Origin of the sequence: Streptomyces sp. LaBMicrA B280, assembly GCF_049222185.1 — a bacterium.
Taxonomy (GTDB): domain Bacteria; phylum Actinomycetota; class Actinomycetes; order Streptomycetales; family Streptomycetaceae; genus Streptomyces; species Streptomyces murinus.
In genome coordinates, this window is sequence record NZ_JBMJCT010000028.1 from 1 (window position 1) to 57,671 (window position 57,671).

Annotated in this window: 47 protein-coding genes and 2 pseudogenes (1 of these 49 running past the window's edge); 22 read left to right on the forward strand and 27 right to left on the reverse strand. The window is 69.3% G+C overall.

Translation table 11 applies throughout. The annotated features are described in order from the left end of the window. Both ACLF5H_RS23370 and ACLF5H_RS23375 read right to left on the reverse strand, forming a co-directional pair. Window positions 1-96, reverse strand: a 96-nt coding sequence (locus ACLF5H_RS23370; RefSeq protein ID WP_421678033.1) for an acyl-CoA carboxylase subunit epsilon, incomplete at its 3' end; no start/stop codon positions are given. 24 nt (window positions 97-120) lie between these two features. Next, window positions 121-1,734 (reverse strand): acyl-CoA carboxylase subunit beta, encoded by a 1,614-nt coding sequence (locus ACLF5H_RS23375; RefSeq protein ID WP_421677975.1) that lies wholly within the window; start codon window positions 1,732-1,734, stop codon window positions 121-123. 110 nt (window positions 1,735-1,844) lie between these two features. Between ACLF5H_RS23375 and ACLF5H_RS23380 the strand changes: the two genes are divergently transcribed. Then, the gene (locus tag ACLF5H_RS23380) at window positions 1,845-2,708 is read left to right on the forward strand and encodes a biotin--[acetyl-CoA-carboxylase] ligase (protein ID WP_421677976.1); all 864 of its coding nucleotides are present in this window, start codon (window positions 1,845-1,847) and stop codon (window positions 2,706-2,708) included. A 310-nt stretch (window positions 2,709-3,018) separates the two neighbouring features. Here the strand turns inward: ACLF5H_RS23380 and ACLF5H_RS23385 are convergent, their stop codons facing one another. Together ACLF5H_RS23385 and ACLF5H_RS23390 are read right to left on the reverse strand one after the other, a co-directional pair. Continuing rightward, on the reverse strand, window positions 3,019-3,858 hold the full coding sequence (locus tag ACLF5H_RS23385) for an alpha/beta fold hydrolase (RefSeq protein ID WP_421677977.1): 840 nt from the start codon (window positions 3,856-3,858) through the stop codon (window positions 3,019-3,021). After that, window positions 3,855-4,748, reverse strand: a complete 894-nt coding sequence (locus ACLF5H_RS23390) for an SDR family NAD(P)-dependent oxidoreductase (protein ID WP_421677978.1) — start codon at window positions 4,746-4,748, stop codon at window positions 3,855-3,857. Before ACLF5H_RS23390 ends, ACLF5H_RS23385 begins: the two co-directional genes overlap by 4 nt. Before the next feature lie 368 nt (window positions 4,749-5,116). On the opposite strand from ACLF5H_RS23390, the gene ACLF5H_RS23395 reads away from it, so the two are divergent. Next, a complete protein-coding gene (locus ACLF5H_RS23395; protein ID WP_421677979.1) occupies window positions 5,117-6,235 on the forward strand; it encodes an adenylate/guanylate cyclase domain-containing protein in 1,119 nt (372 codons plus the stop codon). Between the two features lie 9 nt (window positions 6,236-6,244). Here ACLF5H_RS23395 and ACLF5H_RS23400 read toward each other — a convergent pair whose 3' ends face one another. Next, window positions 6,245-6,934: a hypothetical protein gene (locus tag ACLF5H_RS23400; protein ID WP_421677980.1), complete on the reverse strand. Its 690-nt coding sequence runs from the start codon at window positions 6,932-6,934 to the stop codon at window positions 6,245-6,247. Window positions 6,935-7,192: 258 nt separating this feature from the next. Here ACLF5H_RS23400 and ACLF5H_RS23405 point away from each other — a divergent pair, with 258 nt between their 5' ends. The 3 genes from ACLF5H_RS23405 (at window position 7,193) to hutH (ending at window position 10,946) form a co-directional block, all read left to right on the forward strand. Beyond that, window positions 7,193-7,987 (forward strand): enoyl-CoA hydratase/isomerase family protein, encoded by a 795-nt coding sequence (locus tag ACLF5H_RS23405; protein ID WP_421677981.1) that lies wholly within the window; start codon window positions 7,193-7,195, stop codon window positions 7,985-7,987. Between the two features lie 182 nt (window positions 7,988-8,169). Beyond that, the gene (locus ACLF5H_RS23410) at window positions 8,170-9,312 is read left to right on the forward strand and encodes a diguanylate cyclase domain-containing protein (RefSeq protein ID WP_421677982.1); all 1,143 of its coding nucleotides are present in this window, start codon (window positions 8,170-8,172) and stop codon (window positions 9,310-9,312) included. A gap of 95 nt (window positions 9,313-9,407) precedes the next feature. Then, window positions 9,408-10,946, forward strand: coding sequence for a histidine ammonia-lyase (hutH, locus tag ACLF5H_RS23415; protein WP_421678034.1), 1,539 nt, complete (start codon window positions 9,408-9,410; stop codon window positions 10,944-10,946). Window positions 10,947-10,989: 43 nt separating this feature from the next. Here hutH and ACLF5H_RS23420 read toward each other — a convergent pair whose 3' ends face one another. Further along, a complete protein-coding gene (locus ACLF5H_RS23420; protein ID WP_421677983.1) occupies window positions 10,990-11,772 on the reverse strand; it encodes a hypothetical protein in 783 nt (260 codons plus the stop codon). A gap of 43 nt (window positions 11,773-11,815) precedes the next feature. Next, window positions 11,816-12,151 carry an LAETG motif-containing sortase-dependent surface protein gene (locus tag ACLF5H_RS23425; protein WP_421677984.1) on the reverse strand — a complete coding sequence of 112 codons (336 nt, stop codon included), beginning with the start codon at window positions 12,149-12,151 and terminating at the stop codon, window positions 11,816-11,818. A gap of 109 nt (window positions 12,152-12,260) precedes the next feature. Between ACLF5H_RS23425 and ACLF5H_RS23430 the strand changes: the two genes are divergently transcribed. The 4 genes from ACLF5H_RS23430 (at window position 12,261) to ACLF5H_RS23445 (ending at window position 16,448) form a co-directional block, all read left to right on the forward strand. After that, entirely contained in the window at window positions 12,261-12,605 is a 345-nt protein-coding gene (locus ACLF5H_RS23430) for a hypothetical protein (protein WP_421677985.1), read from the forward strand. Between the two features lie 244 nt (window positions 12,606-12,849). Continuing rightward, window positions 12,850-14,097: a L,D-transpeptidase gene (locus ACLF5H_RS23435; RefSeq protein ID WP_421677986.1), complete on the forward strand. Its 1,248-nt coding sequence runs from the start codon at window positions 12,850-12,852 to the stop codon at window positions 14,095-14,097. Between the two features lie 125 nt (window positions 14,098-14,222). Beyond that, a complete protein-coding gene (locus ACLF5H_RS23440) occupies window positions 14,223-15,716 on the forward strand; it encodes an ABC transporter permease (protein WP_421677987.1) in 1,494 nt (497 codons plus the stop codon). Between the two features lie 48 nt (window positions 15,717-15,764). Beyond that, window positions 15,765-16,448, forward strand: coding sequence for an ABC transporter ATP-binding protein (locus ACLF5H_RS23445; RefSeq protein WP_421677988.1), 684 nt, complete (start codon window positions 15,765-15,767; stop codon window positions 16,446-16,448). Window positions 16,449-16,466: 18 nt separating this feature from the next. Here ACLF5H_RS23445 and ACLF5H_RS23450 read toward each other — a convergent pair whose 3' ends face one another. Continuing rightward, entirely contained in the window at window positions 16,467-17,366 is a 900-nt protein-coding gene (locus ACLF5H_RS23450; RefSeq protein WP_421677989.1) for a helix-turn-helix domain-containing protein, read from the reverse strand. Window positions 17,367-17,548: 182 nt separating this feature from the next. Here ACLF5H_RS23450 and ACLF5H_RS23455 point away from each other — a divergent pair, with 182 nt between their 5' ends. Further along, window positions 17,549-18,589, forward strand: coding sequence for an NAD(P)-dependent alcohol dehydrogenase (locus ACLF5H_RS23455; protein ID WP_421677990.1), 1,041 nt, complete (start codon window positions 17,549-17,551; stop codon window positions 18,587-18,589). A gap of 70 nt (window positions 18,590-18,659) precedes the next feature. Here the strand turns inward: ACLF5H_RS23455 and ACLF5H_RS23460 are convergent, their stop codons facing one another. Together ACLF5H_RS23460 and ACLF5H_RS23465 are read right to left on the reverse strand one after the other, a co-directional pair. Continuing rightward, a complete protein-coding gene (locus ACLF5H_RS23460) occupies window positions 18,660-19,937 on the reverse strand; it encodes an ATP-binding protein (RefSeq protein ID WP_421677991.1) in 1,278 nt (425 codons plus the stop codon). Between the two features lie 353 nt (window positions 19,938-20,290). After that, a complete protein-coding gene (locus ACLF5H_RS23465) occupies window positions 20,291-21,409 on the reverse strand; it encodes a hypothetical protein (protein WP_421677992.1) in 1,119 nt (372 codons plus the stop codon). A gap of 177 nt (window positions 21,410-21,586) precedes the next feature. Here ACLF5H_RS23465 and ACLF5H_RS23470 point away from each other — a divergent pair, with 177 nt between their 5' ends. Then, window positions 21,587-22,741 carry a cystathionine gamma-synthase gene (locus ACLF5H_RS23470; RefSeq protein ID WP_085566291.1) on the forward strand — a complete coding sequence of 385 codons (1,155 nt, stop codon included), beginning with the start codon at window positions 21,587-21,589 and terminating at the stop codon, window positions 22,739-22,741. Window positions 22,742-22,790: 49 nt separating this feature from the next. Here the strand turns inward: ACLF5H_RS23470 and ACLF5H_RS23475 are convergent, their stop codons facing one another. The 3 genes from ACLF5H_RS23475 to ACLF5H_RS23485 all read right to left on the reverse strand — a co-directional run bounded on the left by ACLF5H_RS23475 (window position 22,791) and on the right by ACLF5H_RS23485 (window position 24,210). Next, on the reverse strand, window positions 22,791-23,039 hold the full coding sequence (locus ACLF5H_RS23475; protein ID WP_421677993.1) for a hypothetical protein: 249 nt from the start codon (window positions 23,037-23,039) through the stop codon (window positions 22,791-22,793). Between the two features lie 49 nt (window positions 23,040-23,088). Next, the gene (locus tag ACLF5H_RS23480; RefSeq protein ID WP_421677994.1) at window positions 23,089-23,610 is read right to left on the reverse strand and encodes a sigma factor-like helix-turn-helix DNA-binding protein; all 522 of its coding nucleotides are present in this window, start codon (window positions 23,608-23,610) and stop codon (window positions 23,089-23,091) included. A gap of 96 nt (window positions 23,611-23,706) precedes the next feature. Beyond that, complete coding sequence (locus tag ACLF5H_RS23485; RefSeq protein WP_421677995.1) at window positions 23,707-24,210, reverse strand: MarR family winged helix-turn-helix transcriptional regulator; 504 nt, start codon at window positions 24,208-24,210, stop codon at window positions 23,707-23,709. A gap of 144 nt (window positions 24,211-24,354) precedes the next feature. On the opposite strand from ACLF5H_RS23485, the gene ilvA reads away from it, so the two are divergent. Continuing rightward, on the forward strand, window positions 24,355-25,587 hold the full coding sequence (ilvA, locus tag ACLF5H_RS23490) for a threonine ammonia-lyase (RefSeq protein WP_421677996.1): 1,233 nt from the start codon (window positions 24,355-24,357) through the stop codon (window positions 25,585-25,587). Window positions 25,588-25,720: 133 nt separating this feature from the next. Here the strand turns inward: ilvA and greA are convergent, their stop codons facing one another. Both greA and ACLF5H_RS23500 read right to left on the reverse strand, forming a co-directional pair. Then, window positions 25,721-26,221, reverse strand: coding sequence for a transcription elongation factor GreA (gene greA, locus ACLF5H_RS23495; RefSeq protein ID WP_421677997.1), 501 nt, complete (start codon window positions 26,219-26,221; stop codon window positions 25,721-25,723). Between the two features lie 244 nt (window positions 26,222-26,465). Then, window positions 26,466-26,864, reverse strand: coding sequence for a DUF4307 domain-containing protein (locus ACLF5H_RS23500; protein ID WP_421677998.1), 399 nt, complete (start codon window positions 26,862-26,864; stop codon window positions 26,466-26,468). A 103-nt stretch (window positions 26,865-26,967) separates the two neighbouring features. Between ACLF5H_RS23500 and mca the strand changes: the two genes are divergently transcribed. Together mca and ACLF5H_RS23510 are read left to right on the forward strand one after the other, a co-directional pair. Beyond that, window positions 26,968-27,849: a mycothiol conjugate amidase Mca gene (mca, locus tag ACLF5H_RS23505; protein ID WP_421677999.1), complete on the forward strand. Its 882-nt coding sequence runs from the start codon at window positions 26,968-26,970 to the stop codon at window positions 27,847-27,849. After that, window positions 27,842-28,081: a hypothetical protein gene (locus ACLF5H_RS23510; protein WP_421678000.1), complete on the forward strand. Its 240-nt coding sequence runs from the start codon at window positions 27,842-27,844 to the stop codon at window positions 28,079-28,081. Before mca ends, ACLF5H_RS23510 begins: the two co-directional genes overlap by 8 nt. Window positions 28,082-28,732: 651 nt before the next feature. Here ACLF5H_RS23510 and ACLF5H_RS23515 read toward each other — a convergent pair. Beyond that, window positions 28,733-29,122, reverse strand: a complete 390-nt coding sequence (locus ACLF5H_RS23515) for a hypothetical protein (protein WP_421678001.1) — start codon at window positions 29,120-29,122, stop codon at window positions 28,733-28,735. Between the two features lie 152 nt (window positions 29,123-29,274). On the opposite strand from ACLF5H_RS23515, the gene ACLF5H_RS23520 reads away from it, so the two are divergent. Next, window positions 29,275-29,880: an ArsR/SmtB family transcription factor gene (locus tag ACLF5H_RS23520; protein WP_421678002.1), complete on the forward strand. Its 606-nt coding sequence runs from the start codon at window positions 29,275-29,277 to the stop codon at window positions 29,878-29,880. Between the two features lie 253 nt (window positions 29,881-30,133). On the opposite strand, the gene ACLF5H_RS23525 is transcribed toward ACLF5H_RS23520, so the two are convergent. Both ACLF5H_RS23525 and ACLF5H_RS23530 read right to left on the reverse strand, forming a co-directional pair. Then, window positions 30,134-31,117, reverse strand: a complete 984-nt coding sequence (locus ACLF5H_RS23525; RefSeq protein WP_421678003.1) for a polyprenyl synthetase family protein — start codon at window positions 31,115-31,117, stop codon at window positions 30,134-30,136. Between the two features lie 61 nt (window positions 31,118-31,178). After that, complete coding sequence (locus ACLF5H_RS23530; protein ID WP_421678004.1) at window positions 31,179-32,480, reverse strand: MFS transporter; 1,302 nt, start codon at window positions 32,478-32,480, stop codon at window positions 31,179-31,181. A 344-nt stretch (window positions 32,481-32,824) separates the two neighbouring features. Between ACLF5H_RS23530 and ACLF5H_RS23535 the strand changes: the two are divergent. From ACLF5H_RS23535 to ACLF5H_RS23560, 6 genes and pseudogenes are all read left to right on the forward strand, one after another. Then, window positions 32,825-37,245, forward strand: a pseudogene (locus ACLF5H_RS23535) (amino acid adenylation domain-containing protein). Between the two features lie 11 nt (window positions 37,246-37,256). Beyond that, the gene (locus tag ACLF5H_RS23540; protein WP_421678005.1) at window positions 37,257-38,576 is read left to right on the forward strand and encodes a carbamoyltransferase C-terminal domain-containing protein; all 1,320 of its coding nucleotides are present in this window, start codon (window positions 37,257-37,259) and stop codon (window positions 38,574-38,576) included. Between the two features lie 265 nt (window positions 38,577-38,841). Beyond that, entirely contained in the window at window positions 38,842-39,858 is a 1,017-nt protein-coding gene (locus tag ACLF5H_RS23545) for an amidinotransferase (protein WP_421678006.1), read from the forward strand. Continuing rightward, on the forward strand, window positions 39,848-40,606 hold the full coding sequence (locus ACLF5H_RS23550; RefSeq protein WP_421678007.1) for a thioesterase II family protein: 759 nt from the start codon (window positions 39,848-39,850) through the stop codon (window positions 40,604-40,606). The genes ACLF5H_RS23545 and ACLF5H_RS23550 overlap by 11 nt, the downstream gene beginning before the upstream one ends. 36 nt (window positions 40,607-40,642) lie before the next feature. Continuing rightward, the gene (locus ACLF5H_RS23555) at window positions 40,643-45,652 is read left to right on the forward strand and encodes an amino acid adenylation domain-containing protein (protein WP_421678008.1); all 5,010 of its coding nucleotides are present in this window, start codon (window positions 40,643-40,645) and stop codon (window positions 45,650-45,652) included. Window positions 45,653-45,726: 74 nt separating this feature from the next. After that, entirely contained in the window at window positions 45,727-46,452 is a 726-nt protein-coding gene (locus tag ACLF5H_RS23560) for a GNAT family N-acetyltransferase (RefSeq protein WP_421678009.1), read from the forward strand. A gap of 426 nt (window positions 46,453-46,878) precedes the next feature. On the opposite strand, the gene ACLF5H_RS23565 is transcribed toward ACLF5H_RS23560, so the two are convergent. The 6 genes from ACLF5H_RS23565 to ACLF5H_RS23590 all read right to left on the reverse strand — a co-directional run bounded on the left by ACLF5H_RS23565 (window position 46,879) and on the right by ACLF5H_RS23590 (window position 52,977). Continuing rightward, window positions 46,879-47,853: a methyltransferase domain-containing protein gene (locus ACLF5H_RS23565; RefSeq protein ID WP_421678010.1), complete on the reverse strand. Its 975-nt coding sequence runs from the start codon at window positions 47,851-47,853 to the stop codon at window positions 46,879-46,881. A gap of 93 nt (window positions 47,854-47,946) precedes the next feature. Then, entirely contained in the window at window positions 47,947-48,999 is a 1,053-nt protein-coding gene (locus ACLF5H_RS23570; protein ID WP_421678011.1) for a TauD/TfdA family dioxygenase, read from the reverse strand. Between the two features lie 28 nt (window positions 49,000-49,027). Beyond that, window positions 49,028-49,858 (reverse strand): DUF6071 family protein, encoded by an 831-nt coding sequence (locus ACLF5H_RS23575; protein WP_421678012.1) that lies wholly within the window; start codon window positions 49,856-49,858, stop codon window positions 49,028-49,030. A gap of 26 nt (window positions 49,859-49,884) precedes the next feature. After that, on the reverse strand, window positions 49,885-50,070 hold the full coding sequence (locus tag ACLF5H_RS23580) for an MbtH family protein (protein WP_421678013.1): 186 nt from the start codon (window positions 50,068-50,070) through the stop codon (window positions 49,885-49,887). 15 nt (window positions 50,071-50,085) lie between these two features. Beyond that, window positions 50,086-51,882, reverse strand: a complete 1,797-nt coding sequence (locus tag ACLF5H_RS23585; protein ID WP_421678014.1) for a non-ribosomal peptide synthetase — start codon at window positions 51,880-51,882, stop codon at window positions 50,086-50,088. A gap of 87 nt (window positions 51,883-51,969) precedes the next feature. Next, complete coding sequence (locus ACLF5H_RS23590) at window positions 51,970-52,977, reverse strand: cupin-like domain-containing protein (protein WP_421678015.1); 1,008 nt, start codon at window positions 52,975-52,977, stop codon at window positions 51,970-51,972. An 839-nt stretch (window positions 52,978-53,816) separates the two neighbouring features. Between ACLF5H_RS23590 and ACLF5H_RS23595 the strand changes: the two are divergent. Then, window positions 53,817-55,870: pseudogene (locus tag ACLF5H_RS23595) on the forward strand (thioredoxin domain-containing protein). A gap of 58 nt (window positions 55,871-55,928) precedes the next feature. Here the strand turns inward: ACLF5H_RS23595 and ACLF5H_RS23600 are convergent. The 3 genes in view from ACLF5H_RS23600 to ACLF5H_RS23610 are tightly spaced (at most 48 nt apart) and all read right to left on the reverse strand, a layout consistent with a single transcriptional unit that may run on beyond the window. After that, entirely contained in the window at window positions 55,929-56,276 is a 348-nt protein-coding gene (locus tag ACLF5H_RS23600) for a hypothetical protein (protein WP_421678016.1), read from the reverse strand. 48 nt (window positions 56,277-56,324) lie between these two features. Further along, window positions 56,325-57,068, reverse strand: coding sequence for a Mut7-C RNAse domain-containing protein (locus tag ACLF5H_RS23605; RefSeq protein ID WP_421678017.1), 744 nt, complete (start codon window positions 57,066-57,068; stop codon window positions 56,325-56,327). A 33-nt stretch (window positions 57,069-57,101) separates the two neighbouring features. Beyond that, on the reverse strand, window positions 57,102-57,671 hold the 3' portion of the coding sequence (locus ACLF5H_RS23610) for a TetR/AcrR family transcriptional regulator (RefSeq protein ID WP_421678018.1). It continues 81 nt past the right edge of the window; only the last 570 of its 651 coding nucleotides appear in the window; the start codon falls outside the window, past its right edge; its stop codon occupies window positions 57,102-57,104.

Sequence of the window (57,671 nt, forward strand, 5' to 3'; positions counted from 1 at the left end):
CGCGGCCGCCGCGGCGGCCGCGCGGGCGCGGACCACCGCCAGGGCGGCGGCCAGCTCCTCGGGGGTCGGGTTGCCTCGTACGACCTTGATCGTCATATCGGCTCCTGTCGGTCGGCCGGCCTAGAGGGGGATGTTGCCGTGCTTCTTCGGGGGCAGTGATTCCCGCTTGGTGCGCAGCTGACGCAGGCCCCGGACGATGTGGGCGCGGGTGTCGGACGGCATGATCACCGCGTCGACGTAGCCGCGCTCGGCCGCCACGTAGGGGTTGAGAAGGGTGTCCTCGTACTCCTGGATCAGCCGGGCCCGTACGGCCTCCACGTCCTCGCCGGTCGCGGCCGCCTCGGCGAGGGTGCGCCGGTGCAGGATGTTGACCGCGCCCTGAGCACCCATGACGGCGATCTGGGCGGTCGGCCAGGCGAGGTTGAGGTCGGCGCCCAGGTGCTTGGAGCCCATCACGTCGTAGGCGCCGCCGAAGGCCTTGCGGGTGATCACGGTGATCAGCGGGACGGTGGCCTCGGCGTAGGCGTAGATCAGCTTGGCGCCGCGCCGGATGATGCCTTCGTGCTCCTGGCCGACGCCCGGGAGGAAGCCGGGCACGTCCACGAAGGTCAGCACCGGCAGGTTGAACGCGTCGCAGGTGCGCACGAACCGCGCGGCCTTCTCGGAGGCGTCGATGTCCAGGCAGCCCGCGAACTGCATCGGCTGGTTGGCGACCACACCCACCGGGTGCCCCTCGACCCGGCCGAACCCGGTGACGATGTTCGGCGCGAACAGGGCCTGCGTCTCGAAGAACTCCCCGTCGTCCACGACGTGTTCGACCACCGTACGGATGTCGTACGGCTGGTTGGCGCTGTCCGGGACGAGGGTGTCCAGCTCACGGTCCTCGTCGTTGCGGGCGAGGTCCGCCTCCTCCGGGAAGACCGGGGGCTCGGAGAGGTTGTTGGACGGCAGGTACGACAGCAGCTGCTTGATGTACTCGATGGCGTCCTTCTCGTCCCCGGCCATGTGGTGGGCCACGCCGGAGACGGCGTTGTGGGTACGGGCGCCGCCCAGCTCCTCGAAGCCCACGTCCTCGCCGGTGACGGTCTTGATGACGTCGGGTCCGGTGATGAACATGTGCGAGGTCTGGTCGACCATGACCGTGAAGTCGGTGATGGCCGGGGAGTACACCGCGCCGCCGGCGCAGGGGCCGACGACCAGGGAGATCTGCGGGATGACACCGGAGGCGTGGGTGTTTCGGCGGAAGATCTCGCCATAGGCGCCGAGCGAGGCGACGCCCTCCTGGATCCGGGCGCCGCCGGAGTCGTTGATCCCGATGACCGGGCAGCCGGTCCGCAGGGCGAAGTCCATGACTTTGACGATCTTCTGGCCGTACACCTCGCCGAGGGCGCCGCCGAAGACGGTGAAGTCCTGGGAGAAGACGGCGACGGGCCGGCCGTCGACCGTTCCGTACCCGGTGACGACACCGTCGCCGTAGGGCCGGTTCTGCTCGAGCCCGAAGTTGGTGGAGCGGTGCTGGGCGAACTCGTCGAGCTCGACGAACGACCCCTCGTCCAGCAGCAGTTCGACCCGCTCACGGGCGGTCAGCTTGCCCTTGGCGTGCTGCTTCTCGACGGCGCGCTCCGAGCCGGCGTGCGTCGCCTCGTGAATGCGCCGCTGGAGATCCGCGAGCTTGCCCGCGGTCGTGTGAATGTCGATCCCTTGGATCTCGTGACGCTCTTCCGGCTCGGACATCGGGATGCGGCTCCCTGCCTGCTCAAAAGGGGGGACGGTTACTCGTTCGTAGAGTAGTGCTGGGGCTACCGATCAGCACTGCGTCGTTTGCCACACCTAGGGTGGCTTGCATGACGCCCCGAGATGCAGCAGACGACAACCCCGGCCGCTGGTCCGATCTGGACCGCCCGCCGCTGAACGCGACCGCGCTGCGCCGCGCGCTGGTGCGCGAGGGCGGCCTGTGGTCCGAGCTGGAGGTCGTGCAGCGCACCGGCTCCACCAACGACGACCTGGTGGCGCGCGCCGCGGCCGGTCCGGTGGCCGAGGGCACGGTGCTGGTGGCGGAGGAGCAGACGACCGGGAAGGGCCGCCTGGACCGCCGCTGGTCGGCGCCGCCGCGCTCCGGCCTCTTCGTCTCCGTGCTGCTGCGGCCCGCCGAGGTGCCGGTGCACCACTGGGGGTGGCTGCCGCTGCTCACCGGGGTCGCGGTGGCGACGGGGCTGGCGCGGGCGGCGGGCGTGGACACGGCGCTGAAGTGGCCGAACGATCTGCTGGTGACGGTCGACGGGGAGGAGCGCAAGGCGGGCGGCATCCTGCTGGAGCGGGCCGGCGAGGACGGCGTCGTCATCGGCTTCGGCCTCAACGTCTCGCTGCGCGCGGCGGAACTGCCGGTGGCCCGGGCGGGCTCGCTGCTGCTCGCCGGCGCGGTGAACACCGACCGGGACCCCCTGCTGCGCGCGGTCCTGCGCTCCCTGGAGGACTGGTACGGCCGCTGGCGCGCGGCCCTCGGCGACCCCGCGGAGTGCGGCCTGCAGGAGGCCTACGCGGCCGGCTGCGCGACCCTCGGCCGCACGGTACGGGCGGAGTTGCCCGGCGACCGCGCCCTGACCGGCGAGGCGGTGGCCGTGGACGGCGACGGCCGCCTGGTCATCGCGACGACGGAGGGGGTCCAGCCGGTGGGCGCGGGCGACATCGTGCATCTGCGCCCGGCGTGAGGGTTTGCCGGGAACTTCTCGACTGAGGGCGCGGGAGGTTTCCAGGGGCGCGGGGCCGTGCTGATGTGCGGCTCCGCCGCGTGGGCGCGACACGCCACGACGGCGCCGCACTGGGGACGCTGGGCCGGGGGTCGGGTCGCTTGCCCGCGCTGGGCCCGGGCCGCCCGCGGGGTTCGGCGTTCGATCGTACGTGGAGCGTTCGGGCCGGCGCGGGGGGGGGGGGGGGGGGGGGGGAAAGAAACCCCCACCCCCCCCCCCCCCCCCCCCCCCCCCCCCCCCCCCCACCCCCCCCCCCCCCCCCCCCCGGCGGTCAGCCCCGGCGCCCCTCCTCGCCGAGGAACCCGGTGATCAGCTCCAGCCACCGCTGCGGCTGCTCCAGGAAGGGCAGATGCCCGGTGGCCAGCTCGGCGGTCCGCGCGCCGGGTACGGCCGCGGCCAACTCCCGCTGGAGGGCGGCCGGTATGAGGGGATCGGCGGTGGTGACGACGACCAGCGTGGGCACGTCGAGCGCCCCGAGGTCGGCCCGGACGTCGACGCGGCGGACCAGGTCGACCTGGGCACCGGTCCCGGTCGGCAGCGCCCCCGCGGTCCGCTCGGCGGCCCCGCGCACCTGGGCCGGGGTGAGGGTGTTCAGCACCGGCGCGCTCACGGTGAGGTGGGTCAGGTACTGGGCGAGCAGGCCGTGCCGCCCGGACTCGTACAGCTGCTGCCAGATGGCGGCGGCCAGGTCGGTGCGCGTGTCCAGCCGGGCGAAGGCCGCGCTCAGCACGAGCGCGGTGACCCGGCCGGGATGCCGTACCGCGGCCCTGATCGCGACCGGCCCGCCGAGCGAGTATCCACAGAGCGCGAACGTGTCGAGGCCCTCCGCGTCCGCCGCGGCGACGAGCCGGTCCGCCAGTTCGTCGAGTTCGAGGGGCGTCGGCGCGGCGGGCGTCCGCCCCGAGCCGGGGTAGTCGACCCCGACGACGGTGTGCCGGGCGGCGAGCCCGTCCAGGAGCGGCCCGTAGTTGGCCTCGATGCCGCCGCCCGCGCCGTGCGCGAGGAGGAGACCGGGCCCGGAACCGCGGACGGTACGGGCGTGAGCGGTCGGGACTGCGTCGGTCACGGTGATGTCCTTGGAGGTCGAGGTGTCGGTCGGGGTGGCGGTCACGGGCGTGCCCCCACCGGTGCGTGGGCCTCGCTGAGCCGCCGTACGGCCTCGGCGAGCCGGGGGTCGGCCGCGGGGCGGAAGGGGGCGACCGGGAGCGCCTCGGGGCCTATGACGACGCCGGTCCTGCCGGTCAGGGCGCCGTCGGTGGCGGCGGCGATCGAGGGTCTGGCCGCCACGGACGCCGGTCCTGAGGTGGAACGCGCGAACCTGCGCCGTACCAGCGGCCACAGCAGCCGCAGGGCGGGGGAGACGATCCTGGGGTCGGTCAGGGTGCCGTCCGTCATGTCGGTCGCCGCGCCCCCGGGGTCGGCTGCGAAGACCGAGACACCCGTGCCGTCCAGCCGGGCGGCCAGGTCCAGGGTGTACGCGAGGTTGGCGAGCTTGGCGCGGCCGTAGTGGTGGAAGCCGTAGTAGCCGCCGGGCGGTTCTACCGCCTCGAAGTCCCGCTTGGCGACGCCGACCGCGCCCGAGGTGACGTTCACGATCCTGCTCGGCGCGCCGGCCCGCAGCGTGGGCAGCAGCAGTTCCGTCAGCAGGTAGAGCGAGAGGTGGTTGACGACGAACGACGCCTCGACGCCGTCCAGGATCCGCCGCTCGGCGAACATCGCTCCGACGTTGTTGACCAGCAGCGTCAGGGGTTCCCCGGCGGCCGCGTGGTCGTCGGCGATCTGGGCCGCGAGCGAGCGCACCTGGTCGAGCGAGGAGAGGTCGGCGCACAGGAACCGCCCTGGACGCGCCGGGTTCACCGCGCTGATCCGCTCGACCGCCCCGGCCCCCCGCGCGTGATCGCGCCCGACCACGGTCACCGCGAACCCGGCCGCCGCCAGCCCGAGCGCCGTCTCCAGCCCGATCCCTCCCGTCCCACCCGTCACCACAGCTGTCTTGGACATGAGCGCGCCTCCACCCCGAGATAAGAACCGGATAGATCATCCGCTTGATGACGCCGGACGCTAGCACACAATCGGATTACCTATCCGTTTAATCTCCGGGCATCGACATCGCCCCCCCAAGGTGCGCGGGGAACTGCGCGAGCACCCACCACCGGCCCGCAGGTGCGCACAACGACTTCGCCCCCCAAGCTGATGGCGGGGGGTCCGGGGGCCGCAGGCCCCCGGAAGGGCGTCGGCACCACCCCGGCACACGACTCGGCACCACACCAGCAGACCCCGGCCGAACCCAACGGAGTGAGCTGGCGCACACCTGCCGTAGAGTTGAGGCCGGTCGTACCTGACCGCGGCAGATCGGAAGGGCAGCAGGCGTGACCGTCGACGACACGGGCCCCGGCGAGCAGGACCGGACGGACCCAAGCGCCGCCGACTCCGGCGAGGACCCGCTCGCGCTCCGTCTCGAACAGCTCATCCTGGGCGCCGAGCGCCGCTACACCCCTTTCCAGGCCGCCCGCAGCGCCGGCGTCTCCATGGAGCTGGCGTCCCGCTTCTGGCGGGCGATGGGCTTCGCGGACATAGGCCAGGCCAAGGCCCTCACCGAGGCCGACGTCCTCGCCCTGCGCCGCCTCGCCGGTCTCGTGGAGGCGGGGCTGCTCAGCGAGGCCATGGCCGTACAGGTCGCCCGCTCCACCGGGCAGACCACCGCCCGGCTGGCCGAGTGGCAGATCGATTCCTTCCTGGAGGGCCTGACCGAGCCCCCCGAACCCGGCATGACCCGCACCGAGGTGACGTACCCCCTGGTCGAGCTGCTGCTGCCGGAGCTGGAGGAGTTCCTGGTCTACGTCTGGCGCCGCCAGCTCGCCGCCGCGACCGGGCGTGTCGTCCAGGCCGCGGACGACGAGGAGATGGTCGACCGGCGCCTCGCCGTCGGCTTCGCCGACCTCGTCGGGTTCACCCGCCTGACCCGCCGTATGGAGGAGGAGGAACTCGGCGAACTCGTCGAGGCCTTCGAGACCACCGCCGCCGACCTGGTGGCCGCGCGCGGCGGCCGGCTCATCAAGACCCTCGGCGACGAGGTCCTGTTCGCCGCGGACGACGCGGGCATCGCCGCGGACATCGCGCTGCGCCTGGTGGAGACGCTGGCGAACGACGAGACGATGCCCGAACTGCGCGTCGGCATGGCCTTCGGCACCGTGACCACCCGGATGGGCGATGTGTTCGGCACGACGGTGAACCTGGCCTCCCGGCTTACCTCCATAGCCCCGCGCGACGCCGTCCTCATGGACAGCGCGTTCGCCAAGGAGCTGATCCGCACCGGCGAGGCACCCGCCTCGGAGGCGGAGGCCGCCGAGGCCGCGGCCACCGCCGAGAAGGAGGGCGAGGAGCCGCCGTCCTACCGCTTCGCGCTCCAGCCGATGTGGCAGCGGCCGGTGCGCGGCCTCGGCGTGGTCGAGCCGTGGCTGCTCACCCGGAGGAACGGCGAGCAGTAGCCGCCGGGGCTAACCCCCGTGGCCGCCGAGCACGCCCACGTCCACACAGAGCGCGATGATCGGCAGGCACAGCCCGCCCGGAGCGGGCGCGGGGGCGCCGTGGGTCGGTGTCGGCGCCGGTGCCGTGGGCGGTGCCGGGTGCGAGATCGGCACGGGCGGGGCCGGGTTCGGGGCGGTGGGCCCGGGCCGGGCGGTCGGTGCGCCGCTCTTCCCGGGCGCGGGCGGCACCCCGCCGTCCGAGCCCGCCGAGCCGCCCGATTCGCCCGAGCCCTTCGAGCTGCCGGATCCGCCCGGGTTCCCGGGTGTCGTCGCGGCCCCCGTAGGCGTCGGCGCGGGCGTCCGTCCGCCCAGGTCGGCGGCCGTCGAGGGCGGCGCGAGCGGGCCGGGCGTCAGGGTGCCGTCGGTGGTCGTGGCCGTACGACCGCCGATCCCGGACGCGCCGGGACCCGGGCCGCCGTTCGCGAGCCCGCCGCCCGGGTCGAGCCGGGGTTCGGCCGCCGCGGTGCCGGGGGCGCCCACACCGGACTCCGGGGTCATGCGGACCAGGCTGAGCACCCCGGCCGCGAGCAGCAGCCCGCCCGCGGCGAGCAACGCCCTGCGGGGCCGGGGTTTACGGTGCCGTCCGCGACGTAGACCGGAGAACCGGCCACCCGGTTCCGCCGCCCCGGTCCGGCCTGTACGTATACGTGTTTCCGCCATGCCTGTTCTCCCCCACGACTGCCCGCGACTGCCCACAGCTCCCCCCGACTGCCCACAGCTCCCCGCGACTCCGCGCGCTCCCCTTCGCGCCCCCACCGCGCAGCGCACGCTATGCGCTCGTGTGGGTGATGTGGGCCGAGACGGCCGTGATGTCACTCGAACGGGCGTAGCGGTACGGGGTTTCCTGTGATCGGGTGCGGCTGCGATGATCGGCCCGACAGGGGTTAACCCGCGTTAACACGTGTACCGGAGGATGCGATGAGCGAGGCGCGGTTCGGGGAGTTCGTGCTGGTACGGCGGCACGGGTACGTCGCGGAGCTGGTCCTGGACCGGCCCAAGGCGATGAACGCCGTCTCCACGGAGATGGCCCGCTCCCTCGCGGCCGCCTGTACGGCGCTGGGGGCGGACCGGGACGCCCGCGTGGTCGTCCTGACCTCGTCGCACGAGCGGGCGTTCTGCGTCGGCGCCGACCTCAAGGAGCGCAACTCCTTCAGCGACGCGGACCTGATGCGGCAGCGGCCGGTGGCGCGGGGGGCGTACACCGGCGTGCTGGAGCTGCCGATGCCGACGATCGCGGCGGTGCACGGCTTCGCGCTGGGCGGCGGCTTCGAGCTGGCGCTGTCCTGCGACCTGATCGTGGCCGACCGTACGGCCGTGGTGGGGCTGCCCGAGGTGTCCGTGGGCGTGATCCCGGGCGGCGGCGGCACCCAGCTGCTGCCCCGGCGCATCGGCGCGGCGCGGGCGGCCGAGCTGGTCTTCTCGGCGCGGCGCCTGGAGGCCGCGGAGGCCGGCGGGATGGGGCTCGTGGACCACGTGGTCGAGGAGGGCCGGGACCGGGAGGAGGCGCTGGAGCTGGCGGCGCGCATCGCCCAGAACTCCCCGGTGGGCCTGCGCGCGGCCAAGCGGGCGCTGCGGCTGGGGCAGGGCCTCGATCTGCGGGCCGGTCTGGAGGTCGAGGACGCCGCGTGGCGCTCCGTGGCCTTCTCCGGGGACCGCGCGGAGGGTGTCGCCGCGTTCAACGAGAAGCGGAAGCCGGAGTGGCCGGGGGAGTAGGGGCACGCGCACCCCGGAGGCGCACCCGGCGCGCCCCGGAGGCGCACCCGGCGCGCCCCCGAGGAGCACCCGGAGCACCCCTGGGATCCACCAGGCACACCCCTTAAGGTGCATCCCTGGCCGAACCCCCTATTCGCCGCACCAACATCCCCATCACCCCAAATCCTCCCTAATCTGGAGTAATGGGCGACGACGAGCGGCTTGCCGCAGTGGTGGCGTTGGCGCAGGGGATGGCCGCGGCGCACACCCCTGAGGACTCGTGGCAGGCCGCCGCGCTCGGCGCCTGCCACGCGCTGGACGGCAGCTTCGCCGCGCTGTCGGTCTGGGAGCGCGAGCTGGGCCGGCTGCGGGTCCTGGTGAACGTCGGGGACCGGCGCCCGGACGAGGAGGAGTTCCCGGCGGCCGAGTCCTACCCGGTGCACCAGTTCCCGGAGATCACCGAGTTCCTGCACGAACGCTGGGCCGGTGGCGGCGGTCCCAACGCCTGGGTGGAGACCGCCGGGGGCGCCGCCGCCGGTGTCCCCGGCTACCTCCACCAGCGGGTCGCCGCCCTGCGCCGCCGGGGCCGCGGCTGCTGTGTCGTCGCCCCGGTCGTGCTGCACGGCAGGGCCTGGGGCGAGGTGTATGTCGCGCGGGCCGTCGGATCCCCGGTGTTCGGCCGCCCCGACGCCGACTTCGCGACCGTGCTCGCCGCCGTCGTGGCCGCGGGGCTCGCGCAGACCGAGCGCCTGGAGGAGGCCCGCCGGCTCGCCTACACCGACGCCCTGACCGGCCTCGCCAACCGCCGCGCCGTGGACACCCACCTCGACGAGGCGCTCGAACGGCACCGCGCCGACGGCGCCGTCGTCAGCCTCGTGGTCTGCGATCTGAACGGGCTCAAGCGGGTCAATGACACCAAGGGCCACGCCGTCGGCGACCGGCTCCTGGAACGCTTCGGCTCGGTGCTCTCGCTGTGCGGCGCGATGGTGCCGGGCGCGCTGGCCGCGCGGCTCGGCGGGGACGAGTTCTGCCTTCTCGCGGTCGGCCCGACCGCCGACGACGTGGTGAAGGCGGCCGACGAACTGTGCCGCCGCGCGGGCGAGTTGGAGCTGGGGGAGGGGGTCGCCTGCGGGGTCGCCTCGACCGAGGACCCGATCGGACCGGTGGCCGACGCCCGGCGGCTGTTCCGCCTCGCGGACGCCGCCCAGTACCGTGCCAAGGCCATGCGCGCCGACCGGCCGGTGGTCGCCGGCCGCGAGGGCCCCGACGACCCCGTCGTCCGGCTCGCCGACGAACCGCCCCCGACCCGCGCCGAGCGCCGCCGTTTCCGCGGCCGCAACCCCTGAAGGCTGCGACGAAGCCCACACCGGCGGGTAAGGGGCGCACCCCGTCCCCACTAGTGACAGCACCGCATTCAATGCGTACGCTCCTGAATATGGATATGCACACTGTGGTGGTGGGGACGTCCGGTGTCTCGGCGTCCGACGTTCTCGCCGTGGCGCGCGGCGCTGCCCGGATCGAGCTGTCGGAGGAGGCCGTGGCGGCGCTCGCCGCGGCCCGCGAGATCGTGGACGCGCTGGCCGCCAAGCCGGACCCGGTCTACGGCGTCTCCACCGGCTTCGGTGCCCTGGCGACCCGGCACATCAGCCCGGAACTCCGCGCCCAGCTGCAGCGCAACATCGTCCGCTCGCACGCCGCCGGCATGGGCCCGCGGGTGGAGCGGGAAGTCGTACGGGCCCTGATGTTCCTGCGCCTGAAGACCGTCTGCTCCGGACACACCGGCGTACGCCCCGAGGTCGCGCAGACCATGGCCGACGTGCTCAACGCCGGGATCACCCCGGTCGTGCACGAGTACGGCTCCCTCGGCTGCTCCGGCGACCTCGCCCCGCTGTCGCACTGCGCCCTGACCCTGATGGGCGAGGGCGACGCCGAGGGCCCCGACGGCGTCGTACGGCCCGCCGGAGAGCTGCTCGCCGAGCACGGGATCCAGCCCGTCGAGCTGCGCGAGAAGGAGGGCCTCGCCCTGCTCAACGGCACCGACGGCATGCTCGGCATGCTGGTCATGGCCCTCGCCGACCTCGACACCCTCTACAAGTCCGCCGACATCACCGCCGCGCTGAGCATGGAGGCGCTGCTCGGCACCGACAAGGTGCTCGCGCCCGAGCTGCACGCCATCCGCCCGCACCCGGGCCAGGGCGCCGCGGCCGCCAACATGCTCGCCGTGCTGGAGGGTTCCCAGCTCACCGGGCACCACCAGGACGACGCCCCGCGCGTCCAGGACGCCTACTCGGTGCGGTGCGCCCCCCAGGTCGCGGGCGCCGGCCGCGACACCCTGGCGCACGCCCGCCTGGTCGCCGAGCGCGAGCTGGCCGCCGCCGTGGACAATCCGGTGGTGCTCCCCGACGGCCGGGTGGAGTCCAATGGCAACTTCCACGGCGCGCCCGTGGCCTATGTGCTGGACTTCCTGGCCATCGCCGCCGCCGACCTCGGCTCCATCGCCGAGCGCCGCACCGACCGTCTCCTGGACAAGAACCGCAGCCACGGCCTGCCGCCGTTCCTCGCCGACGACGCCGGTGTGGACTCCGGTCTGATGATCGCCCAGTACACGCAGGCCGCCCTGGTCAGCGAGATGAAGCGGCTCGCCGTACCGGCCTCCGCGGACTCCATCCCGTCCTCCGCCATGCAGGAGGACCATGTCTCCATGGGCTGGTCTGCCGCGCGCAAGCTGCGCACCGCCGTGGACAACCTCACCCGGATCATCGCCGTGGAGCTGTACGCGGCCACCCGCGCGATCCAGCTGCGCGAGGGCCTGAGCCCGGCGCCCGCCTCCCGGGCCGTGATCGAGGCGGCCCGCGCCGCCGGTGTCCAGGGCCCCGGCCCGGACCGCTTCCTGGCGCCCGACCTGGCCGCCGCCGACGCCTTCGTGCGCGGCGGGCACCTGGTCGAGGCCGTGGAGAAGGTCACCGGCCCGCTCCGGTGACCGGCGGACGGAGGGGCCCCGGCGGTGTCCGGGGCCCCCGCCGTCACTTCAGCCTGGTCTCCTGGGCCTTCACGACCGCGGGTGTCACCGTGTACGCCTGCTCGGCCATCATCGCGCCCAGGTTCGACGTGAAGTAGACGGACAGGGTGGATCCGTGCCGGTCCACCTCGGCGTGCACCAGGGCCGTGCCCCCGCCGTCGCCCTCGTCCTCCTTCATGGTCGCGGCGAACGCCACCGACGCGTCCCCGCGCCCGGTGGGCTTCTCCGCGGCGATCTCGGTGAACTTCACCGAGGTGCCCGCCTGCCGGCCGGTGAAGCCGCCCGCGCATGCCTTCACGGCGGCGGACAGCGACGTCAGGGCCCGCTCGGCGCCGTCCCCGTCGTACGAGGCGAGCGCCACCGTGGTGACGTCCCGGTCGAGGGACGTGCGCATCGTCTTCTCGAACTCGCCCTCGTCCAGGTCGTCCAGGGACGTCGGCTTGGCCGAGGGCCGCTTCTTCGCGTTCTCGGTGACCATGCGGTCGGTGCTCGCCGGGGCCTCGGTGGGCGCCAGCCCGCTCATCACCCGGGTCAGGGGCCCGCAGGCCGCCTTGTCGGTGGTGATCCGCTTGGCGCGGGCCTCGGTCACCGCCCCGACCGCGTAGCCGGGCAGTTCGTCCTGAGTGACGATCAGCTTCTTCAACTCGGCGGCGCTCAGCGCCTTTCGCGCGGAGCCCTGGTCCGCGGAATCCTTCGACCCCCCGTCAGAACACCCCGTGACAAGGGCGAACGACAGCGCGCTCACGGCGACGGTGGCGCACAGCCGCACGCCCGATGATCTCTTCATGGGGCGAACTATGTAAGCCCTGTGAAAGATCAGTCAAGGGAGATTAAAAACCCAGGCGTTCGCGGCGCACCGAATAGACCACGAACCCGGCGCCCAGGGCGAGGAACAGGGAGCCGCCGACGACGTACGGCGTGGTGTCGGGGCTGCCGGTGTCGGCGAGCCGGGCGTCGTCCGCCGGGCCCGAACCTGCTCTGGTGGCCGCCGCCGTCACCACACTTGCCTGCTCGGTGACGGGCGCGGAGAAGGTCGTGACGGAGCCGACCGCCATGTCCTGCGCCGGTCCCTCCTGGGACGCGTTCGCGGACGGTACGAACCACAGGGCGCACAGCAGAGTGCCCGCGGCGGTGGCGGTCAGCAGCGGACGGCGAGCGGATGACACGAAATATCGATCCCCTTGTGACGCTGGCGAATTGGCCGTGTGAGCCGATGTTAGTGAAAGTCGCGGGTCACGGGAAAGTCACGGGAGGTTTCGGCCGTACGCTCGCGCCATGAGCGATGAAGAGACATCACGGTATGTACGGCTTCGGGTGGAGCTGGTGGTCGAGGTCCTGGACGACGACGAGGTGACCAAGGCCGCGCTGGGCCGGCTCGCGGCCGATCCCGAGCTGCCGGACTCCGAGCGGGACCAGGCCGAGGGCGCTGTGACGGAAGACACCGCGGAGGCCCTCGCCTATCTCGTGGACCCGTTCGACCTGGTCAGCGCGGTGCCCGGGGTGGAGCTCCAGCAGGCCTCCTGGTCGAGTGAGCGGATCGACTACGACCCGGACTCGCCCGAATGGGACATCGACGGGGATGATGGGGAGGACGACGACGAAGAGGACGGCATCGGCTGAGCGTCCCGGGGCACCTGAAACCCCGGACGGCGACCTGCCGTCCGGGGTTTTGTCGTACGAGGGGGCGCACGGACCGATCGCACACCACCACCCGCCCGGCGACGTACCGCGGCACGGGGCGGCGGACGTGGTGTGCCCCACAGATCCGGTGGATCCGGAACGGGACGAACCGGCCGTAGCGTTGAAGGTTCTTACGGGGACTCTCGGGGTTATCTGCGACTCGGCAACGATGGAGAAGCTTGTGATGACGGACGGTAAGCGGCGCAACGGCCTGGTGGCCGCGTCCGCTCTGCTCGGCGGTGTGCTGATGCTCTCGGCCTGTTCCGGAGGGGACAAGGCCGCGGCCCACGGCAGCGGCGAATCATCGCAGGCCCAGGCCGACGCGGCGGCCGCCCAGAAGTCGTCCGAGGCACAGATCGCCGTCACCCCGAAGGACGGCTCGGACAACGCGTCGATCAACAACTCCGGCACCGTCACGGTCGGCAAGGGCACGCTCACCGGCGTCACCATGACCACCGAGGACGGCAAGGCCGTCGCCGGCCAGCTGTCCGCGGACAAGCTGAGCTGGAAGCCGACCGTCCAGCTGGAGCGCTCCACCACCTACAAGATCGCCGCGACGGCCAAGGACTCCCAGGGCCGCATAGCCCACGAGAACGCGTCCTTCACCACCGTCTCGCCGTCGAACAGCTTCATCGGCAGCTTCACCCCCGACAACGGCACGACCGTCGGCGTGGGCATGCCGGTCTCGATCAACTTCGACAAGGCGATCACCAACAAGGCGGCCGTTCAGAAGGGCATCACCGTCAGCACCAGCGGCGGCCAGGAGGTCGCCTGCCACTGGTTCAACGCCAACCGCATGGACTGCCGTCCCCAGGACTACTGGAAGGAAGGCTCCACGGTCACCCTGAAGCTCGCCCTCGACGGCGTCCAGGGTGCCAATGGCGTCTACGGCGTCCAGCAGAAGACGGTCACCTTCCACATCGGCCGCAACCAGGTCTCCTACGTCGACGCGAAGACCCACCAGATGAAGGTCACGCAGGACGGCAAGGTCGTCAAGACCATCCCGATCTCCGCGGGCGCCCCCGAGCACACCACGTACGAGGGCCAGATGGTGATCTCCGAGAAGTTCAAGCAGACCCGCATGAACGGCGCGACCGTCGGCTTCACCGACGACGACGGCAAGGGCGAGTACGACATCAAGGACGTGCCGCACGCCATGCGCCTGACCACCTCGGGCACCTTCATCCACGGCAACTACTGGGGCGCCCCCTCGGTGTTCGGCAGCGTCAACACCAGCCACGGCTGCGTCGGCCTCCAGGACGCCAAGGGCGCGGGCGACCCGAACACCCCCGCCGCCTGGTTCTACGACCACTCGCTGATCGGTGACGTCGTGGTGATCCAGCACACCGGTGACAAGACCGTCTCCCCGGACAACGGCCTCAACGGCTGGAACATGGACTGGGCCCAGTGGAAGGCCGGTTCGGCCGTCTGAGCCCGCCCCCGACCGCCCGGTGAGTGCCGCCCCCGAGGGGGCGGCACCGCTGTTTTCGGGGTTTCTTATCCATCTCTCACAGTGGGCTCAGGGTGCCGTCACGGGGCGTTTCTAACGTGCGGCGCATGTTCTTCACCTACCTGAGGCGCGAGCTGCGCCGCCGTCGGAAGGCGGCGCTCGTCGTCGCCTCCGGCCTCGCGCTGGGCATCGCGCTGGTCATCGTCGTCAACTCCGTGGCCAGTGGCATGGGCAAGGCCCAGGACAAGGTGCTGCAGTCGCTCTACGGCCTCGGTACGGACATGACGGTCACCAAGGCGGCCACGCCCACCGCCTCGGGCTCCCAGCAGCCCCGCTTCCAGTTCGGGGCGCACGGTGAGGACGACAAGTCCACGCAGAGCAGCGACCGGGTCCGGGTGCAGGGCTTCAGCACCCTCGCCTCCTCCACCGTCTCCAAGGTCTCCGGCCAGCAGGGCGTCGCGGCGGCCGCCGGCGGCCTGAACCTCTCCGTGGTCAAGGTCAGCGGCACCTTCACCCGCGGCCAGTTCCAGCAGAGCGGCGGAAGCGGCGGCGGCTACGGCTTCCGGCGCGGCGGCGGCAGCGGCCAGCCGCAGGGCGAGGTCAAGGGCGGCGGCGCCGACTTCAACATCAACCAGTACTCGGTCTACGGCACCGACGTCACCCGGACCGGACTCGGCCCGCTGACCTCCTCCAAGATCACCAGCGGCCGCGGCTTCAAGTCCACCGAGACGGACGCCAAGGTGGCCGTGGCCGACTCGGCGTACGCCAAGGAGAAGAAGTACAAGGTCGGCTCCACCGTCACCATCAAGGACACCAAGTACTCGGTGATCGGCATCGCCACCGCGGACAGCGGCGACTCGGCGGCCAACCTGTACATCCCGCTGAAGCAGGCGCAGACCCTCGCGGGCGAGAAGGACAAGGTCACCACGATCTACGTGCGGGCCACCGACTCCCAGAAGATCGACTCCGTCAAGGGCACCATCCAGAAGAACGTCTCCGGTACGACGGTCACCACCTCCTCCGACCTCGCCAAGACGGTCTCGGGCTCCCTGTCCACCGCCTCCTCGCTCGCCACCAATGTCGGCAAGTGGCTGTCGATCGCGGTGCTCGTGGCCGCGTTCCTGGTCGCCGGCCTGCTCACCTCCTCCGCGGTCTCCCGCCGGGTGCGTGAGTTCGGCACCCTGAAGGCGCTGGGCTGGAAGTCGGGCCGGGTCACCCGGCAGGTGGTCGGCGAGGCCGTCGTCAACGGCCTGGTGGGCGGCGTCCTCGGCATCGCCCTGGGCCTCGCCGGCGCCTATGTCGTCACCGCGATCAGCCCGACCCTCCAGGCCCAACTGGGCGCGAGCGGGGGCGGCTTCGCCGGTGGGCGCGCCGGTGGCGGCGGCTTCGGCGGGGGCGGCGGCGGTGGGTTCGGCGGCGCCGGCGGCCCCGGCAGGCAGGCCGCGAAGTCCCTGGAGGTGGCCCTGACCGCCCCGGTGAGCCTGACGACCATCCTGCTGGCGGTGGGCCTCGCGGTGGCGGGCGGCCTGATCGCGGGAGCGTTCGGCGGCTGGCGGGCCTCCCGGCTGCGCCCGGCGGACGCGCTGCGGCGGGTGGAGTAGCCGCGCCGCGCGCAACCGCCCTCCCCGAAAACCCTCCCAGGAGCCACCATGTATGAACTCAAGAACGTCACCAAGCGCTACACCCGGGGCAAGGAGAGCGTGCACGCCCTCGACGGCGTCGACCTGGTCATCGGCGACGGCGATCGCCTGGTCATCCAGGGCCCCACCGGCGGCGGCAAGTCCACCCTGCTCCAGATGCTCGGCGGCCTGGACCGGCCCACCTCCGGCGAGGTCGTCCTGGACGGCATCGACCTGGCCAAGCTCAGCGAGGCCCGGCTGACCCGGGTCCGCAGCGAGAACATCGGCTTCGTCTTCCAGTCCTTCAACCTCATCCCCACGCTCACCGCCCAGGAGAACGTGGAGACCGCCCTCGTCCCGCTCGGCATCAAGACCAAGCAGCGGCGCGAACTCGCCGCCGAGGCACTGGAGTCCGTCGGTCTCGGCGAGCGCCTCGGGCATCTGCCCGGCGAGATGTCCGGCGGCCAGCAGCAGCGTGTCGCCATCGCCCGCGCGCTGGTGAAGAAGCCCAAGGTGCTGCTCGCCGACGAGCCGACCGGCAACCTCGACGAGAGCACCCGGGACGAGATCATGGACGTACTCGAACGGCTGTGGAAGGAGCACGGGCTGACCTTCGTCATGGTCACCCACGACTCCACCCTCGCGAAGAAGGCCCCCCGGGTCGCCACCATCCGCAAGGGAAAGATCACGGTGAAGGAGAACGCGGGCGCCTGAGACCCGGCCGCGCGGGGGCTACGCCGAGGTCCCCGCGCGGGTCGCGTCCGTGCCCCAGCTGGCCAGCAGCCGCAGCGACTCGGCGGACGCGGAACCGGGCTCCGCGTGATACGTGACCAGGCACTGGTCGCTGCCGTCCGCCAGGCGGAAGGACTCGAAGTTCAGGGCGAGATCGCCCACCAGCGGATGGTGCAGCCGCTTGACGCCGTGGTTCTTCTCCTTGACGTCGTGCGTGGCCCACAGATGGCGGAACTCCTCGCTCTTGACGGAGAGTTCCCCCACCAGGGCGGACAGCCGGGGATCGTCCGGATAGCAGCCCGCGTCCATGCGCAGCGTGCAGACGACGTCGATCGCCTTCTGCTCCCAGTCGACGAACAGGTCCCGGTACTCGGGCTTGAGGAACACCAGCCGCGCCCAGTTGCGCTCGGCCACCGGCAGCTCCGCCCAGTCGCCGAAGACCGCCGCCGCCATCCGGTTCCAGGCGAGGATCTCCGAGCGCCGGCCCACGATGTACGCGGGCACGCCCTCCAGCGTGTCCAGCAACTGTAGCAACGGCGGGCGCACATGCTGCTGGCGGGCCACCGGCTTCTTCTTGTGCGACTTCGGCTTGGCCAGATGGGTCAGATGCGCGTGCTCGGCGTCCGTGAGGCGCAGCGCGCGGGCGATCGAGTCCAGGACCTCCGCCGAGACATTGCGCCCGTTTCCCTGCTCCAGGCGCGTGTAGTAGGCCACCGACACCCCGGCCAGCTGCGCCAGCTCCTCCCGGCGCAGCCCCGGCACCCGGCGGTGCCGGCCGAAGTCGGGCAGCCCCACGTCCTCGGGCTTGAGCCGGGCCCGCCGACTGCGCAGAAACTCGCTGAGTTCGGCCCGCCGGTCCAGGGGCGGCCCGGTCACGGCGGCGTCCTGCTGTTCGTCCATACCGCGATTATCCGTCGTCGCCGCTGGTCGTAGGCCTGCCAGCCTGATCCCGCCAGTGGTAGGCACAGCGGTCGTACGCAAAGGCGTGCACTGGGTGCGCCGCGCGACACGAGGCACTCTTGGGGTGTGCCCGGTGGAAAAGCAGCCGGGCATGCGTAGACCTTGTGAGGGAGAACCCCGCCATGACCACTGTTGCCGCGTACGCCGCGCCCGCCGCGAAGGCCCCCCTGGAGCGGACCGAGATCGAGCGACGGGCGGTGGGTGAGTTCGACGTCCTGATCGACGTCAAGTTCGCCGGCATCTGCCACTCCGACATCCACCAGGTCCGCGAGGGCTGGGGCAAGGCGACGTTCCCGATGGTGCCGGGCCACGAGATAGCGGGCGTCGTCACGGAGGTCGGCTCCGGTGTCACCAAGTACGCCGTCGGCGACCGCGTGGGCGTCGGCTGCATGGTCGACTCCTGCCGGGAGTGCGACAACTGCAAGGCCGGCCTCCAGCAGTACTGCGACCAGGGCCCCACCTGGACGTACAACGACACGGGCCGGGACGGGACGCCGACCTACGGCGGCTACGCCGAGAACGTCGTCGTGGACGAGAACTACGTCGTCCGCATCCCCGAGGGCCTGTCCCTGGACGTGGCCGCGCCGCTGCTGTGCGCCGGCATCACCACGTACTCCCCGCTGAAGCACTGGAACGCGGGCCCCGGCAAGAGGGTCGCCGTCGTCGGGCTCGGCGGTCTCGGCCACATGGGCGTCAAGATCGCGCACGCGCTGGGCGCGGAGGTCACCGTCCTCTCCCAGTCCCTGCGCAAGAGGGACGACGGCCTGAAGCTGGGCGCCGACCACTACTACGCCACCAGCGATCCGAAGACCTTCGAGGACCTCAAGGGCACCTTCGACCTCATCCTCAACACGGTCTCGGCCCCCCTCGACTTCAGCGCCTTCCTGTCCCTGCTGCGCACGGACGGCGCCCTGGTCAACGTGGGCCTGCCCGAGGAGCCGGTCCAGATCACCCTCCAGTCCCTCTCCGGCAACCGCCGCAGCCTCAGCAGCTCCGGCATCGGCGGCATCCCGGAGACCCAGGAGATGCTGGACTTCTGCGCGGAGCACGGGCTGGGCGCGGAGATCGAGCTGATCGCCGCGTCGGAGATCAACGAGGCGTACGAGCGGGTGCTCGCGAGCGATGTGCGGTACCGGTTCGTGATCGACAACTCGACGATCTGACCCCCGGTCCCCGCGCCCGAGGAGGCGCGGGGGCGCGGGGACCGCGCGAGCGGCCACGACGCCCGCGCGGTCACAGCCGGCTGTACGTGTCGATGTCCTCGCCGAACTCCTTGATCGCCCGGGTGGTGAGGGTCGGGCGGGTGTCGGAGATGGCGGTCATGTAGTCCTCGGTGCCCGCCGGGCGGCCCTCCCGGTGGGCGACCTCGCGTTCGAAGGCGGCCTGGGCGCCCTTGCGGGCGGCGAACTCGATGTCCGCCGGGGTGAACAGCTCGCTCGCGGCGACCAGTCGCCCGAGGTCCACCGAGTCGTTCATGCCCCGGAGATAGCGGGCCCAGATCGCCGCGCGGGCGGTCGGGTCGGGCGGCCCGATGGGGATGACGTAGTCGAACCGCCCCGGCCGCAGGAAGGCCGCGTCCAGGGACCGTACGGAATTGGTGGCGCACACCAGCAGCCGTGAGTCGTGCTCGCGGAAGACGGGGATCAGCTTCAGCAGCTCGTTGGTCACCCCGTGCCCGGGGTCCACCGCCTTGCCGGAGCGCGCCGCCGCGATCTCCTCCACCTCGTCGATGAAGAGCACCACCGAGTCCAGCTCCGCGAGATCGGCGAAGGCGTCCCGCAGCGCCGTGGCCAGCCCCTCGCTGGTGTCGGCGGCGAGCCGCGAGGGGAACAGCTCCACGAACGGCCAGCCGAGCCGGGAGGCGACCGCCTTGGCGAAGCTGGTCTTCCCGGTGCCGGGCGGTCCGAACAGGATGACCGACTTCGGCGGCACGACCCCGTAGCGGTCGGCCAGCGCCGGTTCCGTCAGCGGCAGCACCACCCGCCGCTCCACGACCTGCTTCTCCCGCTCCCTCCCGGCCATCGCGTCCCACAGCCCCTCGGGCAGCATGCGCCCGCCGAGCGCGGCGAGGACATCGGCGTTCGCGGCGCCGAGCGGTTCGAGCTTCTCGTGGTAGGTGAGGTCCTCGCGGCTCCGGTAGCCGCTGTTCGCCAGCGCCTTCGAACCCGCCGCGCCCACCGGCAGCAGCGCGCTGATGTGCCGTACCCCGAGCGCCCGCAGCCGCCGCTCCAGCTCGGCGAGCAGCGCGCTGCCGATCCCGCGCTCGCGCCAGCGCGCGGCGAGCGCCATCAGCAGGATCCAGCCCCGCTTGCCCTGGGCCTGGGCCACCGCCATCCCCACCAGCTCGTCCCCGACCACCGCGACCACCGCCGTCTGCCCGGCCTTCGCCGCGGCCATCACCTCCGAGACCGGGAACACCGGGTCCTCGTCGGCCTGCCGGCACTGGTCCCAGATCTGGATGGCCTGATCGAGATCGTCGTCGTGATAGTCGCGCAGATGCCATGCGGGCATGAGGGCACCACCTCACCACCAAGGGGGTCTCCCATTGTCTCCGCGGGGGCGGGGTACGACATCTCCAGCCGACCCGCCGCCGCGGACCTGGAATCAGACCGCCGCCGCGGCCATCCCCACCGGTCCTGGAGGGGGGGTGCTGTCGGCCGCGACATCGGTGGAGCCGCGCGAACGCCAACGGCGGCTCCGTGGTGTGCGCCGTAGTGGCAGGGGTCGCGGTCCGTGATCCGCTCCCACAGTTCGTCCATGCCGCGTGCACGGCGTCCTGCCGCTCCGCGGCAGCAGACCCAGCCGCTCGGCGGCGAGCGCGATGAAGTTTCTGTGGGCGCGCCCCGTGGGAGGGGGCGGCCGGGTCAGCCGGGCAGGCTCGCCGGACTGCCCCCGTTGGCCTCGTACCCCGCCACCGCCAGGGCGCGGAAGACGGCGAACTCGGCCGCCGGGTCGGCCGCCAGGGTCCAGGGCAGGGCGCCGACATGGCCGTCGACATGTATCAGCTCATGCATGGCCTCCGCCCAGCGCTCGGCGCGGACCAGGAAGAAGACCAGCAGATGGCGGACGTGCGGCAGCGTCGGGTCGGCGGCGCCGGCCTCGTGTGCCGCGTGCTGTGCGCCCTGGACCGCCTTGGCGATGACCTCGCTCCGGTAGAGGCCCAGCACCAGGTTCACCTCGGGGAGGTGCTCGAACACGGCGAACAGCGGCAGCGCGGCCAGCAGCGATCCGCGCGGGGCGCGGGCGGCGGCCGCCTCGGCGAAGGCGTACGCCTGCTCACGCGAGCCGTGCCACTTCTCGCACCAGTAGGGCAGCGCGGCCAGATGCGCGCCCATGTGATGCGGGGCGTGGTCGAGGACCTTCAGCCACAGCCGCTCGAACTCCTCGCGGGGGACGCCCAGTCCACGGGCGATCGCCAGCTCGATGATGTGCGGCACCGGGTCGGCGGGCGCCAGCTCGGCCGCCTGCCCGCACACCTCCCGGGCCTCCTCCAACAGCAGCCGGAAGTCCTTGGTGCCGGTCGCCGACGCCCGCCAGGCCCGCTGCACCAGGAACTCCGCGTGCACGGCCGCACCGCCCGCGTCCTCGGGCCGCTCCGCCCGCCACACCCGCAGCCACTGGCCGCCCGGCGTCTCGTGCACCCCGCCGGGACGCTGTTCGAGCTCCAGCGCGGCCGCGCCGCCGAGGGCCTGCACCCGCTGCCAGCGCAGCTCGCCCGCCGTCTCGGTGCCGGCCAACAGCTGGGCCGCCGCCCGGTAGTCCCGGGTGCGCTGCACCAGCTCCAGCGCGTCCAGCAGATCCTGGTCGGGGCCCGGCAGCCGTACGTCCAGCTCCTCCTGGCGCAGGAAGCCGTAGTCGGCGGGGTCGGCGGCGTCCGGGTGGTCCGGGTGCACCTGCTCGATCATCCCGCGCCTGCGCCGTACCAGCGGGAGCAGCACGAAGCTCAGCATGAGCAGTGCCATGAGCAGCCAGAGAATCACCATGCCCCCAAGGGTTCCAGACACCACCGACAAATGACCAACCCCGCCGTCGGCCTGTGGACAACTCCGATCCTGGGCATGACAGCCGACACAGGGATATCCCTCCGGACGCCCTCCGCCCACCCCCCGTCCACACCGCCGGGCGTCGGAATCCCGCCGGGCGCACTACGCTCGGTGCACATGAGCGACAGGCACATCAGTCAGCACTTCGAGACCCTCGCGATCCACGCGGGCAACACCGCGGATCCCCTCACCGGCGCGGTCGTACCGCCCATCTACCAGGTCTCGACCTACAAGCAGGACGGCGTCGGCGGGCTGCGCGGCGGCTACGAGTACAGCCGCAGCGCCAACCCGACCCGTACCGCCCTCGAGGAGAACCTCGCCGCGCTGGAGGGCGGCAGCCGCGGCCTCGCGTTCGCCTCCGGCCTCGCCGCCGAGGACACCCTGCTGCGCACGCTGCTCACCCCCGGCGACCACGTGGTGATCCCGAACGACGCCTACGGCGGCACCTTCCGCCTCTTCTCCAAGGTCGCCACCCGCTGGGGCGTGGAGTGGTCCGTCGCCGACACCAGCGACCCGGCCGCCGTACGGGCCGCGATCACCCCGCGGACCAAGGCCGTCTGGGTGGAGACCCCCTCCAACCCGCTGCTCGGCATCACCGACATCGCCGCCGTCGCCCAGGTCGCCCACGACGCGGGCGCCCGTCTCGTCGTCGACAACACCTTCGCCACGCCCTACCTCCAGCAGCCGCTGTCGCTCGGCGCGGACGTCGTCGTGCACTCGCTGACCAAGTACATGGGCGGCCACTCCGACGTGGTCGGCGGCGCCCTGATCGTCTCCGACCAGACGCTCGGCGAGGAACTGGCCTACCACCAGAACGCGATGGGCGCCGTCGCCGGCCCCTTCGACTCCTGGCTGGTGCTGCGCGGCACCAAGACCCTCGCCGTGCGCATGGACCGGCACAGCGAGAACGCCACCAAGGTCGCCGACATGCTCAGCCGGCACGCCAAGGTGACCAGCGTGCTCTACCCGGGCCTGCCCGAGCACCCGGGGCACGAGGTCGCCGCCAAGCAGATGCGTGCCTTCGGCGGCATGATCTCCTTCCGTGTCGAGGGCGGCGAGGAGGCGGCCGTCGAGGTGTGCAACCGCGCCAAGGTGTTCACCCTCGGCGAGTCGCTCGGTGGCGTCGAGTCCCTGATCGAGCACCCGGGCCGGATGACCCACGCCTCCGCGGCCGGCTCGGCCCTGGAGGTCCCCGCCGACCTCGTCCGCCTCTCCGTCGGCATCGAGAACGTCGACGACCTGGTGGAGGACCTGCGCCAGGCCCTCGGCTAGACATCGCGGTGGACGCCGCAGCGGTGATCCGGGCCGAACGCGGCCCGGGTCACCACCCGTCCACCGGTGGAGTCGTCTCCGACGGCGGCTCCACCCACGGGTGGGCGTACGCCGCCCACACCCCGAACACCACCGCCGCCACGCACACCAGCACCCAGAGCACCCGGCGCACCAGCCGCCCGCGCCGCAGCAGCCGCTCGCCGCGGCGCACCGCCTCCGCGTACAGGTCCGGCGGCACCGGCACCGGACGCGCGCCCATCACCCGCCGTACGGCGGCCTCCCGCTCGGCCCGGTTCACCCCGGCCTCCCCGCGCCGTACGGCCGCCCGCTCCGCGTGTCCCGCGTCCTCATGACGGCGCCGCCTTCGATGACGGCGCCGCCTTCGCGTTCACCGTGCGCGCACCGGCCGCCCTGACCGGGTGCAGCACCAGGGACGTCGCCCGGTCGCAGACGGTGTGCACACGCTCCGCGGTCAGCCCGAGCAGCGCGGCCGTCTGCTCCTCGGCGACCCCCTCGTACATCCGCAGCACCAGGATCAGCCGCTCCTGCGGGTCCAGCCCGGCGAGCGGGCCGCGCGGCACGGGCCGTGCGCGGCGAAGGAGGCGGTGCCGGTGCCAGATCGTGCGCGCGAAGCGGACCGCGAGGTACTGGCGCGCGCAGTCGTACGGATCCTCGCCGCGCAGCCGCTGCCAGCGGGCGTAGGTGTGGCCGAGTGCCAGGGTCAGCAGGCGCCGCGCGCGGGGGTTGGCGTCCGGGGCCTCGGCGGTGAGCAGCGTCGCGGCGAGCAGCAGCCGGCCGGCCGCGCCCGCGACGAACGCCTCGAACTCCTGGGCCAGGACCGCCCCTTGGGCCATCCGCCGATCACGCACGACGCCTCCCCGTCGGGGGCCCTGTCCGGTACAGGACAGATGAATCGCGTACGACGCAGGACCCGGCTCTCATATGAGGCCGACCGGGGCTCCGGGTCAAGCCTCGGGATGCTTCCCCTGGGTGCGGGCCGACAGGCCGTGGTTGAAGCGGGTCAGCAGGGCGCAGAACTGCTCGCGCTCCTGCGGCGACCAGTCCTCGGTCAGCTCCGCCATCAGCAGGCGCCGCGAGGAGCGCACCTCCGCCAGCCGGGCGGCACCGCGCGGGGACAGCTGGAGCACCACCGCGCGCCCGTCCTCCGGGTGCGAGGTGCGCTTGACCAGGCCGGTGTCGACCAGCGGGGCCACCTGCCGGGTCACCGTGGAGGAGTCGATGCCCATGCCCGAGGCGAGCGCCTTGACGCCCATCGGGCCCTCCTTGTCGAGGCGGTTGAGCAGCAGATAGGCGGCGCGGTCCATGGAGTTGCGCGCCTGCCCGACACCACCGAGCCGCGTCTGTTCGGCGCGGCGGGCGAACACCGCCACCTCGTGCTGGAGGGAGTCGAGAAGACCGGGATCACCGACGGTCGTCATGTCCATCGACATTTCAGGTGTTGTGGGCATGGCCGGAGGCTCGCTTCATGAAGGGCTGCAAGGTTGGGGGACAGGGTACGCGGCCCGGCGCCGGGCCGTACCGGCGCTGCGCAAACCCGTCTTGGACCTTGGTCACCACCGTCGTCCGCCACCGCGAGCTGCGATGCTGGAGTCATGAACTACCGCACCGCCCATCCGTTGCGCTCCGTCACCCTGGACGACGTACGCGGAGCCCAGAAGATGCTCTCGGGCGTGGCGCGGACGACCGCGATGGAGGGCAGCCGGCACCTGTCCCAGCTGGTCGGCGCGCCGGTGCAGCTGAAGTGCGAGAACCTCCAGCGCACCGGCTCGTTCAAGCTGCGCGGCGCCTATGTGCGCATCGCCGGGCTGCTGCCGGAGGAACGCGCCGCCGGAGTGGTAGCCGCGAGCGCCGGCAACCACGCGCAGGGCGTCGCCCTGGCCTCCTCGCTGCTGGGCGTGCACGCCACCGTCTTCATGCCGCACGGCGCCCCGCTGCCCAAGGTCAGCGCGACCAGGGAGTACGGCGCCGAGGTGCGCCTCACCGGCCAGGTGGTGGACGAGACGCTGGCCGCCGCCCAGGACTACGCGGCCCGCACCGGCGCGGTGTTCATCCACCCCTTCGACCACCCGGACATCATCGCCGGGCAGGGCACGGTCGGCCTGGAGATCCTGGAGCAGTGCCCGGAGGTGCGCACGATCCTCGTCGGGGTCGGCGGCGGGGGACTGGTAGCCGGGATCGCGGTCGCGGTGAAGGCGATCAGGCCCGACGTACGGATCATCGGCGTCCAGGCCGAGGGCGCCGCCGCCTACCCGCCCTCGCTGGCCGTCGGACACCCGGTGGCGGTCGCGAACCCGGCCACGATGGCCGATGGCATCAAGGTGGGCAAGCCCGGCGTGGTGCCGTTCGGCATCATCCGCGAGCTGGTGGACGAGACGCGCACGGTCACCGAGGACCAGCTGTCCGCCGCGCTGCTGCTGTGCCTGGAGCGGGCCAAGCTGGTCGTGGAACCGGCCGGCGCGAGCCCGGTCGCCGCGCTGCTCGCGTCCCCGGACACCTTCGAGGGCCCGGTCGTCTGCGTGCTGTCCGGCGGCAATGTCGACCCGGTGCTGCTCCAGCGGGTGCTGCGGCACGGCATGTCCGCGCAGGGCCGCTATCTGGCCGTACGACTGCGGCTCACCGACCGCCCGGGCGCCCTCGCCGATCTCCTCGGGGTGCTGTCGGGGGTGGACGCCAACGTCCTCGACGTCAGCCATGTCCGCACCGACCCCCGGCTCGGCCTCAGCGAGGTGGAGGTCGAACTCCACCTGGAGACCAAGGGCCCGGCCCACTGCGCCGAGGTCGGCCGGTGCCTGGGCGACGCGGGCTACCTGGTCATCCCCTCCTGAGACCTCCCCTGAGACCTCGCCTGAGACCTCGCCACGAGCCGTACGACCGTACGACCGTACGACGGGGAGATACGACGGGACCCCCGGCGTCCGCTGCGGACGCCGGGGGTCCCGGGTGGGAAAGCTCTGGGGCTCAGCCGTTGTAGGGCTCGGCCTTGAGGATGCGGACCGAGGCGGTCTTGCCGTTCGGCAGCTCGTACTCCGCGTCCTCGCCGACCTTGTGGCCGATGACACCGGCCCCCAGCGGCGACTGCGGCGAGTACGTCTCCACGTCGGAGCTCGCGTACTCGCGGGAGGCGAGCAGGAACGTCATGGTGTCGTCCTCGTCACCGTCGAAGGCGATCGTGACGACCATGCCGGGCGCGACGGCGCCGTCGGCGGAGGCCGGGGCCTCGCCCACCTTGGCGCTCTCGAGAAGCTGGGTCAGCTGCCGCACACGCAGCTCCTGCTTGCCCTGCTCCTCCTTGGCCGCGTGGTACCCGCCGTTCTCGCGCAGGTCTCCCTCCTCGCGCGCGGCCGCGATCTTGGCGGCGATCTCCGTGCGCGCAGGACCAGTAAGGTACTCAAGCTCGACCTTGAGCTTGTTGTACGCCTCCTGGGTCAGCCAGGTGACGTTCTCGCTGGTCTGGGTCACAGGGTGCTCCTCGTCGGTACTGGGAATACAAAGCATCGCCCTACCCAGAAGAATGTTCCCTCTTGGATGGGCGAAACCACGAGCCTAACAATTCATCCGGGGAAGGGGGAGGACATAAGCCATCAGAATCACATCAACGCAGGTCGGGCCGTCCGCATTCCGGGTGAAGGAGCGGCGGGGCGGCGCGTCCGGCGCGGTGGACCACTGTCCGGGCCGGGTTCCGGCCGGTGATGCTCCCGGCGGGTCAGCCGCTGTGGCAGCCCAGCAGCTCGGCCGTGGTGCCGCGAGCCGTCGTACGCAGCGTGACGACCTTGTCGATGCGTGTGGCCGAGCCGGTGAAGTGGAAGTCGGCGCGTCCGACCTCGGTACCGTCCGCCGACTGGGAACGCAGGGTGCAGTAGCCGTCGGTCCCGGCGTCCTTGTGGACCTCCAGGTGGGCCTTGACCGCGGTGTCCGTGGAGTCGAAGGTGATCACCTGGGCGCTGATCCGCGTCTGCACGATGTAGTGGTACGCGAAGTAGCCGACCAGGGCCAGCAGGGCGGCGCCGAGCACCACGGCGGCGACCTTGAGTTTGCGGTCGGCGCGCTCGTCAGAGGAGCGGCCGTAGCGGCCCGTGGGCAGCCCCGTGCTCGCCGTACTCATGATCGTCCTCTCCGCGGAATTAATCGCCCCCCGATTCGGTCACTATAGAAGCCTTCGATTGCGCCCTGAGCCTTGGGGGCGCCGACCTACCGAGGATTGAGTCTTGACTGACCAGCTGCGACTGATGGCCGTTCACGCACACCCCGACGACGAGTCGAGCAAGGGCGCGGCCACCATGGCGAAGTACGTGTCCGAGGGGGTGGACGTGCTGGTGGTGACCTGCACCGGCGGTGAACGCGGCTCCATCCTCAACCCCAAGCTCCAGGGCGACCCCTACATCGAGGCGAACATCCACGAGGTGCGCCGCAAGGAGATGGACGAGGCCCGCGAGATCCTGGGCGTCAAGCAGGAGTGGCTGGGCTTCGTGGACTCCGGGCTGCCCGAGGGCGACCCGCTGCCGCCGCTGCCTGAGGGCTGCTTCGCCCTGGAGGACGTCGACAAGGCGGCCGGCGAGCTGGTGCGCCAGATCCGCTCCTTCCGCCCGCAGGTGATCACCACCTACGACGAGAACGGCGGCTACCCCCACCCCGACCACATCATGACCCACAAGATCTCCATGGTGGCGTTCGAGGGCGCGGCGGACACCGAGAAGTACCCCGAGGACGAGTTCGGCCCGGCCCACCGGCCGCAGAAGCTCTACTACAACCAGGGCTTCAACCGCCCCCGCACCGAGGCCCTGCACCAGGCGATGCTCGACCGCGGCCTGGAGTCGCCGTACGGGGAGTGGCTCAAGCGCTGGAAGGAGATCGAGCGGGTCGAACGCACCCTGACCACGCATGTTCCCTGCGCGGACTTCTTCGAGATCCGCGACAAGGCGCTGATTGCGCACGCCACACAGATCGATCCGGACGGCGGCTGGTTCCGCGTGCCGATGGACCTCCAGAGGGAGGTCTGGCCGACGGAGGAGTACGAGCTGGCGAAGTCGCTCGTGGACACCTCCCTCCCCGAGGACGACCTCTTCGCGGGCATCCGGGACAATGCCTGACATGAGCGCAAGCGTGAGCCTGGCAGCGACGGACCTCGTCTCCCTCGCCGATCTCGACCAGAACAAGGTCACCCCCGGTGTCCTCGGCTTCATCGTGTTCGCGGTGATGGCGGTGGCGGTGTGGGGCCTCATGAAGTCGATGAGCAAGCACATGCGGAAGGTCGACTTCAAGGAGCCCGCCGACCCCGGCACGGACAGCCAGCCGGCCGACACCCCGGCCCAGCGCAGCTGAACCCGGGCTGACCTGGCCCTTTGACCCCGGGCCCGGCCCTCGGCCGATGGCCCCGGGTCTCCGTCTCCGCGGACCTCGGCCCTGAGTGCCCGGTCCGCGGGACGTCGGCCCCCGGGAGCTCGGTCCGCGAGACTTCGGCCTTCGGCTCCGGCTGCCGGAGCGGCCCGGGGCCGTGGAAACCGGCCGCCCGCCGAAGCCGTCGCCCCCGTCACCTCACGGGCGCGACGGTCCGCAGCCGTGCGCGGCCGCAGGGCCCCTGCCGACCGGTCCCCGGACGTGCGCCCCGCTCCTGAGCGGCGGGCGTGCGCGGGGGCGGGCTGGCGAGTTCCGCGTATCCGGATCGCGGCGCGTGGGGCGCGGGCGCAAGGGCGGGTTTCTCATCAAGGGCGGGTTCCTCATGAGGGACGGCTTCGGCCGCTGACCCGCATCGCGAGCCGCCGTACCGCGAGCCGCCGTCCCGCGTGCCGCCGTGGCGCGTGCCGCCGTGGCGCCGTTCCGCGAACCTCCGCACCGCACGCCGCCGTCCCGCATGTTGCCGTCGAGGCAAGCGACAGGGGCCCGGCAGGCACACAGTTGCTGCCCGGACGAGCTGCCCGGACGAGCGCCGCCTGCGCGGCGGCAGGCGCAGCCGCCCCGCCCCGGTCCCCGCGCCTACGACGGCACCCGCGTCCCGCACCGCCCCTTCCCCACCGCCAGGTACACGCACGCCCCCGCCAGCGCCGCCTCCGCGACCGCGCACCCCACCGCCTGGAGCAGGGCCGAGCCCGAGTCGGCGGTGGTTATGTCGAACCAGGCGTCGAGGACGGCCATGGACGCCGTGGCGGAGGCGGTGAGGCGCGCCCGGGGGTCGGCGCGGAGGCCGAGGAGGGCCGTGGCCGCGCAGCCCGCCGCCATCAGGACGTCGAGACCTGTCCAGGCCAGCGGCCAGTGGTCCACCGTGGTGCGGCCGGGCAGTGTCATCGCGAGCATCACCATCCACGGCACCAGCAGGACCGCCGCCGCGGCCAGCCCGATGAACGTCCACTTCTTCTTCGCTGTCACGCCCCGTCCCCCTCTCGGCCCCTCCCAGGGCCGCAGTCGTCCTCGATCCGGCTCTGCCACCGTAGACCGCAGAGAAAATTCTGCAAAGAGAATTCGGCAGTCTTCGGCAAACCTCAGGGACGTCTCAGGGTTCTCAGGGTTACGGTTTCCGCATGACCGACGGCATGCCCGAGATGACCAGCCTGGAGCGCACCGCGCTCTACAAATCCCTGGGCAACCCCCTGCGCCGCCGGATCCTGGAGTACCTCGGCCGGCACGGCGAGGCGAACTCCACGGTGCTGGCCCGCGAACTCGGCGAGAGCTCCGGCACCACCAGCTACCACCTGCGCAAACTCGCCGAGCAGCGGCTCATCGAGGAGATACCGGAGAAGTCCGGTGGCCGCGAGCGCTGGTGGCGGACGCTGCCCTTCCGGCACACCACGCCCGACCCGGCCACGATGGCGCCGGACGAGTACGCGGCCGCCGCCCAACTCGCCCATCTCAAGATCGAGTTCGACACCGCGCTCTACCACCGCGCCCACCACGACTACCGCGGTCCCGAGGGCTGGGTCCAGGTCCAGCGCCACGGCACCTGGATGACCCGCGAGGAACTGCTCGCCTTCGTGCGCGACTACCACGCCCTGCTCGACCGCTACGGCCACTCCCGCGAGGAGGCGCCGGAGGGCGCGCGCCCGATGCTCATGCGCTACTACGCGGTCCCGGAACCGGCGGAGGACAAAGACGCGGAACCGATCGCCGCCGAACCGCCCACCGCCTGAGCGGCATCCCCGCTCACCGTGCCCGGCCCGACCTCGGCTCCAGCGGGCTCCGAAGCGCGGTGACGAGAGCGTGGACGGCGTATCCGTCCACGCGGCCCGCCGACTCCCAGGCGCATGGCGACGGAGAAGTCCGCGGCAGCCTTGACCACGTCAGTGAGCCGGTGCGGGCCTCGCCGACCAGGCCGGGCGTTGCGAGAGGCCGCGCCGGAACCCTCGCCGCGTACGACCGTGTCGGCGACAACCCCCTGCTGAGTCAGCCGTTCTTGGTCCTGTCCACGACGAAATCGCAGAGTCCCTCAAGCACGTCACGCGCCGGTGAGTCGGGCAGATCAGCGATCTCCTGCCTGGCTACGCCCGCCCACTTCCGTACTTCCGCCCGTGTCATGTCGACGGCCGGATGCTCCTGGAGGAGTTTCAGGGCCTCGGCGTGCAGGGCGGGGTCGGTCAGCTGGCCGGACCGCATCAGCTCCACGAGCCGGGCATCTGTGGCGAGAGCCGAGCGAGCGGCGTAGATCATCGGCAGGGTGGGGACACCCTCGCGGAGGTCGGCCCCCGGGGGTTTGCCGCTCTCGTCGGCCTCGCTGGTGATGTCGAGCAGGTCGTCGGACAACTGGTAGGCGATTCCCCACGCTTCGCACGCCCGCGCGATCCGCGCCACGATCTCCTCCGGCGCACCCGAGAGGAGGCCGCCCAGCTCGCCCGAGGCGGCGAACAGCGACGCGGTCTTGTTGGCGAGGACGTCGAGATAGTGATCGAGCCGGTCGGACTCGGACTGCGGGCCCGCCGTCTCGGCCGACTGACCCTCGCAGAGTCGGATGAAGGTCCGCGCGTGCAGACGGATCGCCTCATCCCCAAGTCCTGCCAGGAGTTGGGACGCGCGCGAATAGAGGAAGTCTCCCGTGAGTACGGCGACTCTGGTGCCCCACAGCACGTGCGCGCTCGGCACCCCGCGCCGGATGGTGGCCTCATCCATGACGTCGTCGTGGTACAGCGTCCCGATGTGGGTGAGTTCCATGGATGCCGCGGCCGACAGGATGCGCTCGTCCCGATGAGATCCGAACTGGGCACCCAGAAGAACCAGAAAAGGCCGAAGTCGCTTTCCGCCGGCACTGATCAGGTGGCGTGCGGAGGCGGCCAACAGCTCATTGTCTGTTTCCGCCGCAGCAAATAGCTGTTCTTCGACCAGCTTCATGCCTCGGGTCAGCTCGTCGGCCAATTCCGCATCGGCAATATCCACGGGTAGAGCATGCCTCACGTAAATCTCCAACTGTACCCGGCAAGTCTATTGACGATCACATCTAATCATGCTGCACGTCTGAACGTCCAGCATGCACATCTCCCTGCCCACCCTTCACCGCCCTGGTCGTGGAAGCGTCCGGTGACCGCCTGCGGAGGCGTCTGATCTCGGGAACCAGCGGGGCGGCAGCGCTGAGCAGCAGAATGAGAACTCCGTTGCAGACAAGGACGATCGGGAGACCGAATGCCCCGGCCAACCCACCGGCCGCCGCGGTTCCCGCCGGGCTGAGGGCGTAATTCCCAAGTGCGTCGTACGAGGAGATACGAGACAGCTCTTCCGGTGGAATCTCCTGCTGGAGCGCGATGGCCCAGCCGACCTCGAAGATTTCAAGGAATGCCCCCGCCAGGAAGGACAAGGCAATATCGACCGGCGTCGTCAGGGGAATGGCGAGTGCGAAGAACAGCAGAGACAGGGCAGGAAAGGAAAGGAGCCCCGCCAGGAGTATGCGGCGCGGCCGGTATCTGAGCAGTACCAGGCCACCGACAACCGCTCCAAAACCATATGCGGCGACGATGAATCCCCAACTGCGCGCACCGCCGAGATGCAGATCGGCGGCCAGTGGCCCCAATACCGCGATCAGGGCCGAACTCGCGGAGGTGACGACCCCGGACAGCGTCACGGTGACCCACAGCCAGCGCCGAGAGGTGAACGTCCGCCATCCCTGCCGGAGTTCGGAAATCATGTCGGACTTCTGGACCTGAGGCAGGTTGGAGAAGCTCATCCGAAACCTGAGGGCCGCGGCGATCGCAAAACTCGCGGCGTCGATGCCGAGACCCAGCCCTGAACCCCAGAACGCGATGAGTGGACCGGCGAGTGCGGCACCGCCGATCGATGCCGTGTTACGGCACATGCGATCCAACGCGACGCCCTGCTGACGCAGTTCGGCCGGCACGGTGTGGGGGAGCAGCCCCTGCGCGGCCGGATAACTGACGGCCACGCCCATGCCGCCGATCGCGGACAGTACGCCCAGGTGCCAAACCTCGGCATGGCCGCTGAGAACCAGACCGGCAGCGGCACCTTCGGCGGCGGCCTGCACGATGTTCGCGGCGACCAGAACCCGGTGACGGGGCCAGCGGTCCGCGATCACTCCGCCGATCAGGAGAAAGGCGATGAGAGGGACAAGTTTGGCAGTCGCGATGAGTCCGACATCGCCCGCAGAACCGCCGACATCGAGGACCGCGAACGGCATTGCGACAGTCGCAATCGATGACCCCGCGACCGAGATGGCATTGCACGACGCAAGCAGCCGAAAATTTCTACTCTGTAGAGGGCCTTGCACAGTGGAGAGTTGAAGGAACTGCACTCGCTGCGCTCCCTCGCGGGCCGTGTCTGCTCGACTCTCTTGCGATGACGGCCCTGTCAGCGAGGCCGCGAGCCATCAAACTCTCGGCTCCGATGACTGTCAAGGTGTCGTAGATCGCAGAGGCTAAGAGATCCGAATAAGCGAAGTGATCTAGGTCACTCCATTGACTGCTCATGATGTGCGGAACGCCCGGGATCAGTCGCTCTGTTCAGGCTGTATGTGGAGGGACCGGGTCTCCTTCGGCACTCACCTCGTACTCGTCTCACAAAGCACTCTTGCAACTCGGGACTCGCTGGTAAGGTCCAATAAGCGAAGGGCTGTTCGGCAGGTAACCCCTATAGGGGATGCGAGGGGGGCTCGAGTTGAACTCGGAAGACCGCAAGGTTGCGTTGTCGTTCGGGCAGCGTCGGTTGTGGCTTGCTGATCAGGTTGCGCCGGGGAGTTTGGCTTATAGCACTCCGTTCATTTTGCGGTTGCGGGGACGGGTACGTCCTGATGTGTTGCGGGCGTGTTTGGGTGAGATCGTGCGTCGGCATGAGGTGTTGCGGACGACGTTCGCTGTGGAGAGTGGTGTTCCGGTTCAGGTGGTGGGGGCGCCGTTCGAGGTGGCTCTGCCGGTTGTGGACTGTCGTGGTGGGGGTCGGGGGGCGGTGGATTCGGCGGTTCGTGAAGAGTTGTCGGTGCCGTTCGATCTGGCGCGTGGTCCGTTGTTGCGGGGTTGTCTGATCCTGGCGGATGCGGATGACGGTGTGTTGGTGCTGAATATGCATCACATTGTGGTGGACGGCTGGTCCGTTGGTGTTCTGCAGGATGAGTTGCTGGCTCTCTATCCGGCTTTCTGTCGGGGTGAGGCGGCGCCTTTGGCGGAGTTGCCTTTGCAGTATGCCGATTACGCGTTGTGGCAGGCGGGGGAGTTGGCGGGGGAGCGGCGTGGGGAGTTGGAGTCGTTCTGGCGTGAGCGGCTCGCGGGGGCGCCCGCGTATATGAGGTTGCCGTACGACCGGGAGCCGGCGGCGGGTGCGGGGTGGGAAGGGGACACCCACAGTTTCACGTTGGATGCGGAACTGGTCGCGGGTTTGCGTGTGTTGGCGCGGGACGAGGGGTGTACTCCCTTCATGGTGCTGCTCGCCGCGTACAAGGTCTTGTTGCATCGTTTGACGGGTGAGACGGACATTGTGGTGGCGACTCCGGTCGCGGGGCGGAATCATCCGTCGTTGGACCAGCTCATCGGGTTCTTCGTCAACAATCTGGTGTTGCGCACCGATCTCGGTGGTGAGCCCGGTTTTCGTGAGGTGGTGCGGCGGGTCCGGGAAACCGTCCTCGACGCGCAGGATCACCAGGATCTGCCCTTCGACATGGTCGTGGCCGCCACCCGGCCACCACGCGAACCCGGTCGGACCCCGTACCTTCAGGCGACACTCGTTCACCAGCCGGAATCGGTGTCCGAATACCGCATCGGCGACCTTGTGGCCACACCGACCCAGGCGCCTCTGCCCGGTGCCCCGGTGGACCTGGTCTTCTCTGTCTTCGAGGGAGCCTCCACAGATATCCAGGTCAATTACCGGCGTGGCCTGTTCGACGCCGACTCGGTGAAATCGATCAGTGACCAGTTCGTCGAAGTGCTGCGCCTGGGCGTATCCGGTGACAGGGGAGCGGACCGCGACCTACGAGCCTCGGAGGTCGCGGAGCAGCCCACCTCCGTCCTCGTCGGCCCGACCCGGACCGATCTGCTGGACCTCGATCTCGGCGGAGCACTGGACGCCGTTGCCCAACGGCACCCGGACGCGACCGCGCTGCAAAGCGCGGGCGACAGCCTGACGTACCCCGAACTGATCGCGGCGAGCGACGAGGTGGCCGCCGCCCTCCGAGCCGCGGGGGTCGGCAACGGCCATGTGGTCGGACTCTCCCTGGAACCAGGGCTCGCCCTCGTGATCGCCTTGGTCGCCACCGTGCGCATCGGCGCGGCCTACATGTGCCTGGACACGGCCGCGCCCGAGGAGCGCAACGCCTGGCTGCTCGATGACGCCGGATGCTCCGTCGTGGTGTCGCACACCGACGCGTCGGCACCCAACGAGTGGGCGTCCCTCGCCTATGACCGGCTGTCCGAGGAACGAAGGCCGTGGAGCGACAGGGACGACTTCCCCGCGTCCAGGCGCCCGGCGTACATCGTCTACACCTCCGGTTCCACCGGGGAACCGAAGGGCGTCGTCCTCGTGCACGACGCGGTGTGCAACTGGGCACTGGGGATGGGCGAGGCCATGCGCGTCGGTCCTGATACGAATGTTGCCCAGCTGGCCACCCCGTCGTTCGACGTCATGTCCGCAGAGGTGTGGATGGCGTTGTTGACCGGCGCGAGGCTCAGCGTCATCCCCCGCCAGGAGCGACGTGGTGCGAGCGTCACCGCTGAGGCCTTGCGGCGTGAGGGCGTCACGCTCTACATGGGCACACCCGGGCCGCTCACGGTGATCGAGCCCGGCACCGTACCGCTGATCGACAAAATCGTCGTGGGCGGCGACGTCCTGTCGGACGCCCTGGTCGAGAAGTGGCTGCCGCAGGCGGCCGTGGGCCAGGTGTACGGGGCCAGCGAGGGCACCATGTCCACGACGATCGGCGTACTCGACGCGGGCACACCGGCCAATCGGGCCGGCCGGCCGCTGCCCAACACGTCCATCCGCATTCTGTCGGAGACGCTGGAGCCGTTGCCCGCGGGAACCGTGGGCGAGATCTTCATCAGCGGCGTCGGCGTCGGGCAGGAGTATTTCGAGCGGCGATCCCTGACCGCGGAGAAGTTCCTGCCCGACCCGTTCAGTGACGTACCCGGCAGCCGGATGTACCGCACCGGCGATCTGGGCCGTATATCGCCCGGTGGCGAAGTGGAGTTCGTCGGCCGCTGCGACGACATGGTGAAGATCCGAGGTGTCCGGGTCGAGCCCGCAGAGGTCGAAGCGGCTGTCAGCGCTCTTGCGGGGGTATCTTCCTGCGCGGTGGCCGCGGACAAGGACAAACACGGAGCGACGATTCTCCGAGCGTACGTGATCATGAAGGATCCGACGATCGACACAAGGGCACTGCGCACGCTCATAGAAGCCGCTCTTCCCGCCAGCATGATCCCGCATTCGATCGTGTACGTCGATTCCTTCCCGCTGACCACGAATGGCAAGGTCGACCGCGCCAGATTGCTGGAGATCTCGGCTTCCGAAGAGAAGAGTGGCGACCGGGGAACCATTTCCGAGGCGATGAACATCGTTCTCGACGTGTGGGAGGAAGTTCTCGGTCACAGCCCGATCGCAGTCTCCGACAACTTCTTCGAGCTCGGCGGCGACTCTCTGGGCGCAATCCGGATCATCGCCAAGCTGGAGCTGGCGTTCTCGGTGCAGATCGAGTTCTCCGAGTTCCTGCGGAACGCTACGGCGCATGGCCTCCTCCGGCATATCGAGGGTTTGCGCGGCGTGGGCGCGAAGACCGCACCCCTGCCGAGGACTTCGACGTCGTCCAAGGTTGCGTTGTCGTTCGGGCAGCGTCGGTTGTGGCTTGCTGATCAGGTTGCGCCGGGGAGTTTGGCTTATAGCACTCCGTTCATTTTGCGGTTGCGGGGACGGGTACGTCCTGATGTGTTGCGGGCGTGTTTGGGTGAGATCGTGCGTCGGCATGAGGTGTTGCGGACGACGTTCGCTGTGGAGAGTGGTGTTCCGGTTCAGGTGGTGGGGGCGCCGTTCGAGGTGGCTCTTCCGGTTGTGGACTGTCGTGGTGGGGGTCGGGGGGCGGTGGATTCGGCGGTTCGTGAAGAGTTGTCGGTGCCGTTCGATCTGGCGCGTGGTCCGTTGTTGCGGGGTTGTCTGATCCTGGCGGATGCGGATGACAGTGTGTTGGTGCTGAATATGCATCACATTGTGGTGGACGGCTGGTCTGTTGGTGTTCTGCAGGATGAGTTGCTGGCTCTCTATCCGGCTTTCTGTCGGGGGGAGGCGGCGCCTTTGGCGGAGTTGCCTTTGCAGTATGCCGATTACGCGTTGTGGCAGGCGGGGGAGTTGGCGGGGGAGCGGCGTGGGGAGTTGGAGTCGTTCTGGCGTGGGCGGCTCGCGGGGGCGCCCGCGTATATGAGGTTGCCGTACGACCGGGAGCCGGCGGCGGGTGCGGGGTGGGAAGGGGACACCCACAGTTTCACGTTGGATGCGGAACTGGTCGCGGGTTTGCGTGTGTTGGCGCGGGATGAGGGGTGTACTCCCTTCATGGTGCTGCTCGCCGCGTACAAGGTCTTGTTGCATCGTTTGACGGGTGAGACGGACATTGTGGTGGCGACTCCGGTCGCGGGGCGGAATCATCCGTCGTTGGACGCACCGATCTCGGTGGTGAGCCCGGTTTTCGTGAGGTGGTGCGGCGGGTCCGGGAAACCGTCCTCGACGCGCAGGATCACCAGGATCTGCCCTTCGACATGGTCGTGGCCGCCACCCGGCCACGACGCCACCCCGATCGGACCCCGTACACGGAAGTCTGGTTCGCCCTCAACCGGAGCCAGCATTTCGAAAGGGCGCTGGAAGACATCACGGTCTCGACCGAGGAATACACGCAGGACCGCGACAGCGTTCGGCACGACTTCACCCTCGATGTGAGCGCGGACGACAACGGCATGCAAGCCGCGCTCCTGTGCCGTGACGGAATGTATTCCCGGTCCGAAATCGTGGAACTGCTGTCTCTGTGGAGGGAAATCCTGGTCGGCGGCCTCCGGGCGCCGGACCGCTCGATACGTGAACTCATTGCCGACTAAGGAGTATGGATTTGGCCCTCATCGCCGGCTTCTCCGAAGGTTTTCACGATGCGGCACTCTGCCTGCTCGACGACACGGTGATCGTTCATGCCTCGCACAGTGAGCGCTACTCCCGGGAAAAGGGGGACCGCTGGCTGCATCCGAAGCAACTCGAACTGATGAAACAGGCCGAGACCACCGCCTACTACGAGCGGCCCTGGCTCAAGGCCACCAGACGTCTGTATTCAGGACAGAAGCTCGCACGGCGACGCACGCCCGCTGACGTCTGCTTCTCCCATCATGAGACCCACGCCGCCGCCGGGTATTACACGGCGCCTTTCGATGACTGCAACATATTGGTTGTCGACGCGATCGGCGAGTGGGACACGATCTCCATATGGGACAACATGCGGAAGGTGCGTAGCTGGAAATACCCTTACTCGCTCGGTCTCCTGTATTCGGCGATCACCAAGCGAGTCGGACTTCAGCCGAACTCGGACGAATACATCACCATGGGTATGGCGGCTTACGGTGAGCCGCGTTACGACCTGAGTCACCTCCTCGAAGAGAATCTGCATCTCGGGTGCGACGATGTGTATCCCGACGCTCGCCCCGAGGACCTGGCGGCATCCGTGCAGAAGCTCTTCGAGGAGAAGCTGCTGGAGCTGGTCGCGCTCTGTCCGAAAGAGAACCTGGTGCTCATGGGCGGCTGTGCCCTCAACTGCGTTGCCAACTCACGCATCCAGGGCAAGAACCTGTGGATCATGCCCAACCCGGGCGACGCCGGCAGTGCCCTGGGCGCTGCGGCACTGGTTCGGCGCGCCAAGCTGCAGTGGGTCGATCCATATCTTGGGACGCAGCTGCCGAGGGCAAATCCATCGGACATCGTCAAGGAACTGCTGACCAACAAGGTGTGCGGTGTCGCTTCCGAGAAGGCGGAGTTTGGACCGAGGTCGCTCGGTAATCGGAGCTTGCTCGCCGACTGTCGTTACGACGTCAAAGACACGGTGAACAACATCAAGCGCCGTCAGCTCTTCAGGCCGTTCGCCCCGGCAATTCTCGAAGAGTTTGCCGGCGAGTACTTCACGGGCCCTATGAACGAGTATATGCAGTTCACCAGCCGCGCGTTGCACGACTACTCAAGTGTCACGCACGTCGACGGAACTGCTCGTGTTCAAGTCGTAAAGAAAGACTGCTCGTCGGTGCTGCGTCACGTGCTCGAGGAATGGTACGAGGCGACCGGCGTCCCGATGCTCCTGAACACCTCGCTGAACATCAAGGGCGAACCGATGGTGGATTCTGCCCAAGATGCTCAGAGGTTCACAGAGAAATACGGAGTCAATGTCTTCTAAATCCAGCCTCGCAGCCAAGCTGACCTGGCCGATCCGTTCGCTGCGGCGGTACATCTCCTTCCGTCGGCGAGCCAAGCGTCTCGCCAAAAAAGATGCGTACATCTACGACTGACGCGATCATTCCTTGAATCCGATGGCGCAGATCCATGCGCTGTGAATGAAAAAGATTCCTTAACTGTTTGGGGGCAGGTAGGTGCGAGATGCAAGGAAGCAGTACGAGGGCAGTCAGGTCAGTTCCTACACTGAATGGGACCCGCTGGAAGAAGTGATCGTCGGAATCCTGGACGATGCACGTTTTCCCGAATGGCATCCGTCCCTGGAATCGGTGATACCCGCTCAACAGCATGAGACATTCCGGCAGCGTGGCGGCGAGAAGTTCCCGCCGGAGATCGTCAAGGCCGCCAACGAGGAACTCGAAGAATTCGTTCGGATCCTGGAGGCGGAGGGCGTCACCGTGCGCCGCCCCGAGCCGATCCCGCAGGGGCAGCTCTACTCGACGGGCGCCTGGGCGACCACCGGGATGTACGCCGCGATGCCGCGTGACGCCATCCTGGTAGTGGGCGAGAAGATCATCGAGTGCCCCATGGCCTGGCGTTCACGCTATTACGAGAACCTCGCCTATCGTCCTTTGCTCAAGGAGTACTTCCGCAACGGAGCGCAGTGGATCGCCGGCCCCAAGCCGGAACTCACGGACGAGCTGTTCGACCTTGACTGGAAAGAGCCCTCGGAGGGCGAGCCGACCCGCTTCGCGATAACCGAGTTCGAGCCCACCTTCGATGCTGCCGACTTCCTTCGCCTCGGGCGCGACATCATCGGCCAGAAGAGCAATGTCACCAATGAGTTCGGCATCGAGTGGCTGCGCCGCACCCTGGGTGATGAGTTCCGGGTCAGCGTCCTTGAGTTCGACGACCCCCACCCCATGCACATCGATGCCACATTGGCTCCGTTGGCACCGGGCAAGTTGCTCATCAACCCTGAGCGAGTGCCCGAGGTCCCGAAGATGTTCAGGAACTGGGAGGTGCGGTCCGCGCCCGCGCCGATCATCCCTGACGCACAGCCGCTCTACATGACGAGCAAGTGGATCAACATGAACATCCTCATGCTCGACGAGCAGCGCGTCATCGTGGAGGCTCAGGACGAGCCGATGATCCAGTTCTTCAAGGACTGGGGGTTCACCCCGATTCCCTGCAACTTCCGGAACTTCAACAGCTTCGGCGGCTCCTTCCACTGCGCCACCCTGGACGTGCGTCGATCCGGCTCGCTCGATACATATGTCGACTGAGCATCCAGTACTCAAGAACCTGACTCCCGATCGCCCGGTTTCCCTGTGCACCGTCGTCTGCTTTCCCTATGCGGGCGGCGGAGCTCGGGTATTTCGTGGCTGGCAGCGGAATCTGTCACGACTGGTGAACGCCTTCGCGGTCCAACTACCGGGCCGCGAGGAGCGGCTCTCGGAGGCACCCGAGTCCGACCCCGAGCGCCTGGTGGCCGAACTGTGCGCGGCGATCGAACCCATCGCCACATCGAAGCTCGTACTCTTCGGCCATAGCCTCGGCGCCGTGCTCGCAGCCCGGGTGGCACAGGAACTGCTGGGAGACCGGAGCGAGTCCGACGCGGTGCTCATCGTGTCCGGGCGACGCTCGCCATGGAGCGGTCCGGTGTCATCGGAGACACGGTGGCTCGCGGACGGTGAACTCCTCGAGCGGCTCGGGTCCGAGGGAGGGCCCAGGGCCGAACTCGCGTCCAACGCGGAGTTCGCCCGGCTGATGCTCCCCGCGCTGAAGGCCGATCTGCACCTCTCGGACGCGGCGCACGGAATCCGTGAGCGCGCTGTGCGGATTCCGGTCATCGGTCTCTACGGCCAGCATGACGAGGGTACGCCGCCGAGTTACGTCCGGCCATGGGCGCGTTTTACAACGGGTGGTTTTCGCAGCGTCGAGATCGACGGCGGCCACTTCTTTGTAGAGACAAAATCATCAGACGTAATCGAGATCGTCGATGCAACGGCGCGTAGTTTGATCGGGCTCTGAATCGTTATTTGCCCACAAGGGACAAGGTGTGCTGACGTGACGTCGATTCCATGTGGTTCGTTCCACGATTTTTCTGATGCTGTCCCCGCGTCCGGTGTGCTGGGTGGGGTGACGGTTTCCGGGTTGTTCGGGGCGCAGGTGGCGCGGACGCCTGATGCGGTGGCGTTGGTGGAGGGTGATCGGCGTTGGTCGTATCGGGAGTTGGATGCGGCGGTGGGTGTGGTGGCGGCTCGTCTGGGTGCGGTGGGTGTGGGGCCTGGTCGGGTGGTCGGTGTGTGTGCGGGTCGGCAGTCGGAGATGGTGGTGGGGCTGCTGGGTGTGTTGCGGGCTGGGGCGGCGTATGTGCCGTTGGATCTGTCGTATCCGGCTGAGCGGTTGGCGTTCATGTTGGAGGACAGTGGTGCTGATGTGGTGGTGGCTGGTGCGGATGTGCCGGCGGCTGTGTTGGGGCGCGGGGTTGTGGTCGGTGTTCCGCAGGGTGAGATTCCTGTGGGGGACGAGGTTGAACCGGGTGTTCGGGGAGAGGCGGCGGGTCCGGGGGATCTGGCGTACGTGATCTACACGTCCGGTTCCACCGGGCGGCCCAAGGGCGTTGAAGTCACCCACACCAATCTCGCGGCCATGCTGCACGAGTTGCGCCCGTGCCTCGGTTCCGAGGTGCTGCTGCTGGCATCCCTGACCTTCGACGCCTCATGGCGCGCGGTGGGCATTCTGCTGACCGGGGGCTGCCTGCACGTACTGGACGACCGCAGGGACCTGACGGCCGCCTCGCGATACCTGAACAAGCACGGCGTCGACACGGTGAGTTGTACGCCGTCGCAGCTCGCGGCTCTGCTCGCGGCAGGACCGTTGCCCGCACCGCTCCGCATTATGGCGGGTGGAGAGCCTTTCCCCGCCGACATGTGGCAGCGCCTGAAAGACACACCCGATGTCGTGGCCTTCAATCTGTATGGGCCGACGGAGTGCACGGTGGATGCGACGTTGGCGCGGGTCGCGGGTGATCGGCCGGTGATCGGGCGTCCGTTGAGGAGTGTGCGTCTGTATGTGCTGGACGAGGACGGTGCGTTGGCGCCGGTGGGTGCGCCTGGTGAGTTGTACATCGGTGGTGCGGGTGTGGCGCGGGGGTACCGTAATCGGCCCGGGTTGACGGCTGAGCGGTTCGTGCCTGATCCGTGGGGTGCTCGGGGTGATCGGCTGTATCGCAGTGGTGACTTGGTGCGGTACCTGCCTTCGGGGGATGTCGAGTTTGTGGGGCGGGCCGATGATCAGGTCAAGATCCGTGGTTATCGGGTGGAGCCGGGTGAGGTGGAGTCCGCGCTGCGTAAGCAGGCAGCTGTGGAGCAGGCTGTTGTCGTCGCGCACGGGCGGGCGTCCGAGGATCGTCGGCTGATCGCGTATGTCACCGCGGCGCCCGGTCGTGAGGGCGAGGGCGAGGGTGTGGCGTTGGGTGCCCGGTTGCGTGAGGATCTGGCGGGGTTCCTGCCTGACTTCATGGTGCCTTCCGTGGTGATGGTGCTGGACGCCATGCCGGTGGGGCCGGGCGGGAAGCTGGACCGGCAGGCGCTTCCGGAGCCGGATGGGAGCCGGCCCGAGCTGGCCGCGCACTACGAAGCCCCCCGTACGCCGTCCGAGGAGGTCATCGCGGGGATCTGGTCGGAGCTCCTTGAGATCTCGCCGATCGGTCTGCACGACGACTTCTTCGAACTCGGCGGTCACTCGATGCTCGCCATCCAGGTCATCGCCCGCATCAACGACGCCCTCGACACCGACATCAATCTGCGGGTCGTCTTCGAGTGCCCCACCGTGGCCGCACTGGCGGACCATGTGGACGGCCTGAGGACAGACTCGTCCCGCGCCGTGCTCCAGCCGGTTCCCAGGACCGGCCGCATGCCCCTCTCGCACGCCCAGCAGCGGTTGTGGTTCCTGGACCAGCTGGTCGAGGACAACCCGTTCTACAACGTGCCCGACGCCGTCCGGATGCGGGGGCCGCTGGACCTGGACGCGCTTGCCGAGGCGCTGAGCGCCGTGGTCGCGCGGCATGAGGTACTGCGCGTCACCATCCGCGAGGAGGAGGGCCGCTCCTGGCAGGAGTTCGCGGACCCGGCGCCGATGACGCTTCGGGTGGTCGATGTTTCGGGAGAGGCGGATCCAGAAGCCGCGGCACGTCGACTCGTGGCGGAGGAGGCCCGTACGCCGTTCGATCTCTCGGTCGGACCGTTGCTGCGCGCCGACGTGGTGCGGCTCGGCCCCGGTGATCACGTGCTGCGGGTGACGATGCACCACGTGGTCGCCGACGCGTGGTCACGGCTCGTCCTGATGCGGGAACTGAGCGCGCTCTACGCGGCGTTCGTGGAGGGTGAGGACGCGGCTCTGCCGGTGCTGTCGGTTCAGTACGCCGACTTCGCCGTCTGGCAGCGCCGCTGCCTCGAGGAAACCGGGCCCGCGTCCCAGGCCGACTACTGGCGCGGGGTGCTGGAGGGTGCGCCGCCGTTGCTGCAGTTGCCGGCGGATCGGCCGCGGCCGGTGGTGCCCTCCTATCGGGGCGCCTCATGGACCTTTGAGGTGCCGGCTGAGGTGTGCCATCAGCTGCGTCGGTTGGGCCAGGCGCACGGCGCGACGTTGTTCATGGTGGGGTTGGCCGCGTTCCAGGCGGTGTTGGGCAAGTTCGCCGCGACGCGGGACGTGGTCGTAGGGGTACCGATCTCGGGCCGGCACCGTCCGGAGCTGGAGGCGCTGATCGGGTTCTTCGTCAACACCCTGGTGATGCGGACGGATTGTTCGGGCGACCCGCGCTTCGTGGACTTGCTCGGCCGGACCCGGGACACGGCGTTGGGTGCCTATGAGCATCAGGATCTGCCGTTCGAGCAACTGGTCGAGGAATTGGCTCCGACGCGAGACCTGGGCCGGAATCCGATCGTTCAGGTGATGTTCCAGCTGAACGATGTCCCGCTGCCCGAGCTGGACCTGCCGGGCCTGCGAGTGGATTCCTTCGCTCCCGTCGATGAGGTCACGCGATTCGACCTGTCGATGTTCTTGGTGGAGTCGGGAGGAGGGCTTGAGGGACAGGTCGTCTATTCGGCCGACCTGTTCGAAGAGAAGACGGTCGTGCGCTTGGCCGAGGGATTCGTGCGGGCCCTGGGCGCCGTAGCGGCTGATGCGTCGCTGCGATTGTCCCAGTTGCCTGTGCTGGGTGAGGCCGAGCGCGATCAGCTGGTCTCCGAGTGGAACGAGACCCCGTCCGGTGTGCTGGGTGGGGTGACGGTTTCTGGGTTGTTCGGGGCGCAGGTGGCGCGGACGCCTGATGCGGTGGCGTTGGTGGAGGGTGATCGGCGTTGGTCGTATCGGGAGTTGGATGCGGCGGTGGGTGTGGTGGCGGCTCGTCTGGGTGCGGTGGGTGTGGGGCCTGGTCGGGTGGTCGGTGTGTGTGCGGGTCGGCAGTCGGAGATGGTGGTGGGGCTGCTGGGTGTGTTGCGGGCTGGGGCGGCGTATGTGCCGTTGGATCTGTCGTATCCGGCTGAGCGGTTGGCGTTCATGTTGGAGGACAGTGGTGCGGATGTGGTGGTGGCTGGTGCGGATGTGCCGGCGGCTGTGTTGGGGCGCGGGGTTGTGGTCGGTGTTCCGCAGGGTGAGATTCCTGTGGGGGACGAGGTTGAACCGGGTGTTCGGGGAGAGGCGGCGGGCCCGGGGGATCTGGCGTACGTGATCTACACGTCCGGTTCCACCGGGCGACCCAAGGGCGTTGAAGTCACCCACGCCGCGTTGGCCAACCTCATGACGGCGCTCCGCGAGGAACTGGCCCGCGACGAGCTCCTCTCGCCCGGACTGCAAGGCCTGCTGCTCTCACCGCTGTCGTTCGACTCGTCCGTCAAGCAGCTGCTCCTGATGTGCGGGGGTGTCACGCTGCACGTTCTGAACGAGGCGACACGGAGGGACCCCGCGGCTGTCGCCGCCTATGTGCGCGAGCAGCGGATCGACGAGTTCAACTGCACGCCGACCATGCTGCGCGCGCTCATCGACGCGGGCGTCCTCGGCCAGGAGCACACACCCCGTTTCAGTCTGATCGGCGGCGAAGCCATCGATTCGGACCTTTGGCTCCTGCTCTCGGTCCTCTCGGCCCGGCACGGACACAGTGTCTTCAATCTGTATGGGCCGACGGAGTGCACGGTGGATGCGACGTTGGCGCGGGTCGCGGGTGATCGGCCGGTGATCGGGCGTCCGTTGAGGAATGTGCGTCTGTATGTGCTGGACGAGGACGGTGCGTTGGCGCCGGTGGGTGTGTCTGGTGAGTTGTACATCGGTGGTGTGGGTGTGGCGCGGGGTTACCGTAATCGGCCCGGGTTGACGGCTGAGCGGTTCGTGCCTGATCCGTGGGGTGCTCGGGGTGATCGGCTGTATCGCAGTGGTGACTTGGTGCGGTACCTGCCTTCGGGGGATGTCGAGTTTGTGGGGCGGGCCGATGATCAGGTCAAGATCCGTGGTTATCGGGTGGAGCCGGGTGAGGTGGAGTCCGCGCTGCGTAAGCAGGCCGCTGTGGAGCAGGCTGTTGTCGTCGCGCACGGGCGGGCGTCCGAGGATCGTCGGCTGATCGCGTATGTCACCGCGGCACCCGGTCATGAGGGCGAGGGTGTGGCGTTGGGTGCCCGGTTGCGTGAGGATCTGGCGGGGTTCCTGCCTGACTTCATGGTGCCTTCCGCGGTGATGGTGCTGGACGCCATGCCGGTGGGGCCGGGCGGGAAGCTGGACCGGCAGGCGCTTCCGGAGCCCGATGGGAGCCGGCCCGAGCTGGCCGCGCACTACGAAGCCCCCCGTACGCCGTCCGAGGAGGTCATCGCGGGGATCTGGTCGGAGCTCCTTGAGATCTCGCCGATCGGTCTGCACGACGACTTCTTCGAACTCGGCGGTCACTCGATGCTCGCCATCCAGGTCATCGCCCGCATCAACGACGCCCTCGACACCGACGTCGACCTACGGGTGCTTTTCGACACGCCCAGCGTCGCGGCGCTCGCGGACCACGTCCGGAGCGTGTCCGGCGGCGGGGACGCCTGAGGTTTCGTGGTGAATCGACAGTGGCGACAGTGGAGGGGACGGGAACTGTGAACCAGGACATACGGATACTGACGTTGGCCGAACGACCCGACCTGAGGGGGCCGGTCTCGGCACTCAAGGACAGCTGGCCGGAGTTCATGCGGCACGAGCCGATCGGCGAGAGGTTCCACATCGACGCCCATCTGGCCTATCCCGAGTACGTCCTCGTCGCCGTGTCGGCGGAGGAGCCGGGGAAAGTGCTCGCACGGGGGTACTGCGTGCCCATCGGCCTCGACGACGTGCCTCCCAAGGGCCTGCCGGACAGCGGGTGGGACGGAGCCGTGCGTCAGGCCCACCTCGCGCGGCTGGCGGGGTACAAGGGTGATGCGCTCTGCGGGCTGGAGGTCGTGGTCCGCCCGGGCCTGCGCGGGACGGGTATCGGCACCCAGATGCTGCGCGCCATGCACCAGCTGGCCGAGACGAGGGGCTTTCGTCACTACGTCGCGCCGGTCAGGCCACCCGGCAAGGCAGAGGTTCCGGACCTCCCGATGAGCGAGTACATCCAGCGGACCAGGAACGGGCTCCCGCAGGACCCTCTGCTTCGCGCGCACGTCAAGCTGGGCGCGGACATCGTGGGGGTGGCTCCGGCGTCGATGGTGGTGGTGGGATCACTCGACAACTGGCGGGAATGGACGGGCCTCCCCTTCGACACGCATGGTCCGACCATCGTCCCGGAGGCATTGACCCCGGTCCACTGCGACCTGCGCCATGACATGGCGGCGTACGTCGAGCCCAACGTCTGGGTTCATCGGCGTCTCTAGCGTGCCGCGACAATCGGGGCCGCCCGACTTGTCGCCCGAGCCCGGCGACATCACTTCCGTCGCCGGGCTCCATGTTCAGGAAGTCGGCGGGGACGGTGAACCCTCTGGTCGGCACGGCCGAAGCGAGCGTGCGGTTGCCGGGACTTCGGTACGGCGGCCAGGACGCGGCCGATCCCGGCTTCTTCCGCTTCTTCCGCGGGATCATCGCGCGGGCCGACTCGTCCTTGGTGGCAAAGGCGCTGCTGTCCGGGACCTTCGCTGCCGCAGACCGCCCCGGACCGCGCCGATGTGCCAGGCGGCACCCTTCAGCAGAGTCAGCCACCGCACGATGACCTCGCTCGCCGTCTCTGCCTCCCCCCGGGAACGCGCCCGCCGCAGGTCGGCGATGACCTGCGGCGAGAACGGCGGAACCGGCCCCGTGCCGTGTTACTCCGCCGACGCGGGGACCAGTTCGAAGAGGTATCCGTTGGGCGGTGTGGTGGTGGGATGGATCGCCCTGCACTCCCAGCCGCCCTCGGCGAAGGCTTCCAGCCACTGGTCGTGCGTGGGCAGATAGTCCCCCATCAGCGCGTGGATCGCTTCGAATCCGAGCGTGAAGATGGTGGTGTCCGGGCCCGGCAGCTCGGTCGTACGAACGACGTCGCAGATGAAGAGGCGCTCGGCCGCGGGGAAGGCGTTCCGCAGTCCGCGCAGAGTGTTCACACAGCTCTCGTACGGCCAGAAGTCGTGCCCCATGAAGACGCAGGTGATCGTGTCCACGTCCGCGAAGTCGGGCAGTGCCGTCAGCGCCAGGACATTGCCCTGCAGCACGGAGATCTGGTCGGAGAGCCCCGCTTCCCGCACGGACTCGGTGGCCAGCTGAACGGCCGCGTTGGAGATGTCCACACCCACACCGTCGGCCTGAGGATGGTTGCCGACGATCCGGATCAGCCGCTGCCCGGAACCGCAGCCGAGGTCGGCGACCTTCCGGAGCCGCACATCGGCGAGAACCTTGTCGAAGAGCTTCTCGACCTCCTCCTCGCCGATGTGGCGCGACCCCATGGCCACCGCTCTCATGTCGCGGTGGTAGAAGTCGCCCGTCCGCTGGTCTTCGTGGGTCACGTCCGGCGCGATGCTGAAGAGTTCACCGCACCCCTTGACCAGCCAGTAGAAGTAGCCGCGAGCGGCATACGCCTCTTCGAACCGCGTGCCCGGTATGACGAGATCGCTGTCCTTTATCTCCACGACCTGGGCCCAGTGCAGCGTGCGGTAGATGGAGCGCAGCACATTCACGTCGAGCCGCTGGCCGCTGTGGCCGCGGAGCGGAATCTCCCCCTTTTCGGACAGCTCGTCGAGGAGCCCGAGCTGGTACGCGCTGGACAATGCCGAAGCAGCCACGTAGGACGAGAAAAGATTCGCCATCGGGCCGCGGGTCCATTCGGCAGGAGACGGAACGCTACCCGTGGAAGAAGACATCGGAAGTACCCTTTCAGTTTTGTCGAAGGACAAGAGAGCTCAGCTGTCGGCCGCAAGCGGCTCAGTCATGCCCACGATGATCTGACGCGGCGGTTTGAACGACTCCCGGCCGTGGGCCACGAGCATGTTGTCGAGCATCAGAACGTCGCCCTCACGCCACGGGACCACGACCTTTTCCGCAAGGTAGGCGGCACGCAGTTCTTCCACGATCTCGGGTTCGATGTCCTCGCCGTCGCCGTAGTAGGTATTGTTGGGAAGGCGGTCCTTGCCCATCGAGAGCATGGCCTTCCTGGTGCCGGGATCAAACATCTGAATGTTAAAGAAAACCAGGTGATTGAACCATGTCTCGTCGCCCGTGACCGGGTGACGCGTGCTGACCGTGCGAATTTGTCGGGTGGAGAGTTCATCCTTGTCGCCCCAGCTGAAGCTGATGGCATTGCTCCGGCAATATTTCTCCACCTCGCTCCGCTCCTCCGTCTGGAAGGCCTCGCGCCAGCCGAGCCCGAGCGGCCCCCCGAAATGGCGTACGTAAGAATACTTTCGTTCCTGTAGTTTCCGGCGGGTCTCTTCGGAAATGCGCTGGAATATCTTGCGGCAGTCGGCGATCGGCGTTCCACCACCCGAGCCCGGCTCCGTGACGCAGTGGAAGAAGATGAGCTGGGGCCAGGTCGTGTTGTACGACTGTTCGTTGTGCAGGAAGATCTCCTGCGCTGCCGGATAGTCGGTCGACGTATAGACCTTGTCGCCCACCTCATGGCGTGGCGAGGTCCGCTCGATGTACTCGAGGGGGTCGCCGGACAGGGCGGTCATGAGCGTGCGAAACGTCTCGGGAGTGGAGTTGGCGAAACCGCGGAACAGGATTCCGCCGTACTGGAGCAGGCGCTGCCGGATCTCCGACCTGTACTCAGTGGCCAGGTCGACCAATCGGACATCGGCGGAGCGGGGTTCGAGGACGAGGGGCAGCTCGTGTCCGGGGGACGCCCATTTTTCTTCCACATGCGGCAAGTCGGGCAGCGCCGGCGAAACTTCTGCCGGTACCGGAGCGGTCAGATGGATCTCTCTGGGGCTGTGGTGTCCCTGCGGTTCCGGCATCTAGAGTTCCCCCTTTTCCCTCACGGGTTCAAATGATTTCGCTTTCCAGCATTTCCGAGTGAAGCAGCCTGGCCCATTGCTGGTGAGCTTCGGAGAGAGGATGCTGTGCCGATGCGCGAGGCGCGCCCGAGCGAACCAGCCACTCCTCGAAGGTGTGCCCGTCCTTATACGTCATCTCCTTCTTGCCGGAGGGGTGGACGGACCGGTGTGCACCCGGCTTGATGAAGTCGAGCAGATGCTGGGTTATCAGAGCAAACCGGTTGACGGGTTCGGCGTTCGTCGCAAGGGCGTCATGAAAATGGAACCTCACCCCGAGCGACGTCAGGAAGAACTGCATGTTGAGCAACTGCTGGACGTAGGTGACGGTGGCCTGCTCCTCGGTGAACAGATACCGGTAATAGAATCGATTCACCTTGAGTGCGGCGCGATCCGCACCATGCTTTTTCGTGGACAGATTGGTCTTCATCAGGCTCCAGCCGTCATCGAACGGCGCGTCGGACCTGACATCGACCCCGGGCATGCTCTCGAAGCGCTCAGTTCTGACCAGGTCCGTGAAACCGATGCAGACGAGGAGTTCTTCGGCCGAGCCGCCGGCGGCGAGGTAGCTGCAGACGTAGTCGTATGTCATACGCACCGCGCGCGCGTTCGAGCCGCCGCTGCGTCCCGCGTTGATGACCGTCTCGACATCCAGGAGCCTGCCCAGATGGCTGGGCCACGCCTTCTTGTTCCGATAGGCGCGCACCTGGGTCTGCGTCAGAATGTCCTTGCTCTGTCCGGCCAGGCGCAGCTCCGGGTCTTCCTCTTCAAGTTCCTTGCCCTCGGTGAAACTGCATCCGTTGGCATAGAGTGTACGGATCACGCCACTCACCCCTCAGTCGTCGACGTCTAGCGGCTGCGCATGCTCTGGGGCCGCATATCGGTCCATGTGCGCTCGATGTAACTGAGGCATTCGGCCTTCTCGCCGCGAAAGTCCAGGGCTCGCCAGCCCGCCGGAATGTCCTGATGAGTCGGCCAGATCGAGTACTGTTCCTCGACGTTGACGACCACGGCGTATTCCAGTCCAGCTGTCATGGAATTCTCCATGTCTCATTCCCCTCGGAGGTCATCCTTGCGGAGCTTTGATATCAGGTCGGTGATCGCGGAGATCGTGCGGGCGTCCAATATGTCCCTGAGGCGGATCTCTACATCAAATGATTCGTTGAGCCGGGCGGCGATGCGCATGCCGGAGAGCGAGTTTCCGCCGAGGTCGATGAAATCATCATGCGGGTCACAGCTCTCCACACCGAAGACCTCGCACCAGATGGCCTGAACGCTTTCGGCAGTGTGCGTCGGCCGGTGCGATGCCGGGGAATCAGCGGGAGTCGGACCGGCCGTCAGAGAATTGACATCGATCTTGCCGTTCGGCAGCAACGGCAAGGCGTCGTGCACTTCCAGCGTCCTGGGCACCATGAATTCGGGAAGCCGGCTCTTGAGGAATGCCGTGACATCCTCGGTGTCGTCCCGGTCGTCGACGAGCTCAAGACAGGCCACCAGCCCGGTCAGACCCGAAGACTCGGTCCGCGCCAGGACACAGGCCTTCCTGATCCGTGGATGGCGGCTCAACACGCCTTCCACCTCAACGGGATTGACGCGGAAGCCCCTGATCTTGACCTGCCGGTCCACGCGGCCGACAAAGTGCAGCAGGCCGGATTCATCCTGCCTGACCAGGTCACCGGACCGGTAGAGACGCCCCTGCCCACCGGGGTCGGGTACGAAGGACCTCGCCGTGGCCACGGGGTCACCCCAATATCCCCGTGCCACCCCCGGACCGCCGATGCACAACTCGCCGGCCTCGCCCACCGGCACACGCCGCATCTCTTCGTCGAGTACAGCCACGGTGACGCTCGGGCAGGCGGACCCGAGCGGGATCCCCTGGAACCGCTCCACGGGAAGCCCTCTGTCGTCGAGGTAGACCGTGGAGGTCACGCACGTCTCGGTCAGCCCGTAGCAGTTCCACAGGTCGACATCCCCGGGAACGTATGTGCGCCAGGTGGCCAGATCGGCCAGGGACGCGGCTTCCCCGCCGATCAGCACGCTGCGTACGCACGACGGAATCCGCACCGTTCCGCGGCTCAGTTCAAGGCAGATCTCGTGCCAGTACGAGGTCGGCAGATACAGGTGCGAGACCGACTGGGTCTCCAGCTGGTGCAGGAAGTGGGGCACGCCGTAGTCGGCCTCGTCGGTGCGCATCACCAGGGACGCGCCCTTGCTCAGGGGGAGGATGACCTCCTCGATGCTGGAGTCCCAGCCGAAGGCGCCGAAGTGCAGCGCCCGGTCCCCGGCCCCGAGCGTGTACGGCTCCACGACGTTCGTCACGAGGTTGTGCAGCGCGCGATGATCGATCATCACGCCCTTCGAGGGGCCACTCGACCCACTGGTGTGCACCAGGCAGGCGAGTTGCGACCCTCGCGGATCGAGGGGAGCTGCCGCGAGGGGAGATCCACCCGCGTCGAGCGTCTGCTCGATCTCGAGCAGGGGGCTCTCGTCCCAGACGCCCTTCAGCTGCTCGGCGTTCTCACGGTCGGTGAGGAGCGCGGCCGGCTGCACGCGCTCGAAGATGTCCCGCAGGCGCTCGCGGGGAGTGCCCGCCGCCAGCGGAACGTAGACGCAGTTGGCACCCCAGACGCCGAGCATCGCCACGACGGCCCATTCGCTGCGTCCGGTGATCACGACCACAGGCCGTTCCTCGCCGGCCTCGATGCAGGACGTCAGGGCCGCGGCCACGCCTCCGACCCGGTCATGCAGCTCGCCGTACGTCAGCCAGCGACCGCCGGAGGAGACCGCCTTCGAGTCGGGCTGTGTGACGGCGTGCGCGGCTATGGTCAGGTCGACCCGCTCCAGCACAGATACTCTCCCCGTAAGTGAAATAGAGATGAATGGCCTGATCATTCAGACACGGGGCGTACGGCACCATGCGGCCGCCACCCTGCCTCAGTTGGAAGGGTCGTTGCCTTCGGAGAAGTTTCCTGTCCGGAGTGCGTCATAGAGCCGCTTGCCGGTGGACGGCGGGGAGAAGAAGAACCGGGTCTCCTCGCGGCGGCCACGCAGACCGTGCTCGATGAAGTCCTTGGCGGTGCGCTGCCAGTACGACGGCCCGAGCCGGCCCAGCAGTGCCAGGTACTCGGTGAAGCTCTGGGACGCGCCGAACCAGTGGTTGACCGACACCGACGGCGTGTGCGAGCGGATGTCGTGCCAGCAGCCGCGAGGGATGAAGACGATGTCGCCGGGGCCGACCGTGGTGCTGTAGAACGTGACGTCACGCAGCAGGGGATGACGGGCCACATCCGGACGCGCCACGTCGATCTGGCTGTTGACCAGGTTGTCGGGGAAGGGATAGGCGGCGCGGCTGTCCCGCCAGGGCAGGAGCGTCACCGTCTTGGTGCCCCAGATCTGACAGAACAGATTGTCCTTGAGATCGGAGTGCAGCATGGAGCGGGTGCCCGAGGAGCCGATCCATACCCGGGTGTCCGTGGCTTGCTGCCCGGTGGAGCCCAGCAGGGACGTGAAGTCGCAGTCCGAGGGGTCCAGGAGTTCCGCGGCCCGCTGGTATGCCAGATAGCAGGGCCCGTCTCGATCCTCGTCCAGCATGGCGTCGATGAACTCGCCGAAGCCCAAGGTGCGTTCGTAGTGTTTCTGGTCCTTCGGATAGAGCACGCCATCGGTGGGCAGGCCCATCAACGCGGTGACCTCGCGCTGTCCATGGGTCTCGCGCAGTCGCTCGGGATCCCACGCCTGACGGGCGGGCCAGTTCTCGGCCAGGCCCCTGAAGATCAGAGGAGTGTCCCGTTGCCTGACGGCTCGCCGAAGTCCGGCGGGCGACTCGTCGGCGGCCCGGGGAATGGGCCGCACATCGATGCCGGCCTGCCGGAGTGCCTCACTCGGGTCAGCGTCCGAGGTGCCGCGTTGACGGGAGTCCGCGCTACTGGAAATTGTGGTCACCTTGTCCTCCTGGCGCTGTATGGAAAGTCAGCGTTCCGACGTCGCGCGAATCCGCCCGGGCGACCGTCCTTGGAATTGCACGCCACCAACGCTGTGGGGTGGAACAGTGACAGGACTGCGAATAGCCCGCATTACGGAGCGGGTTCCTGGGAATCCGTGGACCGACGTGGTGTGCGCGATGACGCGCTGCATCAAGGCCCCCCAGCCGACACTATCCGCACGAACTCCATGGACATACGTCAATTCTTCGAACATCAAACAGGGGTGGTCCGCCCGTCGCAACTGAACTTCCAAGTGGTGTGCATCACAAGTTGATGTCGGCGTACGCCAGTTGCAGGCCGGGATGTGCGGGACGGGGACGCCCCGGCGCTCGCAGATCCGGATAAATGCGGTGGGCGCGGGCGGCGTTCAGGTCGTGGGTTCTGCGCGGCGGCGGTGCCGACGAATATCCCGAAAGCGGCCGAGATGCGGCGACAAGTCGTTGCCGATGCGGTGATGGACGGCGATCGCCGCGTGACGTACTCATTCTGTCAGCCCACTGGTGGCACTGTTAAATACACAGATCCAGGCAGGTGGGGTGCGTTGCGCATGTCGCATCGAACATCCTCCCCGGCGTTCCGGAAGCTCACCGGCCGCCGTCGATTCGAAATGGCCCTGTCCGCGGTTCCGTGATGCCCGTGACGGGCGGCGCCGAGTGCGGCACCGGATCGCAAGGGTGTTCGCCCTCATCGCCCCTCACCGACCGACGGGGGACGGTATCCGCCGCGCGGACGGACTTCGGTGTCGCCCCACCCCTCGGAAGCTGGGCCGGACGCTGTGGATCGTGCGACGATGCCGTTATGAATCGACTGGCCGAGTCCCAGTCGCCTTATCTGCTCCAGCACGCCTCCAATCCAGTGGACTGGTGGCCTTGGGGAGAGGAGGCGATGACAGAAGCGAAGCGGCGGGACGTACCCATCCTCTTGAGTGTGGGCTATGCGTCCTGTCACTTACGTTTCTGTCAGCCCACTGGTGCCATGTCATGGCCCATGAATCCTTCGAGGACCAGGACACCGCGGACTACCTCAACGCCCACTTCGTCAGCGTGAAGGTCGACCGCGAGGAGCGGCCGGACGTCGACGCCGTGTACATGGAGGCGGTGCAAGCCGCCACCGGGCAGGGCGGATGGCCGATGACCGTCTTCCTGACCCCGGATGCCGAACCGTTCTACTTCGGCACCTACTTCCCGCCCGCGCCCCGGCACGGGATGCCGTCCTTCCGGCAGGTGCTGGAGGGGGTCCGGCAGGCGTGGAGCACCCGGCGTGACGAGGTCGGGGAGGTCGCCGGGAAGATCGTGCGCGATCTCGCGCAGCGGGAGATCGGCCACCAGGGCACCCGGCCGCCCGGCGAACAGGAACTCGCCCAGGCGCTGCTCGGGCTGACCCGTGAGTACGACGCGCAGCGCGGCGGATTCGGCGGCGCGCCCAAGTTCCCGCCGTCCATGGCGCTGGAGTTCCTGCTGCGCCACCACGCGCGCACCGGCGCCGAGGGCGCGCTCCAGATGGCCCAGGACACCTGCGAGCGAATGGCCCGCGGCGGGCTCTACGACCAGCTCGGCGGCGGGTTCGCCCGGTACTCCGTCGACCGCGACTGGATCGTGCCGCACTTCGAGAAGATGCTGTACGACAACGCCCTGCTGTGCCGTGTGTACGCGCACCTGTGGCGGGCGACCGGCTCCGAACTCGCCCGGCGGGTGGCGCTGGAGACCGCCGACTTCATGGTCCGCGAACTGCGCACGGACGAAGGGGGATTCGCGTCCGCCCTCGACGCCGACAGCGACGACGCCGACGGGCGGCATGTCGAGGGGGCGTACTACGTCTGGACGCCCGAGCAGCTGACCGGCGTACTCGGCGAGGCCGATGCCCGGCTCGCCGCGCAGTTCTTCGGTGTCACCGACGAGGGCACCTTTGAGCACGGCCAGTCCGTCCTCCAGCTCCCGCAGGACGAAGGCGTTTTCGACGCCGAGAAGATCGCCTCCGTCAAGCGCCGGCTGCTCGACGCCCGCGCGCGGCGGTCCGCGCCCGGCCGGGACGACAAGGTGGTCGCCGCCTGGAACGGGCTCGCGATCGCCGCCCTCGCCGAGACCGGCGCCTACTTCGACCGCCCCGACCTGACCGAGGCCGCCCTCGGCGCGGCCGATCTGCTGGTGCGGGTGCATCTCGACGAGCACGCCCGGCTCGCCCGCACCAGCAAGGACGGCCGGGTCGGCGCCAACGCCGGTGTGCTGGAGGACTACGCGGACGTCGCCGAGGGCTTCCTCGCGCTCGCCTCCGTGACCGGCGAGGGTGTCTGGCTGGAGTTCGCCGGACTGCTCGTCGACCATGTGCTCGCCCGCTTCACCGACCCCGGGACCGGCGCGCTCTACGACACCGCCGTCGACGCCGAACAGCTCATCCGCCGTCCCCAGGACCCCACCGACAACGCCACCCCCTCCGGCTGGTCGGCCGCCGCGGGCGCGCTGCTCGGCTATGCCGCGCACACCGGCTCCGAGGCCCATCGGACCGCCGCCGAGCGGGCGTTGGGCGTCGTACAGGCTCTTGGCCCGCGGGTACCGCGGTTCATCGGCTGGGGGCTCGCCGTCGCGGAGGCGCTGCTGGACGGGCCCCGGGAGATCGCGGTCGTCGGTCCTTCGCTCACCGATCCGGCGACAACGGAGTTGCACCGTACGGCACTTCTGGGTACCGCCCCGGGCGCGGTCGTCGCCGTCGGCACCCCGGACGGCGAGGAGTTCCCGCTGCTCGCCGACCGTCCACTCGTCTCCGGGCAGCCGGCCGCCTATGTCTGCCGCGGCTTCACCTGCGACGCCCCGACCACCGACCCGGACCGGCTCCGCGCTGCCCTCCAAAGCCCCTGAACCGAAAGGCCCTTGTACCGAAAGGCCCTTGAACCGAAAGGCCCCCGAACCGACGGCGTCACGCGTCGCTGAGGATCATCGCCCCCAGCGTGAGCTGCGCGCCCCACTGCACGCACACGGCCCAGGCCCGGGAGTACGTCCCCCGGCCCCTGGGCCAGACCAGAGCCGCGATGCCCGCGACGAGGGCCAGCGAGAAGGCGCCGTAGAGCGCCGAACCGGGGACGGTCGAGCACCCCTCGCCGTACATCACGCACCGGGTGCCGCGTTCGCCGGAGAGCACGACCGCCCAGGACAGGACGACGATCGGCAGCAGCAGAAGCAGTCCGGCGATCGCCCAGCCGCTGATGAGGCGGTCCTTCTGGCGCGGGGTGAGGGCCGCCACCGGCTGCTCAGTCGTGGTGTTCATGGCCCCATCCCACCGCGCGGCCCCGGCCCGGGGCAGCGGTCCGGCTACTCAACCGCCCTGAGTACTCCCCTGGGTACGCATGCTCAACGCCCGCTCCACGACCGCCTCCAGCTGGTCGTGATGCGCGCCCTTCCAGTACGCGCGCCCGCAGGACCCGCACTGCGCGAAGACGTCGTACGACCGCTCGGTGCCGCCCTTGAGCTGGTCGGCGACCTCCTCCTTGGTGGCGGTCCGCAGCAGCCCGTTGCAGGCCGTGCAGCGGGTCCAGGGGCGCAGTTCGGGGGCGAACCGGCCGAGGATGTCCTGGAGTTGCTCCTCGGGCCGGGTGCTGTAGACGTACGCGCCGGCCCACAGCTCGCGGCGGCGCAGCAGCCCCCGGTCGCGGCTGAGCATCACCCGCCGCTCGGCCGCCGAGCGCGCGGCCAGCGCCGGGTCGCCGATGTCGGTGGACTCGTACGCCGCGTCGACGCCGAGCAGCCGCAGCCGACGGGCCAGGGTGCCGAGGTGGACGTCGAGGAGGAAGCGCAGCGGGGCGCCGGGCACCCGCTGGGGGCGCGCCACCGGCTGGACGCGCACGCTCTCGCCCGCGCGTGGGATGTGCGAGACCGGCACCTCGCGGCCGTCCACGACCAGCGCGCCGACCTCGGTCAGCGGCACGCCGAGGGACTCGATGACATGGCCGAGCGTCGAGACGCCGTCGGTGCCGAGCGCGGTGGCGCCCGCGCGCCGGGCCGACGGGACGAACAGGTGCAGCTCGGGGGCGACTTCGACGCGGATCTCGGTTCCGTTCACCCCGTCAGCATGGCACGCCGACAGCGAGCGGGCTCAGTGGTTTCCGGCGCCCGGCAGGCCCTGCTCCAGGACGTCCAGGGAGCGGTCGATCAGGACCCGCAGATCCTCCTGGTGGCCGTGCTCGGCCCAGTACATGGTGGTCTCCATCAGGCCGCCGATCAGCGACATGGCGTAGACCCGCACCTCCAGGTCGCCGGGGTCGCGGCCGGTGCGCTCGGCGACGGCCCGGCACAGCATGTGCCCGGTCACCGACATGCTCTCCATCACCCGCGAGCGCACCGCCGGGACCTGGACCATCAGCCGGGTGCGCAGCCGGGAGACCGCCGGGTCCTCCTCCGCCCCGACCTGGACGGCGCGCCGCAGCACGTACCGGATGGTGTCGGCCCAGGGCTCCTCGGCGGGCCGTCGCCTGATCTCCTCCAGCATGACCGCGTCGAACTCGTCGGTGAGGACGATGTCCTCCTTGGTGGGGAAGTACCGGAAGACCGTCGACGGCGACACCTCCGCCCGGTCGGCGATCTGGTCGATCGTCGTGGCGTCGTACCCCTGCTCCTCGATCAGGGCGTACGTCGCCCCGCGGATCGCCTCCCGGGTCTTGATCTT

Excerpts from the sequence above, each read along its gene's own strand:
- ACLF5H_RS23485 (WP_421677995.1), bottom strand. The coding sequence starts at position 24,210 with ATGCCCACAACACCTGAAATGTCGATGGACATGACGACCGTCGGTGAT.
- ACLF5H_RS23455 (WP_421677990.1), top strand. The coding sequence starts at position 17,549 with ATGACCACTGTTGCCGCGTACGCCGCGCCCGCCGCGAAGGCCCCCCTG.
- ACLF5H_RS23510 (WP_421678000.1), top strand. The coding sequence starts at position 27,842 with ATGCCTGACATGAGCGCAAGCGTGAGCCTGGCAGCGACGGACCTCGTC.
- ACLF5H_RS23380 (WP_421677976.1), top strand. The coding sequence starts at position 1,845 with ATGACGCCCCGAGATGCAGCAGACGACAACCCCGGCCGCTGGTCCGAT.
- ACLF5H_RS23450 (WP_421677989.1), bottom strand. The coding sequence starts at position 17,366 with ATGGACGAACAGCAGGACGCCGCCGTGACCGGGCCGCCCCTGGACCGG.
- ACLF5H_RS23440 (WP_421677987.1), top strand. The coding sequence starts at position 14,223 with ATGTTCTTCACCTACCTGAGGCGCGAGCTGCGCCGCCGTCGGAAGGCG.
- ACLF5H_RS23410 (WP_421677982.1), top strand. The coding sequence starts at position 8,170 with ATGGGCGACGACGAGCGGCTTGCCGCAGTGGTGGCGTTGGCGCAGGGG.
- ACLF5H_RS23420 (WP_421677983.1), bottom strand. The coding sequence starts at position 11,772 with ATGAAGAGATCATCGGGCGTGCGGCTGTGCGCCACCGTCGCCGTGAGC.
- ACLF5H_RS23465 (WP_421677992.1), bottom strand. The coding sequence starts at position 21,409 with ATGGTGATTCTCTGGCTGCTCATGGCACTGCTCATGCTGAGCTTCGTG.
- hutH (WP_421678034.1), top strand. The coding sequence starts at position 9,408 with ATGCACACTGTGGTGGTGGGGACGTCCGGTGTCTCGGCGTCCGACGTT.
- ACLF5H_RS23430 (WP_421677985.1), top strand. The coding sequence starts at position 12,261 with ATGAGCGATGAAGAGACATCACGGTATGTACGGCTTCGGGTGGAGCTG.
- ACLF5H_RS23500 (WP_421677998.1), bottom strand. The coding sequence starts at position 26,864 with ATGAGTACGGCGAGCACGGGGCTGCCCACGGGCCGCTACGGCCGCTCC.
- ACLF5H_RS23520 (WP_421678002.1), top strand. The coding sequence starts at position 29,275 with ATGACCGACGGCATGCCCGAGATGACCAGCCTGGAGCGCACCGCGCTC.
- ACLF5H_RS23550 (WP_421678007.1), top strand. The coding sequence starts at position 39,848 with ATGTCGACTGAGCATCCAGTACTCAAGAACCTGACTCCCGATCGCCCG.
- ACLF5H_RS23600 (WP_421678016.1), bottom strand. The coding sequence starts at position 56,276 with ATGAACACCACGACTGAGCAGCCGGTGGCGGCCCTCACCCCGCGCCAG.
- ACLF5H_RS23435 (WP_421677986.1), top strand. The coding sequence starts at position 12,850 with ATGACGGACGGTAAGCGGCGCAACGGCCTGGTGGCCGCGTCCGCTCTG.
- ACLF5H_RS23405 (WP_421677981.1), top strand. The coding sequence starts at position 7,193 with ATGAGCGAGGCGCGGTTCGGGGAGTTCGTGCTGGTACGGCGGCACGGG.
- ACLF5H_RS23470 (WP_085566291.1), top strand. The coding sequence starts at position 21,587 with ATGAGCGACAGGCACATCAGTCAGCACTTCGAGACCCTCGCGATCCAC.
- ilvA (WP_421677996.1), top strand. The coding sequence starts at position 24,355 with ATGAACTACCGCACCGCCCATCCGTTGCGCTCCGTCACCCTGGACGAC.
- ACLF5H_RS23390 (WP_421677978.1), bottom strand. The coding sequence starts at position 4,748 with ATGTCCAAGACAGCTGTGGTGACGGGTGGGACGGGAGGGATCGGGCTG.
- ACLF5H_RS23580 (WP_421678013.1), bottom strand. The coding sequence starts at position 50,070 with ATGACAGCTGGACTGGAATACGCCGTGGTCGTCAACGTCGAGGAACAG.
- ACLF5H_RS23565 (WP_421678010.1), bottom strand. The coding sequence starts at position 47,853 with ATGGCGAATCTTTTCTCGTCCTACGTGGCTGCTTCGGCATTGTCCAGC.
- ACLF5H_RS23460 (WP_421677991.1), bottom strand. The coding sequence starts at position 19,937 with ATGCCCGCATGGCATCTGCGCGACTATCACGACGACGATCTCGATCAG.
- ACLF5H_RS23570 (WP_421678011.1), bottom strand. The coding sequence starts at position 48,999 with ATGCCGGAACCGCAGGGACACCACAGCCCCAGAGAGATCCATCTGACC.
- ACLF5H_RS23445 (WP_421677988.1), top strand. The coding sequence starts at position 15,765 with ATGTATGAACTCAAGAACGTCACCAAGCGCTACACCCGGGGCAAGGAG.
- ACLF5H_RS23375 (WP_421677975.1), bottom strand. The coding sequence starts at position 1,734 with ATGTCCGAGCCGGAAGAGCGTCACGAGATCCAAGGGATCGACATTCAC.
- ACLF5H_RS23400 (WP_421677980.1), bottom strand. The coding sequence starts at position 6,934 with ATGGCGGAAACACGTATACGTACAGGCCGGACCGGGGCGGCGGAACCG.